Genomic DNA, 56,193 nt, shown 5'->3' on the forward strand with positions numbered 1-56,193 from the left:
ACCGTGTCCGGATGCCGGTCAGCCTGCCGATCAGGCCCTTCGGGACCCGAAATCCCGGGCTGGAGGCGGCAAGCTGCCGCTCCAATTGTTCGGTGCCCAGCCGCCCGGGCGGCACATAGACTTCAAGGCCGGCGATCCTCGCCGCCCCCGGAAGGGTCTGGTTCATGCAATATCTCCCCACAGACAATGCGTCCGGTGATTCCCGGGTCCGGTCCTGACCACCTGACGGCCGCCGCCAAGCGAGGCGCCGCCCTCGGCACAGGGCGCCGCCTTCGGTACTGGGCGCCGCCCCAAAACAAGGCAGGGCGCGTCCCGTACACGATGGTACGGGACGCGCCCTGCCTGGCACTGAAGGCGAGCCGGGTTCCGGCATCTGCCTTGATGCCCCGGCTAATCCTGGATCAGGCTGCCTGTGCTGCCTTGATGGCTTCCATCACGCGGTCGGTGACCTCGTCGATGGCGCCGATGCCGTCCACCTGGGTCAGGATGCCGCGTTCGGCATACTTGGCCACAACGGCTTCGGTCTGCTCGTGGTACAGGTCCAGGCGGTGGCGGATGACGGCTTCATTGTCGTCGCTCCGGCCTGTTTCCTTGGCCCGGCCAAGCAGCCGGTGCACCAGTTCCTCGTCATCGGCGGTCAGCTGCAGGACAACGTCCAGCTTCTGCTCACCGTTGGCGAGGATCTCATCGAGGTAGTCCACCTGTGCGGTGGTGCGCGGGTATCCGTCCAGGAGGAAGCCGTTTTCGACGTCGTCCTCGCTCAGGCGGTCGCGCACCATCTTGTTGGTGACGCTGTCCGGCACGAAATCGCCGGCATCCATGTACTTCTTGGCTTCGACGCCCAGCGGCGTCTCACCCTTGACGTTGGCGCGGAAAATGTCGCCGGTGGAGATCGCAACGACGCCGAGGCGCTCGGAGATCCGATCCGCCTGCGTTCCCTTGCCTGAACCCGGAGGTCCGATAATCAGCATTCTCGTCATCGCAAAAGCCCTTCGTAGTGACGTTGTTGTAGCTGCGCGTCAATCTGCTTGACCGTTTCCAGGCCGACACCCACCATGATCAGGATCGACGTTCCACCGAACGGGAAGTTCTGGTTGGCATTGATCAGGACCAGGGCGACCAGCGGGATCAATGCCACAAAGCCCAGGTAGAGGGCGCCGGGCAGGGTGATCCTGGAAAGGACGTACTGCAGATAGTCCGCCGTCGGCTTACCGGCCCGGATACCCGGGATGAAGCCGCCGTACTTCTTCATGTTGTCGGAAACCTCTTCAGGATTGAAAGTGATTGCGACATAGAAGTAGGTGAAGAAAACAATCATGGCGAAATAGAGCGCCATGTAAATGGGGTGGTCACCGCGGGTGAGGTTGTTGTTGATCCATTCAACCCACGGCTGGATCGGTTCGCCCTGCTTCGGCTGGTTGAACTGGGAGATCAGACCCGGCAGGTACAGCATCGAGGACGCGAAGATGACGGGCACGACGCCGGCCATGTTCACCTTGATGGGGATATACGTGCTGGTCCCGCCCACGGTCCGCCGGCCGATCATGCGCTTGGCGTACTGCACCGGAATGCGGCGCTGGGATTGTTCCACGAATACCACGAGGGCCACGGTGAGCAGGCCGATCGCCAGCACCATGAAGAAAGTGCCCGGGCCCTGCGAGGTCCAGATGGCGCCCAGCGACGTCGGGAAGCTGGCGGCGATCGAGGTGAAGATGAGCAGCGACATGCCGTTGCCCACGCCCTTCTCAGTGACGAGCTCGCCCATCCACATGATCAGGCCGGTACCTGCCGTCAGCGTGATGATGATGAGGATGGTGGTGATGACGCTCGCATCCGGAATGATGTCCAGCTGGCAGTTGGGCAGCAGCTGCCCGGAACGTGCCAGCGACACCAGCGTCGTGGCGTTCAACAGGCCCAGGGCGATGGTCAGGTAACGCGTGTACTGCGTCAGCTTGGACTGCCCCGATGCGCCCTCTTCATACAGCTCCTGGAACCGGGGAATGACTACCCGGAGCAGCTGCACAATGATGCTGGCCGTGATGTACGGCATGATGCCCAAGGCGAAGATGGACACCTGCAGCAATGCACCGCCGCTGAACAGATTGACGAGCTGGTAGATCCCGCCCGAGGTCTGACCGTTCTGCAAGCATTGCTGGACATTCTGGTAGTTCACACCAGGCGAGGGGATGAAGGCACCCAAGCGGAAGATTGTGATGATTCCCAGCGTGAACAACAACTTGCGTCGCAGATCAGGCGTGCGAAAGGCCCGGCCAAATGCGCTAAGCAAGCGTCCTCCTGATGTGTTTATAAAGTCGTGTGAGATAGGTCAATAAAACCCAACAACCGAGTCTAACGGGTTGATGCGTCCTGCGAACAATCGGTGAGGTTCCAAATGAGAAAAAACTCCCGGTACGCAGGGCCTGGGCCCCGCGTACCGGGAGTTCTCACAACGGGCAGTTGCCCCGCCGTCCCCTATTAGAGGGCGGTGGTGCTTCCGCCTGCTGCTGCGATCTTTTCTGCGGCGCTGGCCGAGAATGCGTGGACCGTGACGTCAACCTTGACGGTGATGTCGCCGGTGCCCAGCACCTTGACGGGCTGGTTCTTGCGAACGGCACCCTTTTCGACCAGGTTCTCCACGGTGACTGCGCCACCTTCCGGGAACAGCTCGTTGAGCTTGTCCAGGTTTACAACCTGGAACTCAACCCGGAACGGGTTCTTGAAGCCGCGCAGCTTCGGCAGGCGCATGTGCAGCGGCAACTGGCCGCCGGCAAAGCCAGCCTTGATCTGGTAACGGGCCTTCGTACCCTTGGTACCGCGACCAGCGGTCTTACCCTTGGAACCTTCACCACGACCAACACGGGTCTTGGCGGTTTTGGCACCCGGGGCGGGACGCAGGTGGTGAACCTTCAGTGCGTTCTGCTTCTCAGCAGCGGCGCCCTGTGCCTTTTCGGCGGTGTTCTTCTCTGCCATTTACTTCGCCTCCTCTACCTTTACCAGGTGCGGAACCGTGTTGAGCATTCCGACGGTCACGGCGTCGGCGGTGCGGACAACAGTGTGTCCGATCCGCTTCAGGCCGAGGGACCGCAGGGTGTCGCGCTGGTTCTGCTTGCCGCCAATGGCGGACTTGATCTGGGTGATCTCCAACTGAGCGTCGGAGACAAGCACGTTCTTAGCCAACTCAGACACCTGCCTTCTGGTTCAGGAGAGCCTTAACCATCGCCGGCGGAGCAACTTCGTCCAGCGGCAGGCCGCGGCGTGCTGCCACTGCTGCCGGCTCTTCGAGGCGCTTCAGGGCATCAACGGTCGCGTGAACGATGTTGATGGCGTTGGAGGAACCGAGCGACTTGGAGAGGATGTCGTGGATGCCCACGCACTCCAGTACTGCACGGACCGGACCGCCGGCGATAACACCGGTACCGGCGGAAGCCGGACGCAGCATAACGACGCCTGCGGCGGCTTCACCCTGAACGCGGTGCGGGATGGTGCTGCCGATGCGGGGAACGCGGAAGAAGGACTTCTTGGCTTCTTCAACGCCCTTCGCGATTGCGGCAGGAACTTCCTTAGCCTTGCCGTAGCCAACGCCGACCATACCGTTGCCGTCGCCGACAACGACGAGGGCGGTGAAGCTGAAGCGACGACCACCCTTGACGACCTTGGAAACGCGGTTGATGGTTACAACGCGCTCTACGAACTGGCTCTTTTCGGCTTCGCGGCCGCCATCGCGGCCACCACGGCCACCACGGTCGCCACGGCCCTGGCCGCGGTCGCCACGCTCGCCACGACGAGCGCCACCACGGCGGTCGTCGGCAGCAGCGGGAGCAGCGGCCTCAGTGGCCGGAGCAGCTACGGCTTCAGTCGCCTTCTGATCTGCAGACACAGTGTCCTTTTCCTTGTTTGCTTCCGTCACAGTGACAGCCCACCTTCACGTGCGCCGTCAGCGACGGCGGCGATCCGGCCGTGGTACTTGTTACCACCGCGGTCGAAGACAACAGCTTCGACACCGGCAGCCTTGGCACGCTCGGCGACCAGTTCGCCAACGCGCTTGGCCTTGGCGGTCTTGTCACCGTCGAATGCACGAAGGTCGGCTTCCAGTGTGGAGGCGCTTGCCACGGTCAGGCCCTTGGTGTCATCGACAACCTGGACGAATACGTGACGTGCGGAGCGGTTGACGACCAGACGCGGGCGTACAGCCGTACCGGAGATGCGCTTGCGGATACGAAGCTGGCGGCGGCTGCGCTGGGCAGACTTGCTCTTGTTCGTACGCTTCTTGTTAATTGCGATCGCCATGGTTACTTACCAGCCTTTCCGACCTTGCGGCGGATGACTTCGCCTGCGTAACGGATGCCCTTGCCCTTGTAGGGGTCCGGCTTCCGCAGCTTGCGAATGTTGGCAGCAACCTCGCCGACCTGCTGCTTGGAGATACCTGAAACAGAGAGCTTAGTCGGGGTCTCAACTGCAAAGGTGATGCCGTTCGGTGCCGAGACGTTAACCGGGTGGCTGTAGCCCAGAGCGAACTCCAGGTCAGAACCCTTGGCCTGGACGCGGTAACCGGTACCGACAATCTCAAGCTTCTTCTCGTATCCTGCGGTGACACCCTGGATCATGTTGGCGATCAGGGTGCGGGTCAGGCCGTGCAGCGAACGTGAGGCGCGCTCGTCGTTCGGGCGGGCGACAGTCAGGGTGCCTTCTTCCAGGGAAACCTCGATCGGGCTGGCCACAGTGTGGCTCAGCTCGCCTTTGGAACCCTTGACGCTGACGACAGAGCCGTCAACCTTGACCTCAACGCCGGCAGGAACGGTGATGGGGAGACGTCCAATACGTGACATTATTCTCTTCCTTTCCCGTTACCAGACGTAAGCGAGGACTTCGCCGCCCACGCCCTTCTTGCCGGCCTGCTTGTCAGTCAAGAGGCCGGAAGAGGTGGACAGGATTGCGACACCCAGGCCACCGAGCACGTGCGGCAGGTTGGTGGACTTTGCGTAAACGCGCAGTCCCGGCTTGGAAATACGACGAACGCCAGCGATTGAACGCTCGCGGTTCGGACCGAACTTGAGCTCGAGGGTCAGCTTCTTGCCAACCTCAGCGTCTTCTTCTTTCCAGGAGGCGATGTAACCTTCAGCCTTCAGGATGTCGGCAACGCGTGCCTTGAGCTTGCTGTACGGCATAGTCACGGAGTCGTGGTATGCCGAGTTTGCGTTGCGCAGACGCGTAAGCATGTCTGCGACGGGATCTGTCATGGTCATGTTGGGCTCTTGCCCTTCCTCATAACGGTTTCCGCCTTGCCATCCCCTCGGGGAATCGGCAAGGCCGGACCTTCTATGTAGCTAGATTAAGCTTCGGTCTTGAACGGGAAACCAAGCGCCTTGAGCAGCGCACGGCCTTCGTCGTCGGTCTTGGCGGTGGTCACGACGGTGATGTCCATACCGCGAACGCGGTCGATGGAATCCTGGTCGATCTCGTGGAACATAACCTGCTCGGTCAGACCGAAGGTGTAGTTGCCGTTGCCATCGAACTGCTTGCCACTGAGGCCCCGGAAGTCACGGATACGCGGCAGTGCCAGCGTGACCAGACGGTCCAGGAATTCCCACATGCGGTCCCCACGCAGAGTTGCGTGTGCACCGATGGGCATGCCTTCGCGCAGCTTGAACTGTGCGATCGACTTGCGGGCCTTGGTTACCTGCGGCTTCTGACCGGTGATCAGGGTCAGATCGCGGACAGCGCCGTCGATCAGCTTGGAGTCCTTGGCGGCATCTCCAACACCCATGTTCACAACGACCTTGACCAGACGGGGAACCTGGTTGACGTTTTCGTACTTGAATTCCTCGATGAGCGTGCTCTTGATGGAATCCGCGTACTTGGTCTTCAGACGAGGAACGATCTTGCTTGCCGGAGTCTCGAGAGTCTCAGTCATTAGATGTCCTTCCCGGAGCTCTTGGCCACGCGTACGCGCACTTCACGCTTCACGCCATCGCGCTCAACGGTCTCGGTGCGGAAACCGACGCGGGTGGGCTTCTTGGTCGAGGGGTCAACCAGGGCCACGTTGGAGATGTGGATGGAAGCCTCGACGACCTCGATGCCACCGGTCTTGGAGCCGCGCTGCGACTGACCGACCTTGGTGTGCTTGGTTACGCGGTTAATGCCTTCGACCAACACGCGGTTGGTCTCCGGGAATACGCGCAGAACCTTGCCCTGCTTGCCTTTGTCGCCGCCGCGCTCAGCCTTGGCGCCAGTGATGACCTGAACGAGGTCACCCTTTTTGATCTTAGCCATGGACTAGAGCACCTCCGGAGCCAGAGAAACGATCTTCATGAACTTCTTGTCACGAAGTTCACGACCAACCGGTCCGAAGATACGGGTACCGCGGGGGTCACCGTCGTTCTTCAGGATCACAGCTGCGTTCTCGTCAAACTTAATGTAGGAACCATCCGCACGGCGGCGTTCCTTCTTGGTACGGACGATGACAGCCTTGACGACATCGCCCTTCTTTACGTTGCCGCCCGGAATTGCGTCCTTGACGGTAGCGACGATAACGTCGCCAATGCCTGCGTAGCGACGGCCAGATCCACCGAGAACGCGAATGGTAAGGATTTCCTTAGCACCCGTGTTGTCGGCGACCTTGAGTCGCGACTCCTGCTGAATCACTATTTACTCCTTGCGTCGCGCTGGTTCTCAGACCGAAAATCTTCCTACGGAATGAGCCTTGCGGAACGGTTGATCGGGGTGTCTCTTGACCTGCCTGGATTTTGCCAGACCAGGCCTAAACTCCCGTGCCAAAAACATTTGCTTCCCAGGCAATTCCGACGGATCGGAGCTCAAGGGGGCACTATGCCGTGGCACGATTGTTTACGAGGTTGATGACGGCGCACGAAGGGCGCCATACAAACTCAAAATCTTAGCACGTTCCGGCCCCCGGACACTAACCGGGGACGGACCGGGACTGGCCCGGGTGCGGCACACGAAAAGGCCCGCTCCCCTTGCGGGGAACGGGCCCTTCTGGTCAGTAATGACCTAGGCCGGACAGGTCCGGCTCAGGGGGTTACTTGGCCTTTTCGAGGATCTCCACCAGGCGCCACCGCTTGGTAGCGGACAGCGGGCGGGTCTCGGCGAGGAGAACGAGGTCGCCGATGCCGGCGGTGTTCTCTTCGTCGTGGGCCTTGATCTTCGTGTTGCGGCGGATGACCTTGCCGTAAAGGGCGTGCTTCACGCGGTCTTCGACCTGGACAACGATGGTCTTTTCCATCTTGTCCGAGACGACGTAGCCGCGCTTCGTCTTACGGTAACCGCGCTCGTCAGCCTTGGCTGCGTCGGAAACAGTTTCCGTCACGTTCTCGTCCTTTTCACTCACTTGGCATCCTCCTCGGCCTCAACCGTTTCAGCCTTGTCGGCCTTCTTGGTTGCAGCCTTCTTGGACTTCTTCTCTTCCTTGGCTTCCACAACCGGTGCGGCTACCTCGACACGAATGCCGAGCTCGCGCTCACGGAGAACGGTGTAGATGCGTGCGATGTCCTTCTTTACCGCGCGCAGACGACCGTGGTTCTCCAGCTGACCGGTGGCGGACTGGAAACGCAGGTTGAACAGCTCTTCCTTGGCCTTACGGAGTTCTTCAACGAGACGCTCGTTGTCGAAACCGTCCAGCTGTGCGGATGCAAGTTCCTTGGATCCTACTGCCATTTCTACTCACCACCTTCGCGACGCACAATGCGTGCCTTCAACGGCAGCTTGTGGATTGCCAGGCGCAGGGCCTCGCGAGCTACCTCTTCACTGACACCGGAGAGTTCGAAGAGAACCCGGCCCGGCTTGACGTTTGAGACCCACCATTCCGGAGAACCCTTACCGGAACCCATACGGGTTTCGGCAGGCTTCTTCGTCAGCGGACGGTCCGGGTAAATGTTGATCCAGACCTTACCGCCACGCTTGATGTGGCGGGTCATCGCGATACGGGCAGATTCGATCTGACGGTTCGTGACGTATGCCGGGCTCAGAGCCTGGATGCCCCACTCACCGAAGGAGACCCTGGTGCCGCCCGTAGCAGCGCCGGAACGACCCGGGTGGTGCTGCTTACGGTGCTTGACTCGACGTGGGATAAGCATTTAAGCCTGTCCTCCTTCTACTGCAGCAGGTGCAGCCTCAACTGCCGGAGCTTCGGCAGCCGGAGCTGCCTCCGCTGCCGGACGGTCGGTACGACGGCGGCGGTCACCACGGTCAGCGCCACCCGGGCGGCCCGGGCGATCGCTGGCACCACGGCCGCGGGACGGAGCAGCAGCTGCCTGCTGAGCCAGTTCCTTGGAGGTGACGTCACCCTTGTAGATCCAGACCTTCACGCCAATACGGCCGAAGGTGGTCTTGGCTTCGTAGAAGCCGTAGTCGATGTTCGCACGGAGGGTGTGCAGGGGCACACGGCCTTCGCGGTAGAACTCCGAGCGGGACATTTCAGCGCCACCCAGTCGACCGGAGCAGGCGATACGGATGCCCTTGGCACCTGCACGCTGAGCGGACTGCATTGCCTTCTTCATCGCACGGCGGAATGCCACGCGGGAAGTCAGCTGCTCTGCAACGCCCTGGGCAACAAGCTGTGCTTCCATCTCGGGGTTCTTGACCTCGAGGATGTTCAGCTGAACCTGCTTGCCGGTGAGCTTTTCGAGCTCGCCGCGGATGCGGTCTGCTTCTGCACCGCGGCGGCCGATAACGATGCCCGGACGTGCCGTGTGGATATCCACACGGACACGGTCGCGGGTGCGCTCGATTTCAACCTTGGCGATACCGGCGCGCTCCATGCCCGTGGACATGAGCTGGCGGATACGGATGTCTTCGCGAACGAAGTCCTTGTACCGCTGGCCGGCCTTGGTGCTGTCAGCAAACCAGTGCGATACGTGATCGGTGGTGATGCCGAGTCGGAACCCGTGCGGGTTAACTTTCTGTCCCACTTAGCGAGCCTCCTCTTTCTCCGGGGTAGCGACTACCACGGTGATGTGGCTCGTGCGCTTCTTGATCTGAAATGCACGACCCTGGGCACGCGGCTGGAACCGCTTCATGGTCGGGCCTTCATCAACAAACGCTTCGCTGATGATGAGGTCACCTTCATCAAACGCCACGCCGTCGCGGTCCGCGAGGACCCGGGCGTTGGAGATTGCTGACTGAACTACCTTGAATACCGGCTCCGAAGCTGCCTGGGGGGCAAACTTCAGAATTGCCAGAGCCTCGTTCGCTTGCTTACCACGAACAAGGTTGACGACGCGCCGGGCCTTCATAGGCGTTACGCGGATGTGACGCGCAATTGCCTTGGCTTCCATTGCTTTCCTTCTCTCGTCTTTGACGTAAGTGCAGGCGCCTAGCGGCGCTTGCCCTTACGGTCGTCCTTGACATGGCCGCGGAATGTCCGCGTCGGAGCGAATTCGCCGAGCTTGTGCCCGACCATCGACTCGGTGACAAACACCGGGATGTGCTTGCGTCCGTCGTGCACGGCGATCGTGTGCCCGAGCATGTCGGGGATGATCATCGAACGGCGGGACCAGGTCTTGATAACGTTCTTGGTGCCCTTTTCGTTTTCCCTGTCCACCTTCACAAAGAGGTGCTGGTCAACGAAAGGACCTTTTTTCAGGCTGCGTGGCATGTGTCCAGGCTCCTATCGCTTGTTCTTGCCAGTACGACGACGACGCACAATAAGCTTGTCGCTCTCTTTGTTCGGGCGGCGGGTGCGGCCCTCACGCTTACCGTTCGGGTTGACGGGGTGACGTCCACCGGACGTCTTACCCTCGCCACCACCGTGCGGGTGGTCAACCGGGTTCATGGCGACACCACGGACGGTCGGGCGAACGCCCTTCCACCGCATACGGCCGGCCTTACCCCAGTTGATGTTCGACTGCTCTGCGTTGCCGACCTCGCCGATCGTGGCGCGGCAGCGCACGTCAACGTTGCGGATTTCGCCGGAAGGCAGACGCAGCTGGGCGAAGCGGCCTTCCTTTGCAACAAGCTGGATCGATGCGCCGGCGGAGCGGCCCATCTTGGCGCCGCCACCCGGACGCAGTTCAACTGCGTGGATAACGGTACCCACCGGGATGTTGCGCAGGGGCAGGTTGTTGCCAGGCTTGATATCAGCGTTGGCACCGGCCTCTACGAAGTCACCCTGGGACAGCTTGTTCGGGGCGATGATGTAACGCTTGGTGCCATCAACGTAGTGCAGGAGGGCGATGCGAGCCGTACGGTTCGGATCGTACTCAATTTCGGCAACGCGGGCGTCAACGCCGTCTTTGTCGTGGCGACGGAAGTCGATCAGACGGTACTGGCGCTTGTGGCCACCACCCTTGTGACGGGTTGTGATCTTACCGGTGTTGTTACGGCCACCCTTTTTCGGGAGGGGACGTACCAACGACTTTTCCGGCGTCGACCGCGTGATTTCAGTGAAGTCCGCTACGCTCGAGCCACGACGGCCCGGTGTAGTCGGCTTGTATTTACGGATTCCCATAATTTATTTCCTCGTTAAAGTGGTCTCCGCTACGAGAGCGGACCGCCGAAGATGTCGATAGTGCCTTCTTTGAGGCTCACAATTGCACGCTTGGTGTTCTTGCGGGTACCCCATCCGAATTTGGTGCGCTTGCGCTTACCGGCACGGTTGATGGTGTTGATCGAGTCGACCTTGACGGAGAAAATCTTCTCCACAGCCAGCTTGATCTCGGTCTTGTTCGAGCGGGGGTCCACCAGGAAGGTGTACTTTCCCTCATCGATCAAGCCGTAGCTCTTTTCCGATACGACGGGTGCAAGCACAACGTCGCGCGGGTCCTTGATGGTGGCTGCACTCACTTGGCATCCTCCTCGTTCTTTGCCTTGGCGGCAACGAATGCCTCATAGGCAGCCTTGGTGAAGACAACGTCGTCAGAGACGAGCACGTCGTAGGTGTTCAGCTGGTCTGCGTACAGAACGTGAACATCTGCGAGGTTGCGCACGGACAGTGCGGCAACATCGTTGGCGCGCTCGATGACAACGAGCAGGTTCTTGCGCTCGGACACGCCGCGCAGCGTTGCCAGTGCATCCTTGGCGGACGGCTTGGTGCCGGCTACCAGTTCAGCAACAACGTGGATGCGGCCGTTACGGGCACGGTCAGACAATGCGCCGCGCAGTGCAGCAGCAATCATCTTCTTGGGGGTCCGCTGGCTGTAGTCACGCGGGGTCGGGCCGTGGACAACGCCACCACCGGTCATGTGAGGAGCACGGATTGAACCCTGACGGGCGCGGCCGGTGCCCTTCTGCTTGAACGGCTTGCGGCCTGCACCGGAAACTTCAGCGCGGGTCTTGGTCTTGTGGGTACCCTGGCGAGCAGCAGCGAGCTGGGCAACGACGACCTGGTGCAGCAGCGGCACGTTGGTCTGTACGTCGAAGATCTCTGCAGGCAGGTCAACCTTGACAGTGCTAGTCATTGAACTAGGCTCCCTTCACGGCGGTGCGTACGAGGACGACCTGGCCGCGGGCACCGGGAACGGCGCCCTTGATGAGGAGCAGCGACTTCTCGACGTCAACTGCGTGAACCGTGAGGTTCAGCGTGGTGTGACGAACGGCGCCCATGCGGCCGGCCATTTTCATGCCCTTGAAGACGCGGCTCGGGGTGGATGCGCCACCGATTGAACCGGGCTTACGGTGGTTCTTGTGTGCACCGTGGGAAGCTCCAACGCCGTGGAAGCCGTGACGCTTCATAACACCGGCGAAGCCCTTACCCTTGGTGGTGCCAACGACGTCGATCTTCTGGCCGGCTTCGAAGACCTCAACAGAGAGCTCCTGGCCCAGCTCGTACTCGGCAGCATCTGCGGTACGGAGTTCGACGACGTGACGGCGAGGCGTGACGCCTGCCTTTTCAAAGTGACCAGCCAGCGGCTTGGTGACCTTGCGGGGATCGATCTGGCCGTAGCCGATCTGAACGGCGACGTAGCCATCAACTTCTGCATTGCGCAGCTGGGTGATGACGTTTGAGTCAGCCTGGACAACAGTGACGGGGATGAGCTTGTTGTTCTCGTCCCAGACCTGGGTCATGCCGAGCTTCGTGCCCAGCAGGCCCTTTACGTTACGGGTTGCGGTCATAGTCTCTCAGCACCTCCCTACAGCTTGATTTCGATGTTCACGTCAGCCGGCAGGTCGAGACGCATAAGCGAGTCAACAGCCTTCGGCGTGGGGTCGATGATGTCGATCAGACGCTTGTGCGTGCGCATTTCAAAGTGCTCGCGGCTGTCCTTGTACTTGTGCGGAGAGCGGATAACGCAGTACACGTTCTTCTCCGTCGGCAGCGGCACGGGGCCAACTACCGTTGCGCCTGCGCGCGTGACCGTCTCAACGATCTTCCGTGCTGAAACGTCAATGACCTCGTGGTCATATGACTTCAGCCGGATGCGGATTTTTTGTCCCGCCATGTCGCCTGACTCTCTTTCAGTCTGTGCTTCCCCTGATTAGGGCTGCCCTGTTTACTTACGCGTTGCATGGCTGCCGAAGCATTTGAAGTCGTAACTACCACCCGCCGCACAAGCTGAATCCGGAAGAATCCGGGTTCCTCAACCTGCCGGCGTAACCGACCCCCGCGGTCGGGCGTGTCGCGCTCAGCACGCGTACTCGTCCGCAGTTCCATGGGGAGTGGGTTATGTTTGGTCTCCTACTTGGACCCTGACACCCGGCATTATCCGGATCGGGACGCGAAGGAGCGCTTGAACAACTCATCTAGTATGCCGGATTTTGCGGGCAGAAGCGAATCAGGCTATGCGGAGCCCTGCCCCCGGTCATTGCCTTCAGCAACAGTCGAATGGATGATAGGGACATGACTGTGCAGAACTCTGCGGCGTTGCAGAGCCTGGCCGGGCGGATGGATCCGGACTTCACCCTGGGTGTGGCCGCCGCCGCGTTCCAGATCGAAGGATCCCTCAAAGCTGACGGGCGCGGGCCCTCCGGCTGGGATGCCTTTGCCGAGAAGCCGGGAAGCATCATGGACGGCCACTCCCCTGCCGTTGCCTGCGACCACTACAACCGCTCCGGCGAAGATGTGGCCCTGATGCGCGAGCTGGGCGTTGACTCCTACCGGTTCTCCATTTCCTGGCCCCGGATCCAGCCTGACGGCCGCGGCGCCTTCAACAGCCAGGGCCTCGACTTCTATGACCGGCTGATCGACCAGCTGCTCGACGCCGGCATCTCCCCGATGGCAACGCTCTACCACTGGGACACTCCCCTGCCGCTCGAACACAGCGGCGGCTGGATGAACCGGTCCACGGCGGAACGTTTTGCCGAGTACAGCGCAGCCGCAGGGGAAAGGTTCGGCGACCGGGTTGCCCAGTGGGTCACCCTGAATGAACCGGTTTCGGTGACCCTCAACGGATACGCGCTGGGCGTCCATGCCCCCGGCCACGATCTCCTGTTCAACGCCCTGCCGTCTATTCACCATCAGCTGCTGGGGCACGGCCTCGCCGTCCAGGCCCTCCGGGCCGCAGGCGTCACCGGCGGGGTAGGCGTCACCAACCTCCACTCCCCTGTCCGGCCGGCAACAGGCAAGCCCGGCGACAGGATGGTGGCGAGGATCTTCGACACCTTGATGAACCGTGTCTACGCGGACCCCGTCCTGCTGGGCCGCTACCCGAAGCTTCCCCTTGTGGTCCGGCCGTGGTTCCGCTCCATGGGTAAGATCTCCGACGCCGACCTCCGGACCATCCACCAGCCCTTGGACTTCTACGGACTCAATTACTACTACCCCGTGAAAGTGGCCATGGGCCGCGGGACGGTCAGCGTTCCGGCGAACAATTCTGCGGCACTCGCCCGGCTGCCCTTCCATGAAGTGGGCTACCCGGAGTACGAGACCACCGGGTTCGGCTGGCCGGTGGCCCCGGAGCACCTCGGCATCCTGCTCCGCGAAATGAAGGACCGGTACGGCGATGCCTTGCCGCCCCTTTACATCACCGAGAGCGGGGCGAGCTTCCCGGAGCCGGAACACGTGTCCGGTCCGATTGCCGACACAAAGAGAATCGAATACCTGGCCAACCATTTGAGTCACGCGATTGCCGCCACGTCCCCGGGCGGCATCGCCGAGGACGTGAAGCTGCTGGGCTACTACGTGTGGACGCTGCTGGACAACTTCGAGTGGGCGGCTGGATACTCCCAGCGCTTCGGGCTGATCCACGTGGACTTTGACACGCTGGAGCGCACACCCAAGGAATCCTTCTACTGGTTCCAGGCGCTCAGCAGGGCACGGCGGGCCTGAGCGCCTGCCTACTGGTTCTTGTTGGCCCGGTTGATGCGCTTGGCGCGGTCGATCTCCTGGCGGAAGTGCTTCTTCGCCCAAAAAACGCCGGCGACGACCGCGGCGGCAACCAGGAGGAAAATAATCCATTCCATGATGCTGTCCTTTCGTTGTCAGCCACCTTACCAAGGCTTCACTGCAAACGGTCCCGCCCCTCGGGGGTCGGCTGGGCCTCGGACTGCGGCCCTCCGTCAGCCGGCGCCTCCGGCTTGGCGCGGGCCAGCTTCCACAGGGCAAAGGCTATGAGCCCGACGGCAATCAGCGCCAGCAGCGCGAAGGTATAGGACCGAAGGGCCCACGTCAGGCACAGTGCGACGCCGGCCGCACCCCACCAGACGAAAATCCGTTCTCCGATAAGCAGCCCGGACAGCAGCAGTGCCGCGTGCAGGCCCAGGACCCACAGCTGCTGGCCGCCGGATCCGCCGAACAGAATACCCAGCCCGCTCAGGCCAAGCAGTGCGGCGCCCACCCCCAGGAGGACGCGGCCCGCTGCCTGGTATCCGGCAGCGAAGCGCAGCCCGGCCAGGGCTGCGGCCAACAGGACGTACCACTGCACCGCCCAGAACGGCGCCTGCAGGTGGCCATCGGTGATGAGGACGGCACGCTGCACCGCCATGGTCACCAGGAACGCGCCAATCTCCAGAGTCAGCCTCCGCGCCCGGACCGGAACTTCCCTCACGGCCACGGACACGGTTGCAGCCACGAACAGGGCCGCCGTCAGGGCCGTGGCATCGCGCACCATGCCCGCCGCCGCTGCCACTGCCAGCCCGAGCCCCGCTGCGGAAACCAGGGTCCTCCGCCGCACTCCGCCCCGATCACTGAGCGCAAAGCTGGCGCCGTAGAGAACCAATGCCGCCGGCCCGCATCCCGCCAGCCAGGGCAGATAGGCGCCCCACGGCCCCTCGGCACCGCGAAACACGGAGGCGGCAATCAACGTTGCCCCCGCCAGGACAAGTGCTGCGGCCGGCGGATACAGCAACGGTGTGCGTTCCAGGTGCGATGCCGTAAACCCGGTGGCGGCCAGCACCAGGAGGGTAGCACCGGTAATCCAGTCCGCCGCCTGGCTGGCGACAAGTCCGGCGGTGAAGGCGGGAGCAGCTGCCCCGGCCAGCCAGAACCAGCGGTCCACGCCGGCTTCGGGTGAACGGTCGCGGTGCCGCTGCCGTGCAATGCCCGCGATGTTGAAACCGAGTGAGGCGGCCAGGAGGGCCATGGGGACGCCGTCCCAACTGAGAATCGGCGCGGCGAGCACGGTTCCGGCCCCGAACTGCAGTGCCGGTCCCGATGTGACGACGGCGAACACTCCCCCGTATACACAAAGGTAGAGCGCCCCGCGTGCCGCAAACAGCCGATGGGCGGCCAGTGCACCAAGCACCAGCAGCAGCAACTCAATGAGGACAACTGCCCGCCCGCCTTCGGCAGCGTAGACGGCGGAGGCGCCGGCGCCCTGGATCACGTACAGCGCGGGCAGGACTGCCTGTGCCCCGAGGGTTACCCATACCGCGGCGTCCTGGAATGGCACTTGCTCCAGCCGGTGCCGCATAAGCCAGCGGACCACGTGCTGCAATGCCAGCACGCCGGCGAAGGTGAGGGACACTACGGTGCCGGACGCCGACACATCGAAGCTGAAGACCATCGCCAGCGCCGCTGTCAGCAGGCGGGCCGCGGCAAAGTACGCGCCCTTCGCCTGCCGCGGTTCCACCGCCACAACCATGGCGGCGCTGAAGGCCGCGAAGATGCCCAGCAGAAGTTCGACGTCGGACAGGCGGTCACCGCTGCTGACAAGCAAGACCGCAAGCATGGACGGCGCGAAGGCGGCTGCTGCCGCCAGGTCACGGAACACGTATCCCGAGGCAGCTGCACTGAGGGCCATCACCGTGATGGTGAGGGTTCGTTGCCAGTCCCAAGTTCCCCCGACCGCGGCTGTGTGGGGCAGAATCACGGCCGCCGCAAGGGTGGCGGTCTGCAGCATCAATACAAGGGCGACGTCGGCCACCACCGCGTCCGGAGCCCGGTCGCGGATAGCGGCGGTCAGCGGGAACACGAGCTGAATCCCCAAAGCAACAATCAGGACTGTGGCGAGCGAGATTTCCTGACCCCCGACTACCACCGGCCCGGTGGACTCCTGAAGCTGCCCATAAGCAAGGACCAACAGGAGCGTTGCCGCAGCCCGGCCCATCCACCAGTAGGCCCACCGCCGGATGACCGCCGTCGAGCGCAGGGCCGAGGCGCCAAGATACAGGACCACGATCAGCAGGACGCCATTGCCCAGTCCAAGCGAAACTCTTGTGTAGGAGGCCAGGACGACAGCCACCGAGACCGCCAGGGGCAACGCCTCCACTGCCGTCGGTTGCCAGGAAGCGCCCAAGCCCGGGCGCGGGAACAGGACCGTGCCTGTCGCCAGCGACGCCACGAGTTGAAGCACGAGGGCTGTGGCCAAAAGCAGGTTCCCGGCGGTGGTGTCCGTGACGGACAGGACCACGATGGCAGCTATCCCGGCAGCGGTAAACCCGACAAGTGTGACCATGGGGGCAAGCAACGCAGCGCCGGCACGCTCCGCCGCAGCCGATGCCAGCTGCTGCAGCACGAGGGCCAGCGACAGGGCGAAGATAGCAGCAGCAAGCACTTCAGGCTTCCCCTCCATCACGGCGGAGGTCAGGACTGGAACGGCCAGGGTGCCCGCTATCCGCGAAGAAAGGATGAACTGCTGGCGCATCGGCGAACGGGTACCCGCCGACCGTACTGCCCAAAAAAGCGTGCCGGCCGCCAGGATGTTGAAGTTCAGCCACTGCCCCAGCTGCGCGCCCGCGATAATGCCCGTGGCCAGCGCTGCCGCCGGCGCCCACTCAGCGGCTCCCCCGGCTTTGACCGCGATGACCATGCCGGTGGCTACGCTGGCAAGCACCGCCCACAACAAGAGGCGATCCTGGCTGCCGGGGACGGGCAGCAGCATGAGCACGACCATCAGCAGTTGCGCTCCAAAGGTGCAGAACGAGTCAGCACGCCAGTGCCGTTCTCCTCCCCGGCCCGGACACCACCGCTGCAGTGTGGCCGCACACGCGGCCGTCACCACCGATTGCAGGGCCAGAAGGGATCCGGCCGCTACGAGGCCCCAGGTGACAGCGCCGGTCAGGTGCCAGGCCCAGGCCGAAGCCGCAATCGTCGTCGCCAATCGCGCACCATAGATCTTTGGCAGCCGGTGCCCGGCGGACGGCACGGCGGCCGCCAGTGCGAAGTATGCTCCGCAGAGTGCCATGATCAGGGCGAACTCGCCTCGATCCAAGCGCAGCGGCAGAACCGTTGCCGCTACGGCCACTGCCGGGACAACGAACGGGTCGAGAAGCATGATGGGACGCAGGAACAGGGGCGGGACCCAGCGGGGCTTCATCAGCGTTACCAATGTCATCGCCGCAGCGAAGCCGATCATGGCCCCGAAGTACCAAATGAGCGAAGCACCCAGTACGGCAACTCCCGACCACGCCGTCGAAACCACAAACGTGAGGGACAGATACACCAGTACCCGGCTTTCGAGCCGAAGAGCTGCAGCGACGTAGGCCAGGGTTCCAACAACGGAGGTCAGGAGCCACGCGAGGGGACCGTTCTGGACGGCAAAGTTGTACATCGCCAGGCCCGCGACAGGCACCAGCGCAAGCCCGGTTCCGGCAAAGGCTACGGCGGCAGGACGCAGTCTCGGAGCCTTTGCGTGCAGTGCAAAGCCTGCGCCGTAGAAGAGCACGGTGATGAGGCAAACGCCGGCAAACCGCAGCACCGCCGGGAGGCTTGTGCCCACAAAGAGCGCCCCCGCCGCCACTAGCAACAGACTGGCTACATAGAGCGTGACGTTGATGTTCTGCCGTTCGCGTTTCTCCTTGCGGGCCAGCCGTTCGGCCGGAGACTCTTCGAACGGATGCCCACCAAAGGATGGCGCGTCCAGGGATTGCCCATCAAAGGATGGCGCGTCCACCGGAGCCCTATCATTCGGAGGACCCAACGTCGGCAGGTGCGTGAACGGCTGCTGCCCGTGTGCGGCCGCCAACAGGCCCGGCACCGGCACCTCTGCCGGCGAGCCCGGCACCTCGGCAGGCGGGAAGGCGGGCAAGCCGACCGCATAGCCTGCTGCCGTCATGGGCGCCGCCGCGGCAACCTGCTGCGGTAACCCTGCTACCTGCTGCGGTAACCCTGCAGCCAGGTTGGCGTCATGCCACCCTTGCACGTGGCCTGCCATGAAGCCGCTCCGGTATGCCTCACCCGCGGCGGCTTTCAATTGGCGGACGGAATGCCGGGAGACCATCAGGAGGACGGCGGCAATGATGAGCAGAAGCGTCATGAGGGCGGACCACATCTCGGTTCCTTTCGGTGAATCGCCGCAAACGACCTTCGATGCAGTTTATCCAGCGACTGGACTAACTCTAGCAAAAAACAGCCCCGCTGCGTGTAAACGCAACGGGGCTGTTGATAAGGATCAGACGACCGTCAGACGGCGTACTGATCCCTGATCAGCAAGTATTACTTGAGGATCTTGGTAACGCGTCCCGAACCAACGGTGCGGCCGCCTTCGCGGATAGCGAAGCCGAGGCCCTCTTCCATGGCGATGGGCTGGATGAGCGCAACGGTCATCTCGGTGTTGTCGCCAGGCATAACCATTTCCGTGCCTTCCGGCAGGGTGATAACGCCGGTTACGTCCGTGGTGCGGAAGTAGAACTGCGGGCGGTAGTTGGAGTAGAACGGGTTGTGACGCCCGCCTTCGTCCTTGGAGAGGATGTAGACGTTAGCCTCGAAGTCGGTGTGCGGGGTGATGGAACCCGGCTTGACGACAACCTGGCCACGCTCGACATCGTCGCGCTTCAGACCGCGGAGCAGGAGGCCACAGTTCTCGCCGGCCCATGCTTCGTCGAGCTGCTTGTGGAACATCTCGATACCGGTAACCGTGGTCTTCTGGACCGGGCGGATGCCGACGATCTCGACCTCGGAGTTGATGGCGAGGGTTCCACGCTCGGCGCGGCCCGTAACAACGGTGCCACGGCCGGTGATCGTGAAGACATCTTCGATCGGCATCAGGAACGGCTTGTCGCGGTCACGTACCGGGTCCGGCACAGAGTTGTCGACAGCTTCCATGAGGTCCTCGACGGACTTAACCCAAACCGGGTCGCCTTCGAGAGCCTTCAGACCGGAAACGCGAACGACCGGAGCCTCATCGCCATCGAAGCCCTGAGCCGAAAGCAGCTCGCGAACTTCCATTTCGACGAGGTCGAGGAGCTCTTCGTCATCGACCATGTCCGACTTGTTCAGTGCAACCAGCAGGTAGGGGACACCAACCTGGCGGGCGAGCAGGACGTGCTCGCGGGTCTGAGCCATCGGGCCGTCAGTGGCGGCAACCACGAGGATTGCACCGTCCATCTGTGCAGCGCCGGTGATCATGTTCTTGATGTAGTCAGCGTGACCCGGAGCGTCTACGTGTGCGTAGTGGCGCTTCTCGGTCTGGTACTCAACGTGGGAGATGTTGATGGTAATGCCGCGCTGACGCTCTTCGGGAGCAGAGTCAATAGACGCGAAGTCGCGCTGCTCGTTGAGTGTCGGGTACTTGTCGTACAGCACCTTGGAAATCGCGGCCGTCAACGTCGTCTTACCGTGGTCAACGTGACCAATGGTGCCGATGTTAACGTGCGGCTTAGTCCGCTCGAACTTTGCCTTTGCCACAGGTTCCTCCTAGAACGTTTTCAAATGACTTACTCTTCGACCGCGCTTGTCGCGGCGAAACTTCAGTAAGTCTACTTGGGGGGCTTTGGATTGATGAAATTGCAGATTCAGGAACTAATACTAGTCCCTTGAGTCTGTCGGTGCAGGTGGCCGGAAACCGGACTGGCCTGAACCGGCCACCTGCACCGGGATAGTTTCCGGAACCGGAAACGCACCCGAGTTTGTCGCTTTGAAAGTCCGGTGGACTACTCGCCGCGGTTCTTCTGGATGATCTCGTCGGCAAATGCCTTCGGGACCTCGGCGTAGCTGTGGAACGTCATGGAGTACACAGCGCGGCCCTGGGTCTTTGAACGCAGGTCGCCGATGTAGCCGAACATGCCGGACAGCGGGACGTGTGCGCGGATGACCTTGACGCCCTGGGCATCCTCCATCGACTGCATCTGGCCACGACGGGAGTTGAGGTCACCGATAACTTCACCCATGTATTCCTCAGGGGTGCGGACCTCGACATCCATCAGCGGTTCGAGCAGGATGGGGTTCGCCTTGCGTGCAGCTTCCTTGAAAGCCATACGGCCGGCGATCTTGAACGCCATTTCCGAGGAGTCAACATCGTGGTACGCGCCGTCAATCAGCGTGGCCTTGATGCCGACAACCGGGTAGCCGGCCAGGACGCCGTCGTTCAGTGCATCCTGGATACCTGCGTCAACAGACGGAATGTATTCGCGCGGGATACGGCCACCAGTGACCTTGTTCTCGAACTCGTACAGCTCACCATCGGAAGTATCCAACGGCGCGATCGCGATCTGGATCTTTGCGAACTGACCCGAACCACCGGTCTGCTTCTTGTGCGTGTAGTCGTGACGCTCTACAGCGCGCTTGATGGTTTCGCGGTAAGCAACCTGCGGCTTGCCAACGTTTGCCTCGACCTTGAACTCGCGGCGCATGCGGTCCACCAGGATGTCCAGGTGGAGCTCGCCCATGCCGGCGATGATGGTCTGGCCGGTGTCTTCGTTGAGGGAGACCTGGAAGGTCGGGTCCTCAGCGGAGAGCTTCTGGATGGCCGTGGAGAGCTTCTCCTGGTCACCCTTGGTGTTCGGTTCGATGGCAACCGAGATCACGGGCTCCGGGAAGCTCATGGACTCGAGGACGATCTGGTTGCTGGAGTCGCACAGGGTATCGCCCGTGGTGGTGTCCTTCAGCCCGATCGCTGCGTAGATGTGGCCGGCGGTAGCGCCCTCAACGGGCATTTCCTTGTTGGCGTGCATCTGGAACAGCTTGCCGATGCGCTCCTTCTTGCCCTTGGTGGAGTTGACCACCTGGGCACCTGCCTCCACGTGACCGGAGTACACGCGGATGAAGGTGAGCTGACCGAAGAACGGGTGGGCAGCAATCTTGAAGGCCAGAGCCGAGAACGGCTCCTCCGACGACGGCGCGCGCGTCAGTTCCTTCTCTTCGTCGCGAGGATCGTGACCGATCATCGGGGGGACGTCGAGCGGGTTCGGCAGGTAGTCGACGACGGCATCGAGCATCGGCTGTACGCCACGGTTCTTGAAGGCAGAACCACAGAACACCGGGTACAGCTCGGAGTTGATCGTCATCTTGCGGATGCCGGCCTTGAGCTCATCGACGGTGATTTCTTCACCTTCGAGGTACTTCTCCATGAGCTCTTCGGAAGCCTCGGCAACGGTCTCGACGAGCGTTGCACGGTACTCTTCGGCCTTGGCCTGGAGATCGGCGGGGATCTCCTGGACCTCGTACTTGGCACCCATGGTGACGTCACCCTTGGAGTCACCGGGCCACACCAGGGCGCGCATCTCAAGGAGATCCACGACGCCGATGAAGTCGTTCTCGGCACCGATCGGCAGCTGCATGACCAGCGGCTTGGCGCCGAGGCGGCCAACGATGGTGTCAACGGTGAAGTAGAAGTCAGCGCCGAGCTTGTCCATCTTGTTGACGAAGCAGATACGCGGAACGTTGTACTTGTCAGCCTGGCGCCAGACAGTCTCGGACTGCGGCTCCACGCCTTCCTTGCCATCGAACACGGCAACGGCGCCGTCGAGGACGCGCAGGGAGCGCTCAACCTCAACGGTGAAGTCAACGTGGCCGGGGGTGTCGATGATGTTGATCTGGTTGTTGTCCCAGAAGCAGGTCACGGCGGCAGACGTGATGGTGATGCCGCGTTCCTTTTCCTGTTCCATCCAGTCGGTCGTCGAAGCGCCGTCGTGCGTTTCGCCGATCTTGTGGTTCACACCTGTGTAAAACAGGATGCGCTCGGTGGTGGTGGTCTTGCCGGCATCAATGTGGGCCATGATGCCGATATTGCGGACCTTACTAAGGTCGGTAAGCACGTCCTGTGCCACGGTGTCTCCCTTTCGGATGGACTGCACGTTCGCCGCCGGCTCGTCAGAGCCGGCGGCGTCCGGGAAGTATTACCAGCGGTAGTGTGCGAAGGCCTTGTTGGACTCGGCCATCTTGTGGGTGTCTTCGCGACGCTTGACAGCGGCACCGAGGCCGTTGGATGCATCCAGGATTTCGTTCTGGAGACGCTCGGTCATCGTCTTCTCGCGGCGGGCCTTGGAGTAGCCGACCAGCCAGCGGAGGGCGAGGGCCGTGGAGCGGCCCGGCTTGACCTCAACCGGAACCTGGTAGGTTGCGCCACCAACGCGGCGTGAGCGGACCTCGAGGGAAGGCTTGACGTTGTCCATGGCCTTCTTGAGGGCTGCTACGGGGTCGCCGCCGGACTTGGCGCGGGCGCCTTCGAGTGCACCGTAAACGATGCGCTCAGCGGTGGACTTCTTGCCGTCTACAAGCACCTTGTTGATGAGCTGGGTAACCAGCGGGGAGCCGTATACGGGATCTAGAACTAGCGGCCGCTTGGGGGCCGGACCCTTGCGAGGCATATTACTTCTTCTCCATCTTTGCGCCGTAGCGGCTGCGGGCCTGCTTACGGTTCTTCACACCCTGGGTATCGAGGGCGCCACGGACGATCTTGTAGCGGACACCCGGAAGGTCCTTCACACGACCGCCACGGACGAGCACAATGGAGTGCTCCTGGAGGTTGTGGCCTACACCGGGGATGTATGCAGTAACTTCAACGCCACCGTTAAGGCGCACACGTGCAACCTTACGCAGAGCCGAGTTCGGCTTCTTCGGGGTGGTGGTGTAGACGCGGGTGCAAACACCGCGGCGCATCGGGCTGCCCTTAAGCGCGGGGGCCTTGGTCTTTGAGACCTTAGGCGTGCGGCCCTTGCGGACCAACTGGTTAATCGTAGGCACTCTCGTGTTCTCCGTTTTATCCGGAGCGGCCGCTGACAGCCGCTCTCCTTTTGCTTTGCCCCGCCGCCCGAGCTTTGAAGAATCTCCAGAGCAGCTGAGGCGAAGCCTTAATAGTCGGATCGCACACCGGGGAACCTGACTTGCATCAGCATTGGCCCCTAGGCATGCAAAAATGTGGCATACGTTGCACAAGAACCCTGCAAACCGGAAACGTCGCTCTGGTTCAGCCTCTCAGCTCAACCGGCGCACTCATCCACTGCCACAATAACAATTGGTATCCAGTCTAACATGGACGGCCACCATGCCTTAATCGGCGGCCCTGGCCTAACGGAAAGGCCCCGCCCCTCCGCTGTTTCCAGCGGAGGGGCGGGGCCTGACGGCTATCTAACGGTTAGCGGAAGTCGCTGCCGAGATCGTAGTCATCCAGCGGGATGGCGTGGAACTCAGGAGCTCCGTCGCCGCCCAGTGTGTCGTAGGAGAAGTCGCTGAATGCGCTGGGACCTGTGAACAGGTTGGCCTTTGCTTCTTCAGTCGGTTCCACCGTGACCTCCGTGTAGCGCGGGAGACCCGTGCCGGCGGGGATGAGCTTACCGATGATGACGTTTTCCTTGAGGCCGAGCAGCGGGTCGCTCTTGCCTTCCATGGCCGCCTGCGTCAGGACGCGGGTGGTTTCCTGGAAGGAAGCTGCGGACAGCCAGGACTCGGTGGCCAGGGATGCCTTGGTGATACCCATGAGCTCAGGACGTCCGGAAGCCGGAGTCTTGCCCTCGGACACAACACGGCGGTTGGCGTCTTCGAAGCGGCTGCGCTCGGCCAGCTCACCGGGGAGCAGGTCGGATTCACCGGACTCGATGACCGTGACGCGGCGCAGCATCTGGCGAACGATAACCTCGACGTGCTTGTCGTGGATACCGATGCCCTGGCTGCGGTACACGCCCTGGACTTCGTCCACCAGGAACTTCTGTGCAGCACGGGGGCCCATGATGCGCAGAACCTGCTTGGGGTCGACCGGACCATTGATGAGCTTCTGGCCCACCGTGACGTGCTGGCCGTCTTCAATCAGGAGGCGTGAGCGGCGCAGGACCGGGTAAGCGATCTCTTCGCTGCCGTCATCCGGAGTGATGACCAGGCGCATCTGACGCTCGGACTCTTCGATGGCGATGCGGCCGGCTGCTTCTGCAATCGGTGCGACACCCTTCGGAGTACGTGCTTCAAAGAGCTCCTGGATACGGGGCAGACCCTGGGTGATGTCGTCGCCGCCGCTGGCGGAAACAGCACCACCGGTGTGGAACGTACGCATGGTCAGCTGGGTACCCGGCTCACCGATGGACTGTGCGGCGATGATGCCCACGGCCTCGCCGATGTCCACGGTCTTGCCGGTGGCCAGCGAACGGCCGTAGCACAGGGCGCAGGTGCCGACGCTGGACTCACAGGTGAGTACGGAGCGGACCTTGACCTCGGTGATACCGGCTGCGAACAGTTCGGCAATGACGACGTCGCCGCAGTCGGTGCCGCCGGCAGCCAGGACCTTGCCCTTGGAGTCAACGACATCCACGGCCAAGGTACGGGCGTACGCGCTGTTCTCAACGTTCTCGTCCAGCACCAGCTCGCCGTTGGCGTCAGCCACGGCAATCGGAGTGACGAGGCCGCGCTCGGTGCCGCAGTCCTCTTCACGGACGATGACGTCCTGCGAGACGTCCACCAGACGACGGGTCAGGTAACCCGAGTTGGCGGTACGCAGGGCGGTGTCGGCCAGACCCTTACGGGCACCGTGCGTCGCGATGAAGTATTCCAGCACCGACAGGCCCTCGCGGTAGGAGGACTTGATCGGACGCGGGATGATTTCACCCTTAGGGTTGGCCACCAGGCCACGGATACCCGCGATCTGACGAACCTGCATCCAGTTACCACGTGCACCGGAGGACACCATGCGGTTGATGGTGTTCATCGGCGACAGGTTGTCGCGCATGACCTGGGCGATCTCGTTGGTTGCCTTGTTCCAGATCTCGATCAGTTCCTGGCGACGCTCGTCGTCGTCGATCAGGCCCTTGTCGTACTGGCCCTGGATCTTGGCAGCGCGCTCTTCGTAACCGGCAAGGATGACCGGCTTCTCGGCCGGAACCTCGATGTCGGAGATAGCAACGGTGACGCCTGAACGGGTGGCCCAGTAGAAACCGGCATCCTTCAGGTTGTCCAGCGTTGCCGCGGTAACCACCTTCGGGTAGCGCTCGGCGAGGTCGTTGACGATGCGGGACAGTTCGCCCTTGTCAGCAACAGCCTCAACCCACGGGTAGTCCTCGGGCAGGGTCTCGTTGAAGATGACCTGGCCCAGGGAGGTCTGGACGAGAGCGGTCTGACCCGGCTCCCAGCCTTCCGGAGCTTCCCAGCCGGCGTACGGGACGAAGCCCTCAAGACGGATCTTGACCTGGGAGTTCAGGTGCAGCTCGTGCAGGTCGAACGCCATGATGGCTTCCGAAACCGAGGAGAAGATACGGCCTTCGCCAGCTGAACCGACACGCTTGGTGGTCAGGTGGTAGAGGCCGATGATCATATCCTGCGAAGGAAGCGTCACCGGGCGGCCGTCAGACGGCTTCAGGATGTTGTTCGAGGACAGCATCAGGATGCGTGCTTCAGCCTGGGCTTCGGGGCTCAGCGGCAGGTGCACTGCCATCTGGTCACCGTCGAAGTCAGCGTTGAAGGCGCCACAAACCAGCGGGTGCAGCTGGATTGCCTTACCTTCCACCAGCTGCGGCTCGAACGCCTGGATGCCGAGGCGGTGCAGGGTAGGTGCACGGTTCAGCAGCACAGGGTGCTCGGTGATGATCTCTTCGAGAACGTCCCAGACCTGCGGACGGTAACGCTCAACCATGCGCTTGGCTGACTTGATGTTCTGGGCGTGGTTGAGGTCAACCAGGCGCTTCATCACGAACGGCTTGAAGAGCTCCAGTGCCATCTGCTTCGGCAGGCCACACTGGTGCAGCTTCAGCTGCGGACCGACAACGATAACCGAACGGCCGGAGTAGTCGACGCGCTTACCCAGGAGGTTCTGGCGGAAGCGGCCCTGCTTGCCCTTGAGCATGTCGCTCAGGGACTTCAGCGGACGGTTGCCCGGTCCGGTGACCGGACGGCCACGGCGGCCGTTGTCGAAGAGGCTGTCAACAGCTTCCTGAAGCATGCGCTTCTCGTTGTTGACGATGATCTCCGGAGCACCCAGGTCAAGCAGGCGCTTGAGACGGTTGTTGCGGTTGATCACGCGGCGGTACAGGTCGTTGAGGTCGGAGGTCGCGAAGCGGCCACCGTCCAGCTGGACCATGGGGCGCAGTTCCGGCGGGATCACCGGTACGGCGTCCAGCACCATGCCGAGCGGGCTGTTGTTGGTGGTCAGGAATGCGTTGACAACCTTCAGTCGCTTCAGGGCACGGGTCTTGCGCTGGCCCTTGCCGTTGGCAATGATGTCGCGCAGGGAGTCCGACTCGGCCTGCATGTCGAAGTTCTCAAGACGCTTCTTGATGGCTTCGGCACCCATGGAGCCTTCGAAGTACATGCCGTAGCGGTCGCGCAGTTCGCGGTACAGGCCTTCGTCACCTTCGAGGTCGGCGACCTTCAGGTTCTTGAAGCGGTCCCAGACCTGCTCGAGGCGCTCGATGTCGGCGTCGGCGCGCTTACGCACGTTGGCCATCTGACGGTCCGCGGAATCGCGGGCCTTCTTCTTGTCGGCAGCCTTGGCGCCTTCGCCTTCGAGACGGGCAAGCTCGTTCTCGAGGTCGCGGGCGATCGTGGCGATGTCGGAGTCGCGGTTGTCGACCAGCTGCTTCTTCTCGATGTCGTGCTCAACCTGCAGGTTGGGCAGTTCTTCGTGACGGCTGTCGGCGTCGACGCTCGTGATCATGTAGGCAGCGAAGTAGATGACCTTTTCGAGGTCCTTCGGTGCCAGGTCAAGGAGGTAGCCCAGGCGGGACGGAACACCCTTGAAGTACCAGATGTGCGTGACCGGGGCGGCCAGCTCGATGTGGCCCATGCGCTCACGGCGGACCTTTGCACGGGTGACCTCAACGCCACACCGCTCGCAAATGATGCCCTTGAAGCGCACGCGCTTGTACTTGCCGCAGTAGCATTCCCAGTCGCGGGACGGGCCAAAGATCTTCTCGCAGAAGAGGCCGTCCTTCTCGGGCTTGAGCGTGCGGTAGTTGATGGTTTCCGGCTTCTTAACCTCGCCGTAAGACCAGCCACGGATGTCTTCCGCGGTGGCGAGGCCGATCTGCATGAGGCCGAAGGAGGATTCGCTGGACATATGGTCCCTGTTCTCTCTTGTTCTCTAAATTCTGAAGTCTTGGGTTACGGGAAGAGGGAGGTTGTGTCCGACGGCGGGTGGTCACCCGCCGTCGGACACAATCTGCTAAACCTCTTCTACGGAACTGGGCTCTGCACGAGACAGATCGATGCCCAGTTCTTCCGCAGCCGTGAAGACTGCGTCATCAGAGTCACGCATTTCAATTGTGGTTCCGTCCGTGGAAAGTACTTCCACGTTCAGGCACAGCGACTGCATTTCCTTGATCAAGACCTTGAAGGACTCAGGAACGCCCGGCTCGGGGATGTTCTCGCCCTTGACGATTGCTTCGTAGACCTTCACACGACCGTGGATATCATCCGACTTGATCGTGAGGAGCTCCTGGAGCGTGTAGGCGGCGCCGTAAGCTTCGAGCGCCCACACTTCCATTTCACCGAAGCGCTGGCCACCGAACTGTGCCTTACCACCCAGCGGCTGCTGCGTGATCATGGAGTACGGGCCGGTGGAGCGTGCGTGGATCTTGTCGTCCACCAGGTGGTGGAGCTTCAGGATGTACATGTAGCCGACCGAGATCGGATCCGGGAACGGCTCGCCGGAGCGGCCGTCAAACAGGCGGGTCTTGCCGGATGAGTTGATCAGGCGGACACCGTCGCGGGTCACGTTCGTGGAATCGAGCAGGCCCGTGATTTCCTCTTCACGCGCACCGTCGAAGACCGGCGTTGCAACAGTGGTCGAGCCACTCTCGCGCGGCAGGTTCGGCAGCTGCTTGACCCATTCGGGCTCGCCTTCGATCTTCCAACCGGTCTTGGCAACCCAGCCGAGGTGCGTTTCGAGCACCTGGCCGACGTTCATACGGCCCGGAACACCCAGCGGGTTCAGGACGATATCAACGGGGGTCCCGTCGGCAAGGAAGGGCATGTCTTCGATCGGGAGGATCTTGGAGATAACACCCTTGTTGCCGTGACGGCCGGCGAGCTTGTCGCCGTCGGTGATCTTGCGCTTGGCGGCCACGTAGACGCGGACCAACTGGTTGACGCCCGGGGGCAGTTCGTCGTCGTTGTCGCGGTCGAAGACGCGGACGCCGATGACGGTGCCGGACTCGCCGTGCGGAACCTTCAGGGAAGTATCGCGGACTTCGCGGGACTTCTCACCGAAGATGGCACGCAGCAGGCGCTCTTCCGGGGTCAGTTCGGTTTCACCCTTCGGGGTGACCTTTCCGACCAGGATGTCGCCGGCTTCAACCTCGGCACCGATGTGGATGATGCCGCGCTCGTCCAGGCCAGCCAGGACTTCCTCGGACACGTTGGGGATGTCACGGGTGATTTCCTCGGCACCAAGCTTGGTGTCGCGGGCATCGATCTCGTGCTCCTCGATGTGGATGGAGGAAAGAACGTCCTCGGCAACAATGCGCTGCGAGAGGATGATGGCGTCCTCGAAGTTGTGGCCTTCCCATGACATGAATGCCACGAGCAGGTTCTTACCGAGGGCGAGTTCACCCTGGTCCGTTGCCGGGCCGTCAGCGATGATGCCGCCGACCTCCAGACGCTGGCCTTCGCTCACCAGGACACGGTTGTTGTAGCAGTTGCCCTGGTTGGAGCGTGCGAACTTGTTGATGCGGTAGTTGGTTTCCGTACCGTCATCGTTGAGCATGATGACCAGCTCAGCTGAGACCTCGGTAACCACACCGGCCTTCTTCGCGATGGTGACATCACCGGCGTCGACGGCGGCGGCGCGCTCCATGCCGGTGCCCACGAACGGGGCCTCGGAACGGACCAGCGGCACGGCCTGGCGCTGCATGTTGGCACCCATGAGTGCGCGGTTAGCATCGTCATGCTCGAGGAACGGGATCAGTGCGGTAGCCACGGACACCATCTGGCGCGGGGAAACGTCCATGAACTCGACGTCGGCGGCGGGAACCAGCACGGGCTCGCCTCCACCACCACGGGCGCGGACCAGGACGGTCTCTTCGGCGAACTTCTTGTTCTCGTCCAGCGGAGCGTTGGCCTGTGCGATCAGGACCTCTGCTTCGTCGTCGGCCGTCAGGTACTCGACCTCGTCGGAAACGACGCCCTCGGACACGAGACGGTAAGGCGTCTCGATGAAGCCGAAGGGGTTGATGCGGCCGTAGGAAGCCAACGAACCGATCAGACCAATGTTCGGGCCTTCAGGAGTTTCGATGGGGCACATACGTCCGTAGTGGGACGGGTGAACGTCTCGAACTTCCATGCCTGCACGGTCACGGGACAGACCACCCGGGCCAAGCGCGGACAGACGGCGCTTGTGGGTCAGACCCGACAGCGGGTTGTTCTGGTCCATGAACTGCGACAGCTGGGAGGTTCCGAAGAACTCCTTGATGGCTGCCACAACGGGGCGGATGTTGATCAGCGTCTGCGGCGTGATGGCCTCGACGTCCTGCGTGGTCATACGCTCGCGGACAACGCGCTCCATACGGGACAGGCCGGTGCGGACCTGGTTCTCGATGAGCTCGCCGACGGCGCGGATGCGGCGGTTGCCGAAGTGGTCGATGTCATCGATCTCAACGCGCAGCTCGTGGTCCTGGCCGTCGCGCTTGCCCGTGAGGGTCTTCTCGCCGGCGTGCAGTGCAACCAGGAACTTGATCATTGCAACGATGTCTTCAACGTGCAGGACCGAGGCTTCCTTGTCACCAAGGGAGCGGTCGATGCCAAGCTTGCGGTTGATCTTGTACCGGCCGACCTTGGCCAGATCGTAGCGCTTGGAGTTGAAGTACAGGTTGTCCAGCAGGGACTGGGCAGCCTCGACGGTGGGCGGCTCGCCCGGTCGCAGCTTCCGGTAGATGTCCAGCAAGGCGTCTTCGCGGGTTTCGGTGGCGTCCTTCTCCAGCGTTGCGCGCATGGAGTCGTACTGGCCGAATTCTTCGAGGATCTGGCCTTCGGTCCAGCCGAGGGCCTTCAGCAGCACCGTGACTGACTGCTTGCGCTTACGGTCAAGGCGCACGCCGACCTGGTCGCGCTTGTCGATCTCGAGCTCGAACCAGGCACCGCGGGACGGGATGATCTTCGCAGTGAAGATGTCCTTGTCGCTGGTCTTGTCAGCGGTGCGCTCGAAGTAGGCGCCCGGGGAACGGACCAGCTGGGAGACAACGACACGCTCGGTGCCGTTGACGACGAAGGTGCCCTTCTCGGTCATCAGCGGGAAGTCACCCATGAACACGGTCTGCTGCTTGATTTCGCCCGTGTTGTTGTTCATGAATTCGGCTTTAACGTACAGCGGAGCCGAGTACGTAGCGTCCCGGTCCTTGCACTCAGCCATGGTGTATTTGGGGTCAGCGAACTCCGGGTCGGAGAAGCTCAGGGACATGGTGCCCTGGAAATCCTCGATCGGGGAGATCTCTTCGAAGATGTCAGACAGACCGGAGCTAGTGGCGACACTGAGGTCGCCTTCTTCGACGGCCTTCGCAACGCGTGCCTGCCAGCGTTCGTTTCCGACCAGCCAGTCGAAGCTGTCCGTTTGCAGGGCAAGCAGATTCGGAACGTCAAGAGGTTCGTGAATCTTTGCGAATGAGAGCCGGCGAGTGGCACCATCGGTGCTGTCGGCATTGATAGCGGTAGCGTTGTTTACATTAGAGGTGCTCGAGGCGACCAAGAGGGATCCTTCCACAGACCTTCAGGCGTTTTCAGATCTCCCCCGTTGAAAGCCCTGCAGAATGACTCCGCAGTGCTACCAGTCCGGTTCCGCTATATGACCCGGGACCCAGGCTGTCCATGATGTTGCACGTCTCGGACGGCACGTCGATGGATCAGCTGCTAGGCAAAGCCCACCGCTATATGAAGGCTGAAGGTAAACAGGGAAGACGCAAATATCTACGATACGGCAAAACGGCGTACGTGTCTACCCCACTTCCCCGGTTATTGCAAGCACCGTTGCCGAAGGCACCTAATTGCCGCAGCCCCCGGCCTGCGTCCCCTACAGCCTGAGCGTCACGCCCGCTGCGGTGCATTCGCCCGCGTTGGCGAACACCGCATCGCGGACTAGGTCCTTTGACTCCTGCTCGGGCTGGGCGCCCTTATTAACTGCCGATGAGTGATCAATGGCGAGGACCTTGAGCGACGCGAACAGACCCACCAGATTCCCCGTCACAGTGTCTTGGGCGTCGTCCGCGGCTAAATATACGTCCTCGTAGGCGTTCGAATCGTTCTGGATCGCCTTGTACTCGGCGTACAGGGAATTGAATTTCTCGCATGCCTCCTTCACGGCGGAGGCTCCTGAGGCGGACGCGGATTTCGACGACGATTTGGAGGCCGACGGCGACGAGGCCGGCGCGCTGGACGATTCCGTTTTCGGCGCGCTGGTTTCGGTTCCGGAACCGATCTCGGGTCCTGTGGCAGCGCAGGCAGTGAGCCCGGACAGAGCAGCGAATCCCAAGACTGCAAGTATCTTCTTCAATTGAGCTCCTGTTTCCCCACAACGCCTTCCCCGGAACGGACATATCAGACGGACATGCCCGAGGGGAGTATCCGTCCCAACCCTACCCATCGGTTTCAGCGGCCGCACGGCGACGGCATGGGCTGTTCTATCCATCCACGGCACGGAATGGACCCTGCCCCGAGTGCGTTTGAATGGATAGGTGATTCGGCTCACGATAACCTTGGCGTACATCGTCACAGATCGGAAGAGATAACCATGAGCAACTCCGCAGACGACAACGATGTTGTCATCCTCGCCGCGGCCCGCACGCCGCAGGGCCGCCTCAACGGCCAGCTGGCCAGCTTCACGGCGGTGGAACTCGGAGCGCATGCCATCAAGGCGGCCCTCGCCGCCAGCGGGGTCGGCGCAGACAAGGTGGACGCTGTGATCATGGGCCAGGTCCTGCAGGCCGGAGCCGGCCAGAACCCGGCGCGGCAGAGCGCAATCGCTGCCGGCATCGGCTGGAACGTCCCCACGGTCACCATCAACAAGGTGTGTCTTTCGGGTCTCACGGCAGTGATTGACGCAGCCCGCATGATCCGCAGCGGTGATGCCGCCGTCGTCGTCGCCGGAGGACAGGAATCCATGACCCGGGCACCGCACATCCTGCCGGGGTCCCGGCAAGGCTGGACTTACGGGGCCATCCAGGCGCTGGACGTGGCGGCGCATGACGGCCTGACCGATGCCTTCGACGGTCACTCCATGGGCCTCTCGACGGAAAGCAAGAACCTGGTCCTCGGCATCGACCGGACCTCGCAGGACAATGTGGCCGCCCAGTCGCACCAGCGTGCCGCGCTGGCGGCAAAGAACGGCGTCTTCGACGACGAGATCGCACCGATCAGCGTCAAGCAGCGCAAGGGCGACCCCATCGTTGTCTCCACCGATGAGGGCGTGCGCCCCAATACAACGGTCGAGTCGCTGGCCGGCCTCCGTGCCGCCTTCGTCAGCGACGGCACCATCACGGCGGGGAACTCCTCTCCCCTGTCCGATGGCGCCTCGGCCCTGGTGCTGACCACCAGGAAATTCGCGAAGGACAACGCCCTGGACTACCTTGCGGTGGTGGGCAAGCCTGGCCAGGTGGCCGGCCCGGACAACTCCCTGCACTCGCAACCCTCGAACGCCATCAGGAACGCCCTCGAACGTGCGGGGTGGACCACCGAGGATCTCGACTTCATTGAGATCAACGAGGCCTTCGGTTCAGTTGCCGTCCAGTCGCTCAAGGACCTCAAGTACCCGCTGGAGAAATGCAACATCCACGGCGGCGCCATCGCCCTGGGGCACCCAATCGGTGCGTCAGGTGCGCGCCTGGCCGGACACGCCGCCCACGAGCTGAAACGCCGGGGAACCGGCAAGGCCGCCGTTTCCCTCTGCGGCGGCGGAGGCCAGGGCGAGGCCCTCCTCCTTTACCGGGACTGATGGCGGCCTCACCGGCGGGCGCGGCGGGCGGCGCAGGCAGGGAACGGTTCATTGCCGACGCCGCAGTGCGGGGCCTCAACGTCGAAATAGTGGAGCGGCTCGCAGCCAGGAGCCTTGCGGAGGCCGCCGGCATCCTGGGCATTACGCCGGCGGACATTGTGAAGTCCCTGGTAGTGAAGCACAAGGACGGAAGTTTCCTCTTTGCTTTGATACCCGGCGACCGGCAGATCTCCTGGCCCAAGCTGAGGGGGCTTGTGGGGGTCAACAAGCTCTCGCTGCCGCCCGCCGACGTCGCCCTGGAAGCCACAGGCTACGAACGCGGCACCATCACGCCGTTGGGGAGCACCACGCCGTGGCCGGTGTACGCGGACCGGACCATCACCGGGAGGCGCATTTCCATGGGCGCCGGGGAGCATGGCTACAGCGCGTTCGTGGATGCCGATGCGTTGACCACTGCGCTGGACGCCGTGGTCGCGGACATCTCCGACCCAACTAAGTAGCAGCAGGTGTCGTTTTCAGCCGTCAAAACGACACCTGCTGCTACTCAGTTGGGTTAAACGCAGGAAACCCCGCCCACCGGAGTGGACGGGGTTTCCCGGAGCCGTTCGGAAAGCTGGACGCCTTCCGGAGCAGAGAGTGTTACTTGAGGGTAACGGTGGCGCCGGCAGCTTCGAGCTGCTCCTTGGCCTTCTCTGCAGCTTCCTTGGTGACGCCTTCGAGGACGGCCTTCGGAGCGCTGTCGACAACGTCCTTGGCTTCCTTGAGGCCCAGGGAAGTGATGGCGCGAACTTCCTTGATCACTGCGATCTTCTTGTCGCCAGCAGCTTCGAGAACGACGTCGAATTCGGTCTTCTCTTCGGCTTCTTCAGCAGCACCGGCAGCGGGGCCAGCAACGGCAACAGCAGCAGCGGTTACTTCGAAGGTCTCTTCGAAGAGCTTGACGAACTCGGAGAGCTCGATGATGGTCAGTTCCTTGAAAGCTTCAATGAGCTCTTCGTTGGTGAGCTTCGCCATGGTGTGGCGTCCTTCCTATAGGTGGTGCTCGGCGGCCTGGGCCGTTGCCTTACACCGGAGTCTGATGTGAAAGAGAGTTAGTTCTCTTCGGTGGCTGCGGCTTCGGCCGGAGCTTCGGTCTCTGCTGCTTCTGCGGCCGGGGCTTCTTCAGCGGCGGGCGCTTCGGCTGCTGCCGGTGCACCGTTCTCTTCTTCAAGCTTGAGGCGCAGGGCGTCAATGATGCGTGCAGCAGCGGCAGCAGGAGCCTTGAGGATCCCTGCAACCTTGGCGAGCTGCAGCTCGCGGGACTCGAGTGCTGCCAGGGCAGCAACTTCGCTGGCGTTCAGTGCCTTGCCCTCGAAGTAGCCGGTCTTGATAACCAGCTGCTTGTTGGTCTTGGCAAAATCCGTCAGGCTCTTGGCCGCTGCAACTGCGTCACCCTTGATGAACGCGATTGCAGTGGGGCCGGCGAGCTGACCGTCGAATGCTTCGACACCAGCTTCCTTGGCTGCAATGGCGGTCAGGGTGTTCTTGACGACCGAGAACTTGGTGTCCTGGCCGAGAGAAACACGCAGCTGCTTGAGCTGTGCAACAGTGAGCCCACGGTATTCGGTCAGGACAGCGGCGTTCGATTCCTTGAAATCGTTAGTGATCTCAGCTACTGCTGAAACCTTTGCAGGCGTTGCCATAACCCTCCTTCCGGGGATAGTGCCGGTATACCGGGTCCCCGCTCAGGTGAGCTAAAACTAAAAAACGCCCCGCGCAGATGCACGGGGCTTGGCTCAACACAGTTTAACCGCGGAGCTTTGCTTCGTTCACCTGCGCCGGCCGCCCTATGTTCAGGGTCCTTCGTCCGGAAACCCACTGGCTCTCCCGCACACAACTGCAGTATTGAGCAATGCTCAGGAGAGTGGATTTCCAACAACCGACGGTCTTTGGTAGTTCAAGCTTACGGGCAACGCGGCCCGTACTCCAAATCGGTCTCCATGCGGGAGGTGAGGCTGCTGCCCAGCGCCGCTCAGCTGCTGCTCGGCCCGAAGTCCGGGAGGTCCTTCTGCCAGATTCCCGTGACACCTGCAGTGGTGAAACCCAGCTGCTGGTTCACCTTAAGCAAATACCGGTTCTCCGGGGCGTTCCACGTGTAGATGACCCTGGCATCGGGGAACTGTTCCGTAAGGCGTTCCATGTTGGCCACCTTGATCAGCAGGCCCAGCTTGTTGCCCCGGTGTTCCTGCATCACCACCGTGTCATCCTGGAACACCACGTCCTGCCGCTGGGACAGCACGCTGATGGTGGTCAGCCCCACCAGCATTCCGGTGGCGAGGTGTTCGACGGCGGTGACCACCGTGCGCCGTCCCTGCGCGATGGTGGCCTCTTCAGCTTCCCTGATCATGGCGCCGTCGAACACCAGCTGCTCTTCGGTCCTCGACGACGGTGTAGTGTCCTCACCTGCCTGGTTTTCCAGCGCGGCGACGGCATCAAGCCATTGGTCCGGACACCTGTCCGTCCAATGATGGAGCCGGTAGCGGCCCGCATTGGCCTGCTCGGCTTCGTCCTCCAGCTCCGCGACCAGCTTGCTGTCCAACGGCAGCAGGCACGAGCTGAACTGCTCGATGTGCTGCAGGGTGTAGCCCGTCTTGCGGGCAAACTCCACTTCCCGGCTACCCAGCGGCACAAAACCCTGGCCTGAGCCGGGGACCAGCTGGTCGTCGATGTCGCTGTTCAGCGAGACGCCGGGATGATTGGTGTCGATCAGGATCATGGTCCGGCCTTCGCCACGGGCAAACTGCTCTGCAGCCTCCAACAGCTGGCGTCCGACGCCCTGGCGCTGGAACTCCGGCAGGATATCCAGCGTGAACTCAGCCAGGTCGAGGTTGTCTGCCAGGGGCAGGGCAATATCCACCGCGCCCACTATGTCGCCGTCGATCTTTGCAACGAGGATGACTTGGCGTTCGTAGGGGTCGGCAAGTTCGAGGAGCTTTTCAAGGGGGGTGTAGGCGAGGTCATCGCTCCCCCACGTCTGCATCCGCACTTTGCGGCCAACTTCGACGGCGGCCAGGAAATCGGCGCTGTCGGGCCCGTCCAGGGAATCGGGAATCCAGAGTTGTTCGATCCGTACGTCTTGAGCCATAAAGGGCGTCATTCCAGTCGTTTCTGCCACTCACCTTCAAAGCCAGCGGGCTTGAATCCAAGCGAAATATTTATCGCCAGCATATGCCGGTTTTCGCTGGCATTCCACGTAATGACAGACCCGGCGGCAGGGCAGACCTCCTGGGCGCGCCGGAAGTTTGCGATCTTGGCCAGCATGCCCAGGCGGTGGCCGCGGCGCGGTCCTGCCACCAGCGTGTCCTCCTGGATCAGCGTACCGGGCCGCTCCGGCCGTTAGCTCAGCACCGTGTAGGCCGCCAGTCGGCCACCAGTTCGCCGAACTCCAGGAACTCTCCGGCATCAGGGGCATCGAGGGACGCGGGCAGGACGAGGGGTTCTATAAGGTACGGCGCTGCAGTCACGGGGACAGCCTAACTGCCGTGGAAACCCCAGCAAACGGGACCAGAAGGGGAAAAGCAGAAAGACCGCCCCGCAGATGCGGGACGGTCTTTGCTACGAGCCTGGTGAGGATTAGACCTCGGTCAGGACCTTGGTGACGTTAGGGTCAACCGAGATGCCCGGGCCAAACGTGGTTGCCACGGTGGCCTTCTGGATGTAGCGGCCCTTGGAAGCGGACGGCTTCAGGCGAAGGACCTCTTCCAGTGCTGCTGCGTAGTTCTCGGCCAGCTTGAGGGCGTCAAACGAAACCTTGCCGATGATGAAGTGCAGGTTGGAGTGCTTGTCGACGCGGAAGTCGATCTTGCCACCCTTGATGTCGTTGACAGCCTTGGCGACGTCAGCGGTCACGGTGCCGGTCTTCGGGTTCGGCATCAGGTTACGCGGACCCAGGACCTTACCGAGGCGGCCAACCTTGCCCATGAGGTCAGGGGTGGCGACGGCGGCGTCGAAGTCGGTCCAGCCGGCTGCGATCTTTTCGATCAGGTCATCGGAACCAACGAAGTCGGCGCCGGCAGCGATTGCTGCTTCTGCCTTGTCGCCCGTTGCGAAGACGAGGACGCGGGCAACCTTACCGGTGCCGTGCGGCAGGTTAACGGTGCCGCGGACCATCTGGTCGGCCTTACGCGGGTCTACACCCAGGCGGAAAGCGACCTCAACGGTGGCGTCGAACTTGGACGGGTTGGTGTCCTTGGCGAGCGTCACTGCCTCGAACGGCGCGTAGAACTTCTCCGCGTCGATCTTGGCGGCGGCTGCCTCATATGCTTTGCTGCGCTTTGCCATGCTGCTTATTCTCCTTGTGCAGTTGTGGTCTGCGGACCGCGCTGGGCCCTGCCACAGTCAGCATCCCGGTGCGGAATCCTGACATTTCAATGTTTCAGTGGTGCCGGTCGCCCGGCGGTGCTGTCCGGCGTCGTCATCGGTTACTTATGTGTCCGATTTCCAGCGCCGCATCAGCGGTGGGGAATTAACCCTCGACGGTGATACCCATGGAGCGGGCGGTACCGGCGATGATCTTCGCTGCGCCTTCGAGGCTCGTGGCGTTGAGGTCTTCCATCTTGGTGGTGGCGATCTCGTTGACCTGGGCCTGGGTCAGCTTGGCAACCTTGACGGTGTGCGGGGTAGCTGAACCCTTGGCGACGCCTGCAGCCTTTTTGATGAGCTCTGCAGCCGGCGGGGTCTTGGTGATGAACGTGAACGAGCGGTCTTCGTAGACCGTGATTTCAACAGGAATAACGTTGCCGCGCTGGGTTTCCGTCGCAGCGTTGTACGCCTTGCAGAATTCCATGATGTTGACACCGTGCTGGCCAAGCGCAGGACCGATCGGCGGGGCCGGGTTAGCGGCGCCTGCCTGGATCTGCAGCTTGATGAGGCCGGTGACCTTCTTCTTGGGAGCCAATGTAGGGTCCTTCTCTCAATTTCGTCCTGGGACACAGGAGCGTGCCTCAGGTTGGTGGCCGCCATGGCGAGGCGACCGGCCGCGTCGTAGCTGCTAAGCGGGCAGCCACGGAGCGAATTCTGTGGGTTGTGCTAGATCTTGGAGACCTGGTTGAACGCCAGGGTGACCGGCGTCTCGCGTTCGAAGATGGATACCAGAACCACGAGGGTCTGGGATTCGATCTTGATCTCGGAGATCGTGGCGGGGAGGGTCTCGAACGGCCCTTCCTTGACGATGACGGACTCGCCGACTTCAAAGTCAACGTCGATCTGGGCGGCCGCGTGCTTGACGGGCTTGCCCTTCTCTGCCTGCTCTTCTTCGAAGACCGGGGCCAGCATGGAGAAGACCTCGTCCAGACGCAGCGGCACGGGGTTGTGGGCGTTGCCCACGAAGCCGGTGACACCGGGGGTGTGGCGAACGGCGCCCCACGAGGCATCCGTCAGGTCCATGCGGACCAGGACGTAGCCGGGAATGCGGACGCGGTTGATGACCTTGCGCTGGGCGTTCTTGATCTCCACGACTTCTTCCATGGGAACCTGGATTTCGAAGATGTAATCTTCCATGTCCAGGGTCTGGATGCGGGTTTCAAGGTTGGCCTTGACGCGGTTTTCGTAACCGGCGTAGGAGTGGATGACGTACCAGTCGCCTTCCTGGCGACGCAGCTTGGCCTTGAATTCCTCGGCCGGATCAACCTCAGCCTTGGCGGCCGCGGCTGCCAGTGCGTCGGCCTCTTCATCGCCAGCGTCGGCGTCAGCGTCGGCTTCAGAGGAATCGTCGATGGAATCGGGCGCAGCAGACTCAACCTCGGACTCTTCCCCGGCTACCGCCACGGCGTCCTGGTTATCATCCAGCTCAGTCTCAGTTACCTCGAGCTCCTGCTCAGACACTTGGTCTCCTGCTTCCTCATTGCTAAACATGCCTATTTAAATGGCTCAATTCCGCACACCCCGTGAATGCTTCCGGATTTCCCGGAGCATTCCACGCAGTCTGCGGACGGATCGCCTTAGCGGTCCGTGGGGCCTGTGCCGCCGAAGACCCAGCTCACTCCGGTCCCGAACGCCAGGTCCAGGACGGTAACGATGAGCATCATGATGACCACGAACACCAGCACCACGAGCGTGTAGTTGATCAGTTCCTTGCGGGTGGGTGCTACGACCTTCTTCAGTTCGCCGATGACCTGGCGGACGAAGAGTGCGATGCGAGCGAAGAAGCCTGCCTTAGCGGCATTCTTGGCGGGGCGGCCCTTGGAGCTGCTTGCAGCCGTTTCGGTCACCTGGTCCTCACTTATCCTCGCAAATGTCGGATACCCGGCTCTGAACTGAACCATGGTTGCTGCGCTGGCTCCGGCTCACCGCCGGAACCGCTTGCGCAGGGCAGACAGGACTCGAACCTGCAACCTGCGGTTTTGGAGACCGCTGCGCTACCAATTGCGCCACTACCCTATGGATCGAAAACCAATCACACCATACTTCCCGAAAACTTCACGGGGCGCAGGCCATCATCGTGTTTTCAACACCGGAGAACTAGTCTACGCAACAACTGCGCTTACGTCGAACCAGCCTCATTTTGGACCTTCGTTGCCGCTGCCGGGAGCCGCAGACCGGGACACGGTCACATTCCTGGCCGCCACGCTGAACGATCCGCTGAACAGCATAGAGTAGATCTCGTCGAATCCCACAACCAGCCATCGAGCTGCAAGCGAAGAATGGACCCCGCCATGCCTGCCGCCCGCGTTTCCCAACGCATTTCCGCTATCGCCGAATCCGCCACCCTTGCCGTTGATGCCAAGGCCAAGGCACTCAAGGCAGCCGGACGGCCGGTCATCGGCTTCGGCGCCGGGGAACCCGACTTCCCGACGCCCGGCTACATCGTGCAGGCCGCCATTGAGGCCGCCAGCCAGCCGAAGTACCACCGCTACTCCCCCGCCGGAGGCCTGCCGGAGCTCAAGCAGGCCATTGCCGCGAAGACTCTCCGGGACTCCGGCTACAAGGCCGAGGCATCCCAAGTTTTAGTGACCAACGGCGGCAAGCAGGCCGTGTACAACACCTTTGCCACGCTGGTAGACCCGGGCGACGAAGTCATTGTCCCCACCCCGTTCTGGACCACATACCCGGAGGCCATCCGCCTGGCCGGCGGCGTGCCGGTTGAAGTTTTCGCCGGACCCGAGCAGGAATACCTGGTCACCGTCGAGCAGCTTGAAGCCGCCCTCACCGAGCGCACCAAGATCCTGCTGTTCGTCTCGCCGTCGAACCCCACCGGCTCCGTCTACTCGCCCGAACAGGTCCGGGAAATCGGCCTCTGGGCGGCTTCCAAGGGCCTCTGGGTGGTCACGGACGAAATCTACGAACACCTGACCTACGACGGCGTTCCCTTCACCTCCATTGCCACGGCGGTGCCTGAACTCGGCGACAAGGTGGTTATCCTCAACGGCGTTGCCAAGACCTACGCCATGACCGGCTGGCGGGTGGGATGGATGATCGGTCCGGCGGACGTGATCAAGGCGGCCACCAACCTGCAGTCGCACGCCACTTCCAACGTCTCCAACATCATGCAGATTGCTGCCCTCGCGGCCGTCTCGGGCCCGCTCACCGCCGTGGATGAGATGAAGGTGGCTTTCGACCGGCGCCGCAAGGCGATTGTCGCCGGCCTGAACGCGATCGACGGCGTGGAATGCCCGACGCCGACCGGGGCCTTCTACGTCTACGCGGACGTCCGCGGACTGCTGGGCAAGGAGTTTGAGACGGCGAACGGAACCGCCCGCCCGCAGACTTCCGCCGAGCTGGCGGCGCTCATCCTGGACGAGGTTGAAGTTGCGGTTGTTCCGGGCGAGGCCTTTGGCCCTTCCGGCTACCTGCGTCTCTCCTACGCGCTTGGCGACGATGACCTCGCCACCGGCGTGGCCCGGCTGCAGGGCTTCCTCGGCAAGGCCAAGTAGGCACGCTCCCGCATTTTTCGCAGGAAAAACCCGAATGCTCTCTCACCCTGAACTGGTCCGGGTGAGAGAGCATTCGGGTTTAAGCGGCAGGAAGTGAGAGAGCGTCCGGGGTGGGCTAGAGGAGCCGGCGCTCGGCCGCCCATTTGGTCAGTTCATGCCGGCTGGAAAGCTGGAGTTTGCGGAGTACGGCGGAGACGTGGGTTTCCACGGTCTTAATGGAGATGAAGAGCTCCTTGGCCACTTCCTTGTAGCTGTAGCCCCTTGCGATCAGCCGCATGACCTCCAGCTCACGGGCGGAGAGCCGGTCCAGTTCGTCGTCGGCGATATCCGCCGGAGCGGTGCCGAATGCGTCCAGGACGAACCCGGCCAGCCGCGGCGAAAATACGGCATCACCACCGGCCACCCGCAGCACTGCGTCGGTGATTTCGGTGCCGGAGATGCTCTTGGTGACATACCCCCGGGCCCCGGCGCGGATGACCGAAACGACGTCTTCCGCGGCGTCCGAGACACTCAGGGCGAGGAACCGGATGCTGGACAGCAGGGCCGCCGAGCCGGCGATCACTTCCCGCCCTCCCCCGCCGAGGCCCCCGGGCAGGTGCACGTCCAGCAGCACTACCTCGGGCCGTGTCTGTGCGATCACGGCGATGGCCTGCTCCACAGTTCCGGCTTCGCCTACGACGGTGATCCGGGCGTCCAGGTCGGCCTTGAGTCCCGACCGGAAGATGGCGTGGTCGTCCACGATGACCACGCGGATCGCCCGGGCACCCCCTGCATCCGCGCCCGCTGTGTCGATGTTGTTCACGACTTTCCCTCTCCGTTGTCCGCGGCGTCCGAAGGCAGCCTGAGCCGCACTTCCGTACCGTCCGCACTGCTGCTGATGACGGCTGTGCCGCCGTGGCGTTTCATCCGCCCGATGATCGATTCCCGGACCCCCATGCGGTCGGCAGGAACCGACTGCGGGTCGAAGCCGGGCCCGCGGTCCTTGACGAAAATTTCCACACCGCCGTCGGCAACCTCCAGGTAGACCGACACGGTGCCGCCGCCGTGGCGGGATGCGTTCACCATGGCTTCACGGCTGGCCTGTACCAGGGCTTCGTGCCGCTCGGTCATGGCGGTGTCCCCCACGCTGACCACGTCCACGGCGTTCCCCAGGGAGTCCTCGACTTCCGCCGCGGCAGCCTTGATGCGCTCCGAAAGCTGCCCGGCCTCCTTGCCGGGGTCCCGGTACAGCCAGCCCCGCAGCTCCCGCTCCTGCGCACGGGCCAGCCGCACGACGTCGTGTTCGTTGCCGGCGCGTCGCTGGATCAGCGCGAGCGTCTGCAGGACGGAGTCGTGCAGGTGCGCCGCGATCTCGGCCCGCTCCGTGGCCCGGACCCTGCCTGCACGTTCGGTTTCAAGGTCCCGCCAGAACTTCAGGCCCCACGGGAGCAGCACCAGGGCCACCCCGCCGAGGACGGCAACGGAGGCCAGGAGCGCCAGCCAGGTCTGCTCCCAGGAGCCGGAGCCAGACACCATCACCAGCACGCCGGCGACCACCAGGGCCAGCCCGGCGCCGAGCCGGGCCCAGCCCCCGGCCTGGTCCGCCTTGGTCTTGTCGAGGAGCCCGGCCCGGCGGGTTTCATCCAGCTGCATCCAGGCGATGGCGGCCCCGCCAAGGATGGCCGCGGCGGGGATGAGGGTCCCCAGCGGAACGTCAACACCCAGCATCCGTGCGGTCAGGATTCCACCTGCCAGCAAGAGGCCGGCGCCCAGCAGGATTTCCTTGCCGTACGGCATGCGCCGGAAGCGGAACCATGGCGAACCGGCCGTCCCAGGGGCAGAGCCGGACGCGGACGGCGGGCCCGGCTGCCATCCTGGCGAGCCCTGCCCCGGGGAGCCCTGCCCCGGCGTGCCGGGCACGGGTGGCGTGCCGGGTGATCCTGACGCGTGGGGGTAGGTGACTCCGGCTAAAAATGGTGCTGCAGCGAATGGTGCGGCAACGAAGTCCGCCGGCACCGGCAGCGGCCCCGGTGCACTGACGGCCGGGGCAATGGGCGACGCCGGGCGACGCGCGTTCCGCTTCGCGTTCTCGTCCGCTGTGGGGACCATGATCCAGAGCCACGCGTAAAAAGCCAGCCCTGCACCACCCGCGAGCGCGGCCACCACCATGCCGATCCGGACCGTCCGCACCGGCCAGCCCAGATGTGCGGCGAGGCCCGCGCAGACGCCTGCGATAACGCGGTCGCTGCTGCGGACCAGCGGAGGGCGGGAAATGGCCGTTGTCATGTGTCAATCCAAACACGGATCAGGGTTCGTCACGCCTGATCTCGGCATGAACCGGGGGTCACTCAGGGGAAGCTCAGGGTGTTCCCCAATAGAGCGCGGCCGCTGCGGACGGCAGGATCGAAGTATGAACTCGCACAATGCAAACCCAGATGAAGATCCGCTGCCGTCGGGCCGTCCCGATTCCGGTTCCGCCGACCCAGCGCAAGGCACATCCGACGACGCCACCTCAATCGGTGACGGCACCGACGGCCCCCTGCCGGCACCCCCGCTCTACCCGAATGCGCAATTCCCGGACGCCCAGTCCGCGAACGGCCCCTACGGCTACCCGCAGTCCCAACCCCAGAACTTCTTCAACTGGGTCCGGGGACACGGGATCCAGCGCGGGCCGGACCGCTGGATCGGCGGCGTCGCCAGCGGAATCGCACACCGGCTGGGCGTCGATCCGCTGATCGTGCGCGGCGTCTTCATTGTCCTCACGATTTTCGCTGGCATCGGCGTGCTGCTGTACGGCGTTGCCTGGGCACTCCTCCCCGAACCAGACGGCCGCATCCACGTCCAGGAAGCAGGCGCAGGCCGATGGTCAACAGGCATGACCGGCGCCCTCATCACCACGGTGATCGGCTTCCCCAGCCTGGGCGGCGGATTCTGGGGCTGGGAGCGTAACGGCTTCGGCGGCTTCCTCTGGACGGCCTTCTGGATCGCAGGGGCCATCTACCTCGTCTACTACCTCTCGCAGCGCGACAAGACCCGAAACGGAACACCCATCATGAACACCAGCGCCGCAGCCGGCGCAGCAGCAGCCGGCGGAACCGCCTTCGCGGCCAGGTCGCCGGAAGGCACACCGTCCCCGGCGGCAGGCGCGCCATCTGCAACCGGTCCCTACGCGGGCCCCTACGCCAGCACCCCCTACGGCGACGGCTCGTACGACGGCGGCGCTCCCGGCTCACGCGGTTACGGCCCCTACGCGGATCCAACCACCCCCGCACCCGGCAATTTCGGGCCCTCGGGGCCGAATCCTCCTTATGGCCCCAACCAGCCCTATGGCGGCTACGGCGGCCCGTCCGCTCCCGCGCCAAAGGCTCCGAACGTGGGCCCGGGCGCCCCGGCTGTCGCAGTGACGGCCGGCCTTGCCCTCCTGGTGGGCGGCGGCATCAAGGCCCTTGAGGCCCTCAACATCACCCACCTGGGGGACGCCACGAACGCGGTGGTGTGGGCCAGCGGTGCTGCCGTCCTGGGGCTCGGCATCCTGATCGCGGGCCTCAGGGGCAGGACCTCGGGAATCCTCGGGTTCTTTGCCGTAGTGGCACTCATCATCGGCGGCATCTTCAACGTGGTACCCAACGGTGACCGGTTCCGCTTCCAGAACGCCAACTGGAACCCTGTCAGCATCGAGCAGGCAAGGGAAGGCTTTGACATCACCGGCGGCACCGGCACCGCTGACCTGACGCAGCTGAGCCTGACACCGCCGCTGGGCACCGACGTCGTAATTCCCATGGACGTCACGGCCAGCAACCTGACGGTGATCATCCCGGACACGGTTCCGGTGGAAATCCGGGCGGACATGACCCTGGGGAACCTCAATGACGGTTCGCAGAACCACGGGGGCATGACGAACCAGCAGAGCAACTACAACACCGACAAACCGGGCGCCGCCCTCGTCCTTGAGATCGACGGCACTATGAGCAACATCACCATCCAGGAAGGAAACTGACATGAGCAGCTACGAACCTGCTCCGGACACCGCGCCGCAGGCAAAAGCGCAGGCAAAGGCTTCACCCGCAGAACCGGCACACGGCACAGGAGCAAGGCACGGCGGACCCTCACCGGCCCGGGTGGGCACAGTGGTCTGGGGCCTTATCGTCCTCGCCCTGGCCGCGCTGATCATCATCGGCCAGCTCGGCATTGTGGCGCTGAACGGAACCTACGTGCTCATCGGCCTGATGATCGGTGCCGGCGCCGCCCTGGTAGTGGGCGGGCTCCTTTCCGCCCGCGGACGTGACAAACAATCCACAACAGGGAAGTCTTGAGGCATGGATAAGTTCTTCAGCATCGTCAGGGGCTTTGGCCTGAAGCGCGGACCGCAGCGGTGGCTGGGAGGCGTGTGCGGTGGCATCGCAGCCAAACTCAATGTGGACGTCGCCTTCGTCCGGATCGCGTTCCTGCTCCTGAGCCTCCTGCCGGGTCCGGCCTTCGTGTTCTACCTGGCGGCATGGCTGATCCTCCCGGACCAGCGGAACGCCATCATCCTCCAGTCATTCCTCGACAAAAGATCAATCAACGGATCCTGACCTCTTGGTCCCGCAGGCCCCCGCTCCCCGGAGCGGGGGCCTTTCGTCTGCCATGAAACGGCGCCGTTTGTAACCGGTTTGTGTCGTAACCCACACTCACCACTAGAATCTAGGGTGAGCTCAGCGTGGCGCTCTGCCTGTACACCCTCACACCAGGATTTGAGCCGAGACATGAAAATTGGAATTCTCACCAGCGGCGGCGACTGCCCCGGACTGAACGCCGTCATCCGCGGCGCCGTCCTCAAAGGGATCGCCATCCACGGCCACGAATTCGTAGGATTCCTCGACGGCTGGCGCGGCGTCGTCGAGGGCGATGTCATTGACATTCCCCGCACCATGGTCCGCGGCATCGCGAAGCAGGGCGGCACCATCCTCGGAACGTCGCGGACCAACCCGTTCGAAAATGGCGGCGGCCCCGAGGTCATCAAGGGCCACATGGACCGGCTCGGTATTGACGCGATCATCGCCATCGGCGGCGAAGGAACGCTGGCCGCAGCCAAGCGGCTGACGGACGCCGGCCTGAAGATCGTCGGTGTTCCCAAGACCGTGGACAACGACCTTGACGCCACCGACTACACCTTCGGCTTCGACACCGCCGTCCAGATCGCCACCGAAGCCATCGACCGGCTCCGCACCACGGGCGAATCGCACCACCGCTGCATGATCGCCGAGGTCATGGGCCGTCACGTGGGCTGGATTGCGCTGCACGCCGGCATGGCCTCGGGCGCCCACGCAATCCTCATTCCGGAGCAGAAAGCCTCCATGGACCAGATCACCGAGTGGGTGCAGGAAGCCCACGCCCGTGGCCGCGCACCCCTGGTGGTTGTGGCCGAGGGCTTTGTGCCCGAGGGCCAGGAAACGCCGCACTCCGAGCGCGGAATGGACACCTTCGGCCGCCCGCGTCTGGGCGGCATCGCCGAGATGCTGGCCCCGGAACTCGAGGCACGGACCGGCATCGAGACACGCGCAACCGTCCTTGGCCACATCCAGCGCGGCGGCGTCCCGTCGGCGTTCGACCGTGTGCTGGCAACGCGCCTGGGCATGGCCGCCATCGACTCCGTGGTGGACCAGCGTTGGGGCACCATGGTGTCGCTCCACGGCACCGACATCGTCCACGTGGGCTTCGACGCCGCCCTGGGCAACCTCAAGTGTGTCCCGCAGGACCGCTACGACGAGGCCGCCGTCCTCTTCGGCTAGGCCGCTTCGGCGCGAACGGACACTTGTGGCCCTCCGCCGGGCCCCAACTGTCCGTTCGCGCTTTGGGGACGGGCCCCAACTGTCCGTTCGCGCTTTGGGGACGGGCCCCAACTGTCCGTTCGCGCTTTGGGGACGGGCCCCAAGTGTCCGTTCGCGCTTTCCTCCGCCGGGTCGGGCCCCCGCTGGGTAGGGTTGAGGCATGACTCTCGACGCCGGTTCCGCAGACATCATCCAGCTGGCCTGGGCCCGCCGCCTGGGCCTCGATGACGGAGCGTTCGCCGAAGCCCGGAAGCTCGACGCCGATGCCGTCGCTTCGGGAGCCGGCTCGCCTGCCGGCGCTGCCCGGATCACCCGCGCGGACGAATCCCGGAAGTCAGTTGATTTCGTGCGCCTCTTCGGGGCCTCGGCCCTCGTGGGACCGCAGTGGGCCCTGGACGCCGCCGAGGGCATTCCTGATGAGGAGCTCGCCCAGCACGTAACCCTTTTGACCATCACACGTCAACACGGCGGGCACGGGCAGGGCGCGGCCGCCCTCTTCTTCGCGGACGATCTCCCCCTGCTCCAGCCGGCGGAGGAACTCACGGTCTCGCGCGGCAACCCCGAAGCCATTGAGCTGGAGGGCATGTGTCCGCCCGACGACGTCAACGAGGTCGGGTTGTCCGACCTCGACCACCGGTACACCATCATGCGCGATGACCACGGCGCCAAAGTTCCGGTGGCCTGCGGCGCCTATACCGAGTGGGAAGGCATCCTCGCCCACATGGGGGTCCTCGTGGATCCTGACTGGCGCCGCCGTGGACTTGGCTCGCTTGCGGCGTCCATCGCGGCCCATGAGGCGCTTGCAGCCGGGCTTACCCTGCAGTGGCGTTCGGATGTCAGCAACAAAGGAGCCCTGGCCATCGCACGCAGCCTCGGATTCGCTACCGGCGGCATCCACACCACGGTCCGGCTGGGCTGACCGGCCGGGCCAGCCCAACCCGGCCAGCCCAACCCGGCCAGCCCAACCCGTTCAGCCGTGCACGCTTAGACGGACTTGGCCTGCGCTGATTTGGCCGCCGCGGCGTCCGGCGCCGGGGCCGCGGAGCCGCCCCAGTTTTCCACCGGCTTGGGCTTTGCGAAGAACAGCGCCACGGCCGCACCAAGCACAATCACTGCCGCCGGCAACATGATGGACTGTCCCATCGCCGTCGAGAATCCTTCGTGCAGGGCTTCCGGAAGCTGGCCGCCGAAACTCAGGCCGGCCTCCCCCGAGGCACCGCCGGGCGCCGCCGGAAGCTCCTCGGCCAGCCGCGCCTGCATCAGGACGGCAATGGCCGCGCTGCCCAGCACGGCGCCGATCTGCCGAGTGGTGTTGTAAACCCCGGCGCCCGCCCCGGCCTGCCGGGGCGGCAGGTTGCGCGTGGCAGTGGAGCTCAGCGGCGCCCAGATGCCCGCGTTGGCGAAGCCGAGCACGGCGCTGGGCAGCAGGAAGAGCCAGATCGGCGTGTCCGGGTGCATCAGCGCTGAATTCCAGAACAGCGCCACGGCCATCAGTGCCAGGCCTCCGGCGGTGATGTATTTCGGGTTCACGCGGTCGATGATCTTGCCAACCACCGGCGCGAGGCCGCCTGAAATCAACGCCATCGGGATCATCATCAGGGCCGACTGCGTGGGAGTCAGCCCGCGGACCACCTGATAGTAGAAGATCAGCGGGAGGCCAAAGGCCGTCACCGTGAAGCCCACCGTGGTGATTCCCAGGTTGGCAAGCGAAAAGTTGCGGTCCTTGAACAGCGAGAGCGGCAGGAGCGGCTCGCCCTTGTTGAAACGCTGCCACAGGACGAACCCCACCAGCACGGCAAGGCCGGCGATGATCAGGCCCCAGACGGTGATAGGACCGGTGATGGTGCCCCAGTTGTAGGTCTCGCCTTCCTGGATGCCGAACACGAGCAGGAAGAGCCCGACGGCGCTGAGCAGCACCCCGGGGATGTCGAACTTGTGCGGGTGCGTGGTCAGCGACGGAACGAATCGCAGGGCCAGGATGAAGCCGGCTATGCCGACGGGCACGTTGATGAAGAAGATCCACTCCCAGCCCAGGCCGTCCACCAGGACACCGCCGAGGATCGGTCCCACCAGGGTGGCGACGCCGGCTGTCGCGCCCCAGATGCCCATGGCCGCACCGCGCCGGTCCGGCGGGAAGATCCGGGTGATGACCGCCATGGTCTGCGGAGTCATGATCGCAGCACCAAAGCCCTGGATCACGCGGGCCAGGATGAGGGTCTGGACGTCACCGGACAGGCCGCACCACAGGGACGCGAGGGTAAAGACCACAAGGCCCGTCAGGTAGAGCTTCTTGGGTCCGAACCTGTCGCCCAGCCTGCCGGTGATCAGCAGCGGCACGGCGTAGGCCAGCAGGTAGGCGCTGGTCACCCAGATGACAGAATTGATGTCGGCGTTCAGGCCTTCCATGATCCGGGGGTTGGCGACCGAGACGATGGTGGTGTCGATCAGGATCATGAAGAAGCCGATCACCAGGGACCAAAGGGCGGGCCACGGCCTAGCTACGTTTTCCATGTGAATCCTTCGGGTGTGGTGGTGTGTGTTCCGCTACCATGGGAGTTCCCCGGAGCGGAGCTGGTCCTGCAGGCTGCGTATCCAGCCCATTTCGGACCCCAGCATGGTCTGTTGGTACTCGAGGTCGATCCAGTACTTGCGAGCCACGTCCTTCTTCAGGACGGCCGCCTCCCCTCTTTCCAGGAACTCGAGTTGTTCCTGCAGCAGCGCCAGCCTGCGGTCCAGGAGTTCCACAACGAGGGCGGCGGGAAGGTTGTAGGCCTCGGCGACGGCCAGCGGGAACCACGGATATTCGTTGACCGGTTCGGCAAGCATGTCCTGCAGGCGCGCCGTCAGGGCCTCCCGGCCCGCGGGTGTGATCCGGTACGTCGTCCGTTCCGGCCGGTTGCCCTCCCGGTCGGTGCCGGCCGTTTCCACCAGCCCGCGTTGCTCCAGCCGGCCGACGGCGTGATAGAGCGTACCGGGGCGCACCTTGACCAGCCGGTCTTCATGCCTGGCCATCAGCAGCTGGTACATCTCGTACGGATGCATCGGCTCCTCCACCAGCAGGGAGAGGGCCGAGATGCCGAGCGGCGTCAGCGGAGCTGCTCGTGGCATGGTTCCGGTCCCCCTGTAATCCGACAGCGCAGTGTTGTTCGGCGGCTAAACCGCCATTATTCCGCTTCAACTATTCCACATGGAATATTAGGGCGCAAGAAAGCCCGCGGGTCCGGTGACCCACGGGCTTTCAGGCGGTGCCGCCGTCTGGCGCCGGCTTCCCTGCCAGGCAGTGCGTTCAGCCCAACAGGGCCTGGATTTCGGTCCGGGCAAACATCTCTGCCGCCGCACGTGCCGAGGGCGTCCCGGCGTCGGGGTCGGCTCCCGCGCCCAGCAGCGCCTCTGCCACGTCCGTGTAACCCTTGAAGGCTGCCCCTGCGAGGGGCGTCTGCCCGCGGTCGTTGACGGCGTTGGCGTCCGCACCGTGCCGCAGCAGCAGCTGAACCGCGGGGGCGTGGCCGTGGTACGCCGCCAGCATCAGCAGGGAGTCCCCCGACGCATTGGTCATGTTGGCCGGTGCCCCGGCATCAAGGTAGCTGCCCAGCAGTGCAGCGTCGCCCTGCCGTGCCGCGTCAAAGAGCGCATGGGCCAGGGCGAGGGTGTCGTCGTCAGGTCCAGCAGCTGGATTGTGCCCTGAGGCGGTGTGCCCTGAGGCGGTGTGCCGTGCATTGTCTGTCATCGGTGTGTTCCCTTCAGGAAGCCGGTCTGGCGGCCCACCACCTGGCCGGCGTCGGGAGCCACAATGACTTCCTGCGCGGCCGTGTATGGTTCATCGCCGTCTACGACCGTCAGTATTTCATCCGGGGAGACTGAACGCTTTATGACTGCCAGTGCCACGGGACCCATTTCGTAGTGCTGAACCACGGAGGTCACTGTTCCCACCTTGCGCTCTCCCAGCCGCACCTCGCTCCCCACAGCGGGAAGCGTGTGCTGGGAGCCGTCCAACTGGAGGAAGACCAGGCGGCGCGGCGGATGGCCCAGGTTGTGCACGCGGGCGATCGTCTCCTGGCCCTTGTAGCACCCCTTCGTCAGGTGCACCGCGGTGCGCAGGAGGTCCAACTCGTGCGGGATGGTCTTGTCATCGGTTTCGGCGCCAAGACGGGGGCGCCACGCGGCGACACGGAGCGCTTCCGCTGCCCAGACGCCGGCCAGTGGCCGGTCACCCACGGTCGCCTCGAGTTCTGTGGCCGGCACCAGGTATTCGAACCAGGGCCGCTCCATGCCGGGGTGTGATTCTTCCCCGACCACGGAGTAGGCGTAGCCGCCGGCACCCACATGCGGCCAGGGGTCTTCCCACACCAACAGGTCCGACCATTCCTCCACCCGCCGGGTGGTCCCCAGGACCGCCCACTCCTCGGAAGCATCCGCGATCTCGACGCGGAGCATGAACTTCATCCGGTTCAGCCACTCTGCCAGCGGCGCCGCTTCGGCGGCCTCCACAATCAGCCAGGTGGTCCCGCCGTCGTCAACCACCCGCGCGTCGAACTCGATGCGTCCGTGGATGCTGAGCAGCAGCAGTTCGCTGGACTCGCCCGGGGCAAGGTTGGTGACCTGCTGGGAAGAGAGGGTGTTGAGCCAGCTCAGGCGGTCCGGACCGGAGACGGTGACCACACCACGATGGGAAAGGTCGACGACGGCGGTTCCGGCTGCCAGCGCCCGCTGCTCCCGCAGCGGCTCACCGTAATGCGACGCGACGCCGGAGTCTGCACCGCCGGCCTCGACGGCGCCAGGGCGCGACAACAGGGGGCTCTTGGTAGTCATATGAAGGGAACATCCTTAAGTGGGCAGGTATTCCGGCACCGGCAAGCCCGGCCGCCGGCAGTGGTTGGCGCGGACGGCGGGTTTAGCGGTACTCGGGGTTTTCGAAGTCGAACCGGGTACCGGCCTTCCATTCCTCCGGCAGGTTGCCGTACCCCGGAATCCCGCCGGCGTCCTTGAGCATCCGCGCGAAGTGCAGCAGGTTCCACGTCATGAACGTTGTGTTGCGGTTGGTGAAGTCGCTCTCCGGGCCTCCGGATCCCTCGTCCAGGTAGCTCGGGCCCGGTCCTACCGGCCCGATCCACCCTGCATCAGCCTGCGGCGGAATGGTGAAGCCGACGTGCTGGAGGCTGTACAGGACGTTCATCGAGCAATGCTTGATGCCGTCTTCGTTGCCGGTAATAAGGCAGCCGCCCACCTTGGGGTAGAAGGCCCATTGGCCTTTCTCATTCAGTTGCCCGGAGTGCGCGTAAAGGCGCTCGATCAGCTTTTTTGTCTGGGAGGAGTTGTCGCCGAGCCAGATAGGTCCGGCCACCACCACGATGTCCGCTTCCTTGACCGCAGGGTACAGTTCCGGCCATTCGTCGGTGGCCCAGCCGTGCTCGCGCATGTCCGGGTACACCCCGCTCGCGATGTCGTGGTCGACGGTCCGGATCACGCGGGTGGTGACGCCCTGCTTCTCCATGATCAGGCGGCTGACCTCAATCAGGCCCTCTGTGTTGCTGATCTCCGGAGATTTCTTGAGGGTGCCGTTGAAGAAGACGGCCTTGAGGTCGCCGTAGTTTGCCTTAATTCGCTGATCTGGCCTACCAGGGCCTGGCTGCTGGCTGTTCACGGTCTTGCTCCCTGCACTCGTTGCGGACAACAAAAATCAGTGAGACCTACGGCCGGCTGTTTGGACCGGCCTGATGCGCCTACTCTGCCGTGCGCTGCAGCGCTTGGCTCTACGATGCCTTGCTCAGGATGGCCGAAGCGTGGGCTTCCAGTCCGGCGCCGGGTGTGGAGCCCTTTCCGGTGGCAACGTCCCAGCGCCAGAGAAGCTTTCCGTCCACCAGTCCGAAAATCCGGGTGGCTGCCGTGTACTCCTTCGAGTGGCTGCCCCGCATCACCATGTCGGTGCTCAGCTGGATTTGGGGGCCTTTGATCTGCCCGTAGTACAGCTCGGAGATCCCGCCGGGATGCGAAATGGAAACTGAGATGTCGAAGCCGCCGTCGCTGTTGCGCAATGCCTCGACTTCGTCGGCGCTCTTCAGGACGGGAACGATGTCCGCCGGAATCAGGCCGGGCCCGCCGTCTTCCTCACGCTGCTTCCGCTCCAGCGCCCAAAAGCCGGTCTCGACCGTCAGTGGCCGCAGCTTGGTGCCTTCGTCGTCGGTGAGCCAGCTCTCGGCGCGGTACTGGAGGTACGGCAGGCCGTTGTGCGTGAAAGACACCCGCTGGAAGAAGTGCTCGGAATCCTCCTCGCCGGCTCCCAGCCGTCCGCTGCCCTCCCACTCACCAATGAGCCAGGATAACGGGACGAGCTCGGGAGTGAGGTCTGTAGGAATTTCAATCGGCACAGTAACTACCTCTGCAGACAACCAGCTGGGCTGGTATTACTTCTGACCCTTGAACAGGCGGTAAACCACAAAACCCGCGAACCAGGCCATGGAAAGGCTGGCAATGCCAAGCAGGACAAGGAAGAAAATCTCAAATGCAAGTACGGACATGATGCCATCCTAACGCGTTAGTAGATGAGTAGTTTGTCTATGAAGTAGGCGAGCGAACCCACCGCGGCCACGGGCGCAAGGCCCATGCCAATGGCGGCAGGAATGTTAATTGCGTCCCCGCGGAGTATAACCAGCCTGCGCAGGCTGACCAGAACCGCACCCACCACAACTCCCACCACGGCGGCGGGTATTACGGCGATGTTCGAGAAGATCAGGCCGGCCAGCGGCGCCGTCAGGCCCGCCAGCACAATGCCCAGGGGCGCCACGATCCGGTCAGGCCAGCGGATGAGTCCTGCCAGCAAGGCAAAGGCCGCACTGATGCCGGCCACGAGCAGCATTTCCTTGACTCCGTTGAACCTCGATGCCGCGATCCACCCTGCACCGAGACAGGACAGCAGCACTCCGGCGCTCGAGCCCAGTGTCGACTCCAGCCGCTGGGCCTGGCCGGTGCCCCGCATCAGCTGCATGAGGAACACAGCCATGACACCTGCGGCAATGAAGGCCGGCGTCCAGTCAAGGAAACCCGGTGCCGGGACGTAGGTGGCAGCCACGGCCGAGCCCGCACCAGGGAGCCCGATGATTGCCGCAAGGGTTTTCTTGGCGGGAATGCCCAGGAAATGGGGCCAGCCGATTCCGACGGCCAATGCCGCCAGAATGGCAACACCGAGCAGGACTTCCGGCGAGGTGTAGGCCCCGCCGACAAATACAGCAAGCCCGGCCAGCCCGATGGTTCCGATGGTCCACGGCTTCACTGTTTACCCGCGCTCACTCTCTGCTGACGTCATCTCGCTGGGTCCAATCCTGCCCTATATGACCTGCTTATGTCGCAAAACGTGAACTGAAAGCGGCCGGATCAGTGTCCGTTAAGGGTCGATTAGGTATACTCAAAGCTCAGCTACGCTTCCTTCGGAGGTCGCGGACCCGGCCGGATTTCCGGCTGGCCACCACCGACGCGGGCAGCCAGTACCGGCCGGTGAAAGCCCGGTTCAGACGCCCAATGATGCGCGGACAGCCCCTTGGAGGAACAATGTCGCACATCCTGCTACTGACGAACAGCACCGGATCCTCGGTGGACATTCTGCCTGCCTTGGAACTACTGAACCACCGGGTACATATCCTGCCGGCCGAGCCAACAGCGCTGCTGGAAACTGACCCCTGCGATGTTGTGCTCCTGGACGCCCGCAAGGACCTGGTGGGAGCACGGTCCCTGACCCAGTTGCTCAAGGCCACCGGGCTCAGCGCACCCCTGATGCTGATCCTCACCGAAGGCGGCATGGCGGCCGTGTCCTCGGCCTGGGCCGTCGATGACATCCTGCTGGACTCAGCAGGTCCGGCTGAAGTCGAAGCCAGGATCCGGCTCTCTGTCGCACGTGCCGTGCCGGAGAAAGAGGACCTTCCCACCGAAATCCGCGCCGCCGGCGTCGTCATCGACGAAGCCAGCTACACGGCCAGGGTCAACGGTGCTCCGCTGAACCTTACCTTCAAGGAATTCGAACTCCTGAAGTACCTGGCGCAGCACCCGGGCCGGGTTTTCACCCGCCAGCAGCTGCTCACCGAGGTGTGGGGCTATGACTACTACGGAGGCACCCGCACAGTGGACGTCCACGTCAGGCGACTGCGGGCCAAGCTGGGCGCGGACCACGAAAACCTGATCAGCACGGTCCGCAACGTCGGCTACCGCCTGACCCTGGTGCGCCAGCCCGAGGAAGAGCTGACGGAGGCGTAGCCGGCCCGCACGACTGCAGGCCGGGTAACGGCCGCCCCGCACAATGTTGGAAACGACGAAGCCCCGGACCACTGGTCCGGGGCTTCTTGTTGGGCTTTTACGCCGATGGTGGAGGACATACGGGTCGAACGTATCGAGGCCACCCCAGTGGTGGATCCCCCTCAAATCCCGCTTCAGGAAGCCGGAACAGGTAATGACTATACGTGCCGGATCCCGCGGCATCAAATCGGCACCCAATTCCTCCGCCAGCCAGACGGGCCGTATAGCCTTTACTCCATGAGTCCTGCGCATCCCGAAAACTGGCCCGTGCTCGTCGTCAAAGGCGAAGTGGATGAGGAACTGCTGAGGGATTTCACCGCCCTCGCTGCAGCCGCCGAAGAGTCGGACGGCAACCCGCCGCTGTCCGAACAGACCTTTGTGACGCTCCGTGCCGGCGAGTCAGGCAGCCATTCGCTGCTGGCCCTGGCCCTCTACGCGCCGGACGAGGATTCGGACCCTGCCACTGCCCAGGACCTTGCCGGATTTGCGGTGGTGATTGAGGAAGCGGACGGCACCGGCGTGCTCGAGGTGGCAGTTCACCCCAGCTACCGGAACCAGGGGGTGGCGGACAGGCTCGTGGCCACACTCAAGGCATCCCGCGGCTTCGCCGGGCTCAAGGCCTGGTCCCACGGAAACCATGAGGCCGCGGCAGACCTCGCAGCCAAGTACGGGTACGGCCCCATCCGGGAACTGTGGAAGATGCGGCTCACTGCTTCTGACGCGGAGCTCCCCGACGCCGCCCTCCCTGCCGGCGTCACCCTGCGCGCCTTCGTGCCCGGCCAGGATGAAGAGGCCTGGCTTGCAGCCAACAAGGCCGCCTTCTCCCACCACCCC

61 protein-coding genes, 1 tRNA gene and 1 pseudogene (2 of these 63 only partly in view) are annotated in these 56,193 nt (G+C 63.3%); 12 read left to right on the plus strand and 51 right to left on the minus strand.

From position 1 onward, the window contains the following. The 23 genes from AC1DRE_RS13990 to rpsJ all read right to left on the minus strand — a co-directional run. Window positions 1-166: the start of a 3-oxoacyl-ACP synthase III family protein gene (locus AC1DRE_RS13990; protein WP_476985194.1), read on the minus strand. It extends 863 nt beyond the left edge of the window; only the first 166 of its 1,029 coding nucleotides appear in the window; the start codon lies at window positions 164-166; its stop codon lies beyond the left edge, outside the window. A gap of 235 nt (window positions 167-401) precedes the next feature. Beyond that, entirely contained in the window at window positions 402-971 is a 570-nt protein-coding gene (locus AC1DRE_RS13995; protein WP_476985246.1) for an adenylate kinase, read from the minus strand. 5 nt (window positions 972-976) lie between these two features. Beyond that, window positions 977-2,287, minus strand: coding sequence for a preprotein translocase subunit SecY (gene secY / locus AC1DRE_RS14000; RefSeq protein WP_364119065.1), 1,311 nt, complete (start codon window positions 2,285-2,287; stop codon window positions 977-979). Window positions 2,288-2,475: 188 nt separating this feature from the next. Next, the gene (gene rplO / locus AC1DRE_RS14005) at window positions 2,476-2,970 is read right to left on the minus strand and encodes a 50S ribosomal protein L15 (RefSeq protein ID WP_058931722.1); all 495 of its coding nucleotides are present in this window, start codon (window positions 2,968-2,970) and stop codon (window positions 2,476-2,478) included. Further along, window positions 2,971-3,177 (minus strand): 50S ribosomal protein L30, encoded by a 207-nt coding sequence (rpmD, locus tag AC1DRE_RS14010; RefSeq protein WP_160664304.1) that lies wholly within the window; start codon window positions 3,175-3,177, stop codon window positions 2,971-2,973. Window position 3,178: 1 nt separating this feature from the next. Further along, window positions 3,179-3,907 (minus strand): 30S ribosomal protein S5, encoded by a 729-nt coding sequence (rpsE, locus tag AC1DRE_RS14015; protein ID WP_364119061.1) that lies wholly within the window; start codon window positions 3,905-3,907, stop codon window positions 3,179-3,181. Then, window positions 3,904-4,287: a 50S ribosomal protein L18 gene (gene rplR, locus AC1DRE_RS14020; protein WP_364119058.1), complete on the minus strand. Its 384-nt coding sequence runs from the start codon at window positions 4,285-4,287 to the stop codon at window positions 3,904-3,906. The genes rpsE and rplR overlap by 4 nt, the downstream gene beginning before the upstream one ends. Before the next feature lie 2 nt (window positions 4,288-4,289). Next, window positions 4,290-4,826: a 50S ribosomal protein L6 gene (gene rplF, locus AC1DRE_RS14025; protein WP_090575311.1), complete on the minus strand. Its 537-nt coding sequence runs from the start codon at window positions 4,824-4,826 to the stop codon at window positions 4,290-4,292. A gap of 18 nt (window positions 4,827-4,844) precedes the next feature. Beyond that, window positions 4,845-5,243 carry a 30S ribosomal protein S8 gene (gene rpsH, locus AC1DRE_RS14030; RefSeq protein ID WP_018773673.1) on the minus strand — a complete coding sequence of 133 codons (399 nt, stop codon included), beginning with the start codon at window positions 5,241-5,243 and terminating at the stop codon, window positions 4,845-4,847. A gap of 86 nt (window positions 5,244-5,329) precedes the next feature. After that, complete coding sequence (rplE, locus tag AC1DRE_RS14035) at window positions 5,330-5,911, minus strand: 50S ribosomal protein L5 (protein WP_011692799.1); 582 nt, start codon at window positions 5,909-5,911, stop codon at window positions 5,330-5,332. After that, on the minus strand, window positions 5,911-6,270 hold the full coding sequence (rplX, locus tag AC1DRE_RS14040; RefSeq protein ID WP_104172036.1) for a 50S ribosomal protein L24: 360 nt from the start codon (window positions 6,268-6,270) through the stop codon (window positions 5,911-5,913). Before rplX ends, rplE begins: the two co-directional genes overlap by 1 nt. 3 nt (window positions 6,271-6,273) lie before the next feature. Then, on the minus strand, window positions 6,274-6,642 hold the full coding sequence (gene rplN / locus AC1DRE_RS14045; RefSeq protein ID WP_003803789.1) for a 50S ribosomal protein L14: 369 nt from the start codon (window positions 6,640-6,642) through the stop codon (window positions 6,274-6,276). A 394-nt stretch (window positions 6,643-7,036) separates the two neighbouring features. Then, on the minus strand, window positions 7,037-7,345 hold the full coding sequence (gene rpsQ, locus AC1DRE_RS14050; protein ID WP_104172035.1) for a 30S ribosomal protein S17: 309 nt from the start codon (window positions 7,343-7,345) through the stop codon (window positions 7,037-7,039). Beyond that, the gene (gene rpmC / locus AC1DRE_RS14055) at window positions 7,342-7,671 is read right to left on the minus strand and encodes a 50S ribosomal protein L29 (protein WP_104172034.1); all 330 of its coding nucleotides are present in this window, start codon (window positions 7,669-7,671) and stop codon (window positions 7,342-7,344) included. Before rpmC ends, rpsQ begins: the two co-directional genes overlap by 4 nt. Before the next feature lie 2 nt (window positions 7,672-7,673). Then, window positions 7,674-8,090 carry a 50S ribosomal protein L16 gene (rplP, locus tag AC1DRE_RS14060; RefSeq protein ID WP_104172033.1) on the minus strand — a complete coding sequence of 139 codons (417 nt, stop codon included), beginning with the start codon at window positions 8,088-8,090 and terminating at the stop codon, window positions 7,674-7,676. After that, window positions 8,091-8,924: a 30S ribosomal protein S3 gene (gene rpsC, locus AC1DRE_RS14065; RefSeq protein WP_104172032.1), complete on the minus strand. Its 834-nt coding sequence runs from the start codon at window positions 8,922-8,924 to the stop codon at window positions 8,091-8,093. It lies immediately after the preceding gene. Next, window positions 8,925-9,290, minus strand: coding sequence for a 50S ribosomal protein L22 (gene rplV, locus AC1DRE_RS14070; RefSeq protein ID WP_003803798.1), 366 nt, complete (start codon window positions 9,288-9,290; stop codon window positions 8,925-8,927). Between the two features lie 38 nt (window positions 9,291-9,328). Further along, complete coding sequence (gene rpsS, locus AC1DRE_RS14075; protein ID WP_011692805.1) at window positions 9,329-9,610, minus strand: 30S ribosomal protein S19; 282 nt, start codon at window positions 9,608-9,610, stop codon at window positions 9,329-9,331. 12 nt (window positions 9,611-9,622) lie between these two features. Beyond that, on the minus strand, window positions 9,623-10,462 hold the full coding sequence (rplB, locus tag AC1DRE_RS14080) for a 50S ribosomal protein L2 (RefSeq protein WP_104172031.1): 840 nt from the start codon (window positions 10,460-10,462) through the stop codon (window positions 9,623-9,625). 29 nt (window positions 10,463-10,491) lie between these two features. Then, complete coding sequence (rplW, locus tag AC1DRE_RS14085) at window positions 10,492-10,797, minus strand: 50S ribosomal protein L23 (RefSeq protein WP_024366132.1); 306 nt, start codon at window positions 10,795-10,797, stop codon at window positions 10,492-10,494. After that, on the minus strand, window positions 10,794-11,411 hold the full coding sequence (gene rplD, locus AC1DRE_RS14090) for a 50S ribosomal protein L4 (RefSeq protein WP_104172030.1): 618 nt from the start codon (window positions 11,409-11,411) through the stop codon (window positions 10,794-10,796). Before rplD ends, rplW begins: the two co-directional genes overlap by 4 nt. A 4-nt stretch (window positions 11,412-11,415) precedes the next feature. Next, entirely contained in the window at window positions 11,416-12,066 is a 651-nt protein-coding gene (gene rplC / locus AC1DRE_RS14095) for a 50S ribosomal protein L3 (RefSeq protein WP_102973689.1), read from the minus strand. A 17-nt stretch (window positions 12,067-12,083) separates the two neighbouring features. After that, window positions 12,084-12,392 (minus strand): 30S ribosomal protein S10, encoded by a 309-nt coding sequence (rpsJ, locus tag AC1DRE_RS14100; RefSeq protein ID WP_003803825.1) that lies wholly within the window; start codon window positions 12,390-12,392, stop codon window positions 12,084-12,086. Window positions 12,393-12,790: 398 nt separating this feature from the next. On the opposite strand from rpsJ, the gene AC1DRE_RS14105 reads away from it, so the two are divergent. Then, window positions 12,791-14,218, plus strand: a complete 1,428-nt coding sequence (locus AC1DRE_RS14105) for a GH1 family beta-glucosidase (RefSeq protein WP_476985195.1) — start codon at window positions 12,791-12,793, stop codon at window positions 14,216-14,218. Between the two features lie 8 nt (window positions 14,219-14,226). Here the strand turns inward: AC1DRE_RS14105 and AC1DRE_RS14110 are convergent, their stop codons facing one another. The 9 genes from AC1DRE_RS14110 to AC1DRE_RS14150 form a co-directional block, all read right to left on the minus strand. After that, window positions 14,227-14,352, minus strand: a complete 126-nt coding sequence (locus tag AC1DRE_RS14110; protein WP_258073772.1) for a hypothetical protein — start codon at window positions 14,350-14,352, stop codon at window positions 14,227-14,229. Between the two features lie 38 nt (window positions 14,353-14,390). Further along, window positions 14,391-18,599, minus strand: a complete 4,209-nt coding sequence (locus AC1DRE_RS14115; RefSeq protein ID WP_476985196.1) for a hypothetical protein — start codon at window positions 18,597-18,599, stop codon at window positions 14,391-14,393. Between the two features lie 164 nt (window positions 18,600-18,763). Continuing rightward, window positions 18,764-19,954, minus strand: a complete 1,191-nt coding sequence (gene tuf / locus AC1DRE_RS14120) for an elongation factor Tu (protein WP_069949303.1) — start codon at window positions 19,952-19,954, stop codon at window positions 18,764-18,766. Window positions 19,955-20,199: 245 nt separating this feature from the next. After that, a complete protein-coding gene (fusA, locus tag AC1DRE_RS14125; RefSeq protein WP_476985197.1) occupies window positions 20,200-22,314 on the minus strand; it encodes an elongation factor G in 2,115 nt (704 codons plus the stop codon). A 69-nt stretch (window positions 22,315-22,383) separates the two neighbouring features. Next, complete coding sequence (gene rpsG / locus AC1DRE_RS14130; protein WP_026531948.1) at window positions 22,384-22,854, minus strand: 30S ribosomal protein S7; 471 nt, start codon at window positions 22,852-22,854, stop codon at window positions 22,384-22,386. 1 nt (window position 22,855) lies between these two features. Then, a complete protein-coding gene (gene rpsL / locus AC1DRE_RS14135; RefSeq protein ID WP_009358312.1) occupies window positions 22,856-23,230 on the minus strand; it encodes a 30S ribosomal protein S12 in 375 nt (124 codons plus the stop codon). A gap of 391 nt (window positions 23,231-23,621) precedes the next feature. Then, window positions 23,622-27,521, minus strand: coding sequence for a DNA-directed RNA polymerase subunit beta' (locus AC1DRE_RS14140; RefSeq protein ID WP_104172026.1), 3,900 nt, complete (start codon window positions 27,519-27,521; stop codon window positions 23,622-23,624). Window positions 27,522-27,626: 105 nt separating this feature from the next. Next, window positions 27,627-31,142 carry a DNA-directed RNA polymerase subunit beta gene (rpoB, locus tag AC1DRE_RS14145; RefSeq protein WP_104172025.1) on the minus strand — a complete coding sequence of 1,172 codons (3,516 nt, stop codon included), beginning with the start codon at window positions 31,140-31,142 and terminating at the stop codon, window positions 27,627-27,629. Window positions 31,143-31,463: 321 nt separating this feature from the next. Further along, on the minus strand, window positions 31,464-31,751 hold the full coding sequence (locus tag AC1DRE_RS14150; RefSeq protein WP_476985198.1) for a hypothetical protein: 288 nt from the start codon (window positions 31,749-31,751) through the stop codon (window positions 31,464-31,466). Here AC1DRE_RS14150 and AC1DRE_RS14155 point away from each other — a divergent pair. From AC1DRE_RS14155 to AC1DRE_RS14165, 3 genes are all read left to right on the plus strand, one after another. Continuing rightward, complete coding sequence (locus tag AC1DRE_RS14155; protein WP_476985199.1) at window positions 31,726-31,947, plus strand: hypothetical protein; 222 nt, start codon at window positions 31,726-31,728, stop codon at window positions 31,945-31,947. The genes AC1DRE_RS14150 and AC1DRE_RS14155 overlap by 26 nt on opposite strands. A 233-nt stretch (window positions 31,948-32,180) precedes the next feature. Then, the gene (locus AC1DRE_RS14160; protein WP_476985200.1) at window positions 32,181-33,380 is read left to right on the plus strand and encodes an acetyl-CoA C-acetyltransferase; all 1,200 of its coding nucleotides are present in this window, start codon (window positions 32,181-32,183) and stop codon (window positions 33,378-33,380) included. Next, complete coding sequence (locus AC1DRE_RS14165) at window positions 33,380-33,880, plus strand: aminoacyl-tRNA deacylase (RefSeq protein ID WP_476985201.1); 501 nt, start codon at window positions 33,380-33,382, stop codon at window positions 33,878-33,880. Before AC1DRE_RS14160 ends, AC1DRE_RS14165 begins: the two co-directional genes overlap by 1 nt. Window positions 33,881-34,019: 139 nt before the next feature. Here the strand turns inward: AC1DRE_RS14165 and rplL are convergent, their stop codons facing one another. The 10 genes and pseudogenes from rplL to AC1DRE_RS14215 form a co-directional block, all read right to left on the minus strand. Beyond that, window positions 34,020-34,394, minus strand: a complete 375-nt coding sequence (rplL, locus tag AC1DRE_RS14170; RefSeq protein WP_078027247.1) for a 50S ribosomal protein L7/L12 — start codon at window positions 34,392-34,394, stop codon at window positions 34,020-34,022. 77 nt (window positions 34,395-34,471) lie between these two features. Further along, entirely contained in the window at window positions 34,472-35,062 is a 591-nt protein-coding gene (gene rplJ / locus AC1DRE_RS14175) for a 50S ribosomal protein L10 (RefSeq protein ID WP_028269591.1), read from the minus strand. 329 nt (window positions 35,063-35,391) lie between these two features. Then, on the minus strand, window positions 35,392-36,504 hold the full coding sequence (locus AC1DRE_RS14180; RefSeq protein ID WP_476985202.1) for a GNAT family N-acetyltransferase: 1,113 nt from the start codon (window positions 36,502-36,504) through the stop codon (window positions 35,392-35,394). A gap of 8 nt (window positions 36,505-36,512) precedes the next feature. Further along, window positions 36,513-36,788: pseudogene (locus AC1DRE_RS14185) on the minus strand (GNAT family N-acetyltransferase); the annotation flags it as partial. Continuing rightward, window positions 36,761-36,883, minus strand: coding sequence for a hypothetical protein (locus tag AC1DRE_RS14190; protein ID WP_476985203.1), 123 nt, complete (start codon window positions 36,881-36,883; stop codon window positions 36,761-36,763). The gene AC1DRE_RS14190 and the pseudogene AC1DRE_RS14185, both read right to left, overlap by 28 nt. A gap of 109 nt (window positions 36,884-36,992) precedes the next feature. Continuing rightward, the gene (gene rplA, locus AC1DRE_RS14195; protein ID WP_104172017.1) at window positions 36,993-37,700 is read right to left on the minus strand and encodes a 50S ribosomal protein L1; all 708 of its coding nucleotides are present in this window, start codon (window positions 37,698-37,700) and stop codon (window positions 36,993-36,995) included. A gap of 184 nt (window positions 37,701-37,884) precedes the next feature. Further along, complete coding sequence (gene rplK, locus AC1DRE_RS14200) at window positions 37,885-38,316, minus strand: 50S ribosomal protein L11 (protein WP_476985204.1); 432 nt, start codon at window positions 38,314-38,316, stop codon at window positions 37,885-37,887. A gap of 131 nt (window positions 38,317-38,447) precedes the next feature. Continuing rightward, window positions 38,448-39,242, minus strand: a complete 795-nt coding sequence (nusG, locus tag AC1DRE_RS14205) for a transcription termination/antitermination protein NusG (protein WP_476985205.1) — start codon at window positions 39,240-39,242, stop codon at window positions 38,448-38,450. A gap of 116 nt (window positions 39,243-39,358) precedes the next feature. Continuing rightward, window positions 39,359-39,643 carry a preprotein translocase subunit SecE gene (secE, locus tag AC1DRE_RS14210; RefSeq protein ID WP_476985247.1) on the minus strand — a complete coding sequence of 95 codons (285 nt, stop codon included), beginning with the start codon at window positions 39,641-39,643 and terminating at the stop codon, window positions 39,359-39,361. A gap of 81 nt (window positions 39,644-39,724) precedes the next feature. Continuing rightward, window positions 39,725-39,797: transfer RNA gene (locus AC1DRE_RS14215), tRNA-Trp, on the minus strand. 275 nt (window positions 39,798-40,072) lie between these two features. On the opposite strand from AC1DRE_RS14215, the gene AC1DRE_RS14220 reads away from it, so the two are divergent. Then, a complete protein-coding gene (locus AC1DRE_RS14220) occupies window positions 40,073-41,290 on the plus strand; it encodes a pyridoxal phosphate-dependent aminotransferase (protein WP_476985206.1) in 1,218 nt (405 codons plus the stop codon). A gap of 115 nt (window positions 41,291-41,405) precedes the next feature. Here AC1DRE_RS14220 and AC1DRE_RS14225 read toward each other — a convergent pair whose 3' ends face one another. Then, window positions 41,406-42,038 carry a LuxR C-terminal-related transcriptional regulator gene (locus tag AC1DRE_RS14225; protein ID WP_476985248.1) on the minus strand — a complete coding sequence of 211 codons (633 nt, stop codon included), beginning with the start codon at window positions 42,036-42,038 and terminating at the stop codon, window positions 41,406-41,408. Between the two features lie 50 nt (window positions 42,039-42,088). Then, on the minus strand, window positions 42,089-43,555 hold the full coding sequence (locus AC1DRE_RS14230; protein WP_476985207.1) for an ATP-binding protein: 1,467 nt from the start codon (window positions 43,553-43,555) through the stop codon (window positions 42,089-42,091). Window positions 43,556-43,679: 124 nt separating this feature from the next. Here AC1DRE_RS14230 and AC1DRE_RS14235 point away from each other — a divergent pair, with 124 nt between their 5' ends. From AC1DRE_RS14235 to AC1DRE_RS14255, 5 genes are all read left to right on the plus strand, one after another. Further along, window positions 43,680-45,266, plus strand: coding sequence for a PspC domain-containing protein (locus tag AC1DRE_RS14235; protein ID WP_476985208.1), 1,587 nt, complete (start codon window positions 43,680-43,682; stop codon window positions 45,264-45,266). A gap of 1 nt (window position 45,267) precedes the next feature. Beyond that, the gene (locus AC1DRE_RS14240) at window positions 45,268-45,582 is read left to right on the plus strand and encodes a hypothetical protein (RefSeq protein WP_476985209.1); all 315 of its coding nucleotides are present in this window, start codon (window positions 45,268-45,270) and stop codon (window positions 45,580-45,582) included. Between the two features lie 3 nt (window positions 45,583-45,585). Further along, window positions 45,586-45,843, plus strand: coding sequence for a PspC domain-containing protein (locus AC1DRE_RS14245; RefSeq protein ID WP_214953752.1), 258 nt, complete (start codon window positions 45,586-45,588; stop codon window positions 45,841-45,843). Window positions 45,844-46,014: 171 nt separating this feature from the next. Next, entirely contained in the window at window positions 46,015-47,040 is a 1,026-nt protein-coding gene (locus tag AC1DRE_RS14250; RefSeq protein WP_476985210.1) for a 6-phosphofructokinase, read from the plus strand. Window positions 47,041-47,239: 199 nt separating this feature from the next. Next, entirely contained in the window at window positions 47,240-47,998 is a 759-nt protein-coding gene (locus tag AC1DRE_RS14255; RefSeq protein ID WP_476985211.1) for a GNAT family N-acetyltransferase, read from the plus strand. 65 nt (window positions 47,999-48,063) lie between these two features. Here the strand turns inward: AC1DRE_RS14255 and AC1DRE_RS14260 are convergent, their stop codons facing one another. From AC1DRE_RS14260 to AC1DRE_RS14290, 7 genes are all read right to left on the minus strand, one after another. Continuing rightward, window positions 48,064-49,590, minus strand: coding sequence for a DHA2 family efflux MFS transporter permease subunit (locus AC1DRE_RS14260; protein ID WP_476985212.1), 1,527 nt, complete (start codon window positions 49,588-49,590; stop codon window positions 48,064-48,066). Between the two features lie 33 nt (window positions 49,591-49,623). Further along, the gene (locus AC1DRE_RS14265; RefSeq protein ID WP_476985213.1) at window positions 49,624-50,187 is read right to left on the minus strand and encodes a PadR family transcriptional regulator; all 564 of its coding nucleotides are present in this window, start codon (window positions 50,185-50,187) and stop codon (window positions 49,624-49,626) included. 178 nt (window positions 50,188-50,365) lie between these two features. Continuing rightward, a complete protein-coding gene (locus AC1DRE_RS14270) occupies window positions 50,366-50,806 on the minus strand; it encodes an ankyrin repeat domain-containing protein (protein WP_476985214.1) in 441 nt (146 codons plus the stop codon). Further along, window positions 50,803-51,888, minus strand: coding sequence for a CAF17-like 4Fe-4S cluster assembly/insertion protein YgfZ (gene ygfZ / locus AC1DRE_RS14275; RefSeq protein ID WP_476985215.1), 1,086 nt, complete (start codon window positions 51,886-51,888; stop codon window positions 50,803-50,805). Before ygfZ ends, AC1DRE_RS14270 begins: the two co-directional genes overlap by 4 nt. A gap of 82 nt (window positions 51,889-51,970) precedes the next feature. Beyond that, window positions 51,971-52,720 (minus strand): flavodoxin family protein, encoded by a 750-nt coding sequence (locus AC1DRE_RS14280; RefSeq protein ID WP_476985216.1) that lies wholly within the window; start codon window positions 52,718-52,720, stop codon window positions 51,971-51,973. Window positions 52,721-52,829: 109 nt separating this feature from the next. Continuing rightward, window positions 52,830-53,444, minus strand: a complete 615-nt coding sequence (locus AC1DRE_RS14285; RefSeq protein ID WP_476985217.1) for a nitrobindin family protein — start codon at window positions 53,442-53,444, stop codon at window positions 52,830-52,832. 167 nt (window positions 53,445-53,611) lie between these two features. Beyond that, the gene (locus AC1DRE_RS14290) at window positions 53,612-54,346 is read right to left on the minus strand and encodes a permease (protein WP_476985218.1); all 735 of its coding nucleotides are present in this window, start codon (window positions 54,344-54,346) and stop codon (window positions 53,612-53,614) included. A gap of 275 nt (window positions 54,347-54,621) precedes the next feature. Here AC1DRE_RS14290 and AC1DRE_RS14295 point away from each other — a divergent pair, with 275 nt between their 5' ends. Both AC1DRE_RS14295 and mshD read left to right on the plus strand, forming a co-directional pair. Further along, window positions 54,622-55,320 (plus strand): winged helix-turn-helix transcriptional regulator, encoded by a 699-nt coding sequence (locus tag AC1DRE_RS14295; RefSeq protein WP_011692843.1) that lies wholly within the window; start codon window positions 54,622-54,624, stop codon window positions 55,318-55,320. A gap of 276 nt (window positions 55,321-55,596) precedes the next feature. Beyond that, window positions 55,597-56,193, plus strand: partial view of a mycothiol synthase gene (mshD, locus tag AC1DRE_RS14300; RefSeq protein ID WP_476985219.1) — the 5' portion only. It continues 375 nt past the right edge of the window; the window shows 597 of its 972 coding nt (coding positions 1-597); its start codon is at window positions 55,597-55,599; its stop codon lies beyond the right edge, outside the window.

The organism is Arthrobacter sp. P4_H3 (genome assembly GCF_056400885.1).

What these genes read in the sequence shown, in the direction of transcription:
- AC1DRE_RS14230 (WP_476985207.1), bottom strand. Translation starts at nt 43,555, where the DNA reads ATGACAACGGCCATTTCCCGCCCTCCGCTGGTCCGCAGCAGCGACCGC.
- rplA (WP_104172017.1), bottom strand. Translation starts at nt 37,700, where the DNA reads ATGGCAAAGCGCAGCAAAGCATATGAGGCAGCCGCCGCCAAGATCGAC.
- AC1DRE_RS14265 (WP_476985213.1), bottom strand. Translation starts at nt 50,187, where the DNA reads ATGCCACGAGCAGCTCCGCTGACGCCGCTCGGCATCTCGGCCCTCTCC.
- AC1DRE_RS14105 (WP_476985195.1), top strand. Translation starts at nt 12,791, where the DNA reads ATGACTGTGCAGAACTCTGCGGCGTTGCAGAGCCTGGCCGGGCGGATG.
- AC1DRE_RS14160 (WP_476985200.1), top strand. Translation starts at nt 32,181, where the DNA reads ATGAGCAACTCCGCAGACGACAACGATGTTGTCATCCTCGCCGCGGCC.
- AC1DRE_RS14250 (WP_476985210.1), top strand. Translation starts at nt 46,015, where the DNA reads ATGAAAATTGGAATTCTCACCAGCGGCGGCGACTGCCCCGGACTGAAC.
- AC1DRE_RS14260 (WP_476985212.1), bottom strand. Translation starts at nt 49,590, where the DNA reads ATGGAAAACGTAGCTAGGCCGTGGCCCGCCCTTTGGTCCCTGGTGATC.
- rpsJ (WP_003803825.1), bottom strand. Translation starts at nt 12,392, where the DNA reads ATGGCGGGACAAAAAATCCGCATCCGGCTGAAGTCATATGACCACGAG.
- rplF (WP_090575311.1), bottom strand. Translation starts at nt 4,826, where the DNA reads ATGTCACGTATTGGACGTCTCCCCATCACCGTTCCTGCCGGCGTTGAG.
- rpsS (WP_011692805.1), bottom strand. Translation starts at nt 9,610, where the DNA reads ATGCCACGCAGCCTGAAAAAAGGTCCTTTCGTTGACCAGCACCTCTTT.
- rplX (WP_104172036.1), bottom strand. Translation starts at nt 6,270, where the DNA reads ATGGCTAAGATCAAAAAGGGTGACCTCGTTCAGGTCATCACTGGCGCC.
- ygfZ (WP_476985215.1), bottom strand. Translation starts at nt 51,888, where the DNA reads ATGACTACCAAGAGCCCCCTGTTGTCGCGCCCTGGCGCCGTCGAGGCC.
- rplB (WP_104172031.1), bottom strand. Translation starts at nt 10,462, where the DNA reads ATGGGAATCCGTAAATACAAGCCGACTACACCGGGCCGTCGTGGCTCG.
- rplR (WP_364119058.1), bottom strand. Translation starts at nt 4,287, where the DNA reads ATGGCGATCGCAATTAACAAGAAGCGTACGAACAAGAGCAAGTCTGCC.
- AC1DRE_RS14240 (WP_476985209.1), top strand. Translation starts at nt 45,268, where the DNA reads ATGAGCAGCTACGAACCTGCTCCGGACACCGCGCCGCAGGCAAAAGCG.
- AC1DRE_RS14220 (WP_476985206.1), top strand. Translation starts at nt 40,073, where the DNA reads ATGCCTGCCGCCCGCGTTTCCCAACGCATTTCCGCTATCGCCGAATCC.
- rplV (WP_003803798.1), bottom strand. Translation starts at nt 9,290, where the DNA reads ATGGAAGCCAAGGCAATTGCGCGTCACATCCGCGTAACGCCTATGAAG.
- rplC (WP_102973689.1), bottom strand. Translation starts at nt 12,066, where the DNA reads ATGACCGCAACCCGTAACGTAAAGGGCCTGCTGGGCACGAAGCTCGGC.
- AC1DRE_RS14245 (WP_214953752.1), top strand. Translation starts at nt 45,586, where the DNA reads ATGGATAAGTTCTTCAGCATCGTCAGGGGCTTTGGCCTGAAGCGCGGA.
- rplO (WP_058931722.1), bottom strand. Translation starts at nt 2,970, where the DNA reads ATGGCAGAGAAGAACACCGCCGAAAAGGCACAGGGCGCCGCTGCTGAG.
- AC1DRE_RS14180 (WP_476985202.1), bottom strand. Translation starts at nt 36,504, where the DNA reads ATGGCTCAAGACGTACGGATCGAACAACTCTGGATTCCCGATTCCCTG.
- AC1DRE_RS14115 (WP_476985196.1), bottom strand. Translation starts at nt 18,599, where the DNA reads ATGTGGTCCGCCCTCATGACGCTTCTGCTCATCATTGCCGCCGTCCTC.
- rpsG (WP_026531948.1), bottom strand. Translation starts at nt 22,854, where the DNA reads ATGCCTCGCAAGGGTCCGGCCCCCAAGCGGCCGCTAGTTCTAGATCCC.
- AC1DRE_RS14235 (WP_476985208.1), top strand. Translation starts at nt 43,680, where the DNA reads ATGAACTCGCACAATGCAAACCCAGATGAAGATCCGCTGCCGTCGGGC.
- rplP (WP_104172033.1), bottom strand. Translation starts at nt 8,090, where the DNA reads ATGCTTATCCCACGTCGAGTCAAGCACCGTAAGCAGCACCACCCGGGT.
- rplL (WP_078027247.1), bottom strand. Translation starts at nt 34,394, where the DNA reads ATGGCGAAGCTCACCAACGAAGAGCTCATTGAAGCTTTCAAGGAACTG.
- rpsH (WP_018773673.1), bottom strand. Translation starts at nt 5,243, where the DNA reads ATGACCATGACAGATCCCGTCGCAGACATGCTTACGCGTCTGCGCAAC.
- AC1DRE_RS14295 (WP_011692843.1), top strand. Translation starts at nt 54,622, where the DNA reads ATGTCGCACATCCTGCTACTGACGAACAGCACCGGATCCTCGGTGGAC.
- rplE (WP_011692799.1), bottom strand. Translation starts at nt 5,911, where the DNA reads ATGACTGAGACTCTCGAGACTCCGGCAAGCAAGATCGTTCCTCGTCTG.
- rplD (WP_104172030.1), bottom strand. Translation starts at nt 11,411, where the DNA reads ATGACTAGCACTGTCAAGGTTGACCTGCCTGCAGAGATCTTCGACGTA.
- AC1DRE_RS14110 (WP_258073772.1), bottom strand. Translation starts at nt 14,352, where the DNA reads ATGGAATGGATTATTTTCCTCCTGGTTGCCGCCGCGGTCGTCGCCGGC.
- AC1DRE_RS14255 (WP_476985211.1), top strand. Translation starts at nt 47,240, where the DNA reads ATGACTCTCGACGCCGGTTCCGCAGACATCATCCAGCTGGCCTGGGCC.
- rpmC (WP_104172034.1), bottom strand. Translation starts at nt 7,671, where the DNA reads ATGGCAGTAGGATCCAAGGAACTTGCATCCGCACAGCTGGACGGTTTC.
- AC1DRE_RS14165 (WP_476985201.1), top strand. Translation starts at nt 33,380, where the DNA reads ATGGCGGCCTCACCGGCGGGCGCGGCGGGCGGCGCAGGCAGGGAACGG.
- AC1DRE_RS14270 (WP_476985214.1), bottom strand. Translation starts at nt 50,806, where the DNA reads ATGACAGACAATGCACGGCACACCGCCTCAGGGCACACCGCCTCAGGG.
- AC1DRE_RS13995 (WP_476985246.1), bottom strand. Translation starts at nt 971, where the DNA reads ATGCTGATTATCGGACCTCCGGGTTCAGGCAAGGGAACGCAGGCGGAT.
- AC1DRE_RS14140 (WP_104172026.1), bottom strand. Translation starts at nt 27,521, where the DNA reads ATGTCCAGCGAATCCTCCTTCGGCCTCATGCAGATCGGCCTCGCCACC.
- rplJ (WP_028269591.1), bottom strand. Translation starts at nt 35,062, where the DNA reads ATGGCAACGCCTGCAAAGGTTTCAGCAGTAGCTGAGATCACTAACGAT.